This is a genomic window from Oceanimonas pelagia, assembly GCF_030849025.1.
GTDB lineage: Bacteria > Pseudomonadota > Gammaproteobacteria > Enterobacterales > Aeromonadaceae > Oceanimonas > Oceanimonas pelagia.
The window spans coordinates 1,591,252-1,648,922 of sequence record NZ_CP118224.1 but is presented as its reverse complement, the minus strand read 5'-3'; the positions used below and the strand labels follow the sequence as shown (position 1 = coordinate 1,648,922).

Sequence of the window (57,671 nt, the reverse complement as noted above, 5' to 3'; positions counted from 1 at the left end):
GTTGTGCCGGGACAAATCATCCGGCGTTTTGGGCTCGCCAAACTTCTCAATGTAGTCACTGTTGGCCACCAGTACCGGCTGCAGTTTGTAGAAGTCGCGGGCGATCAGGCGGCTGTCCTGATTGAGCATGACGCCAATGCCCACATCGGCACCCTCCTTGACCAGGTCGCCGATGCGATCATCGAACTGCAGATCCAGCTCAATATCCGGGTATTTTTCGAGGAAGGCGGGCAGCAGGGGCAGCACCACCATGCGCCCGAAGCTGTCGGGCAGGTTGATCTTCAGGCGGCCGTGGGGCTGCTTTTTCTTGTCTTTGCTGCGCCGGATCTGATCTTCCAGCTGCTCAACCAGGGGTTCGGTTCGCTTGTACAATTCGTGGCCGTCTTCGGTCAGGGTGAGCGAGTGGGTGGTGCGGTGAAACAAACGCAGTTCCAGCGACTTTTCCAGTTGAGCCACGGCCTTGCTGACGGCCGCCGAGGTCACTCCCAGATGGCGGGCCGCGGAAGAAAAGTTGCCGTTCTTGACCACCGCAAGAAAAATGTTGAGCTGGTTGGGGATCATGGCGGTTTGTGTGTTCTCCGGTTATTTGGCGCCCTGCCGGCGGCAGGGCGCCAGGATGAAGGTCAGGCGGGATTGAAATCGTCCGCACTGTGCCGTTCGGCCAGTTGCTCGGATTCATCGCCCCAGATCCGGTTAACCCGCCGGCCGCGCTGCACGGCAGGACGCGCATCGATGGCGTTGGCCCAGCGCAATACGTTGGGATAGTCGGACACCGACAGGAATTCTGCTGCGTCGTACAGTCGACCCAATACCAGGGCGCCATACCAGGGCCAGATGGCAATGTCGGCAATGCTGTAGTGGTCGCCGGCAATAAAGGGGCGCTCGGCCAGCTGGCGATCGAGTACATCCAGCTGACGCTTGGTTTCCATGCTAAAGCGGTTGATGGGATATTCCAGCTTTTCCGGCGCGTAGGCGTAAAAATGGCCAAAACCGCCGCCCAGGTAGGGTGCCGAGCCCATTTGCCAGAACAGCCAGTTCATCACCTCGGTTTTCTGCGCCGGATCTGTGGGCAGCAGGGCGCCGAACTTTTCGGCGAGGTACAGCAGAATGGAACCGGACTCAAACACACGCACCGGCCGGTCGGTGCTGTTATCCACCAGCGCCGGAATCTTGGAGTTGGGGTTCACTTCCACAAAACCGGAGGAAAACTGATCTCCCTCACCGATGCGGATCAGCCAGGCGTCATATTCGGCGCCGCTGTGGCCCAGGGCCAGCAGCTCTTCCAGCATCACGGTTACCTTGACGCCGTTGGGCGTGGCCAGGGAATAGAGCTGCAGCGGGTGCTTGCCTACCGGCAGGGTTTTCTCATGGGTGGCACCGGCCACGGGGCGGTTGATGTGGGCAAATTCGCCGCCATTGGCTTGGTCCCAGGTCCAGACCCTGGGCGGAGTGTAGGGAGTCGTCATTATTTCAGTCTCCTGGTGGTTCAGTTACATAAAGAGGGAAGGGGAATGGCCGTTTCCTGTTCGAGCCCTCGCAACCGGTGCGTGTATTGTTCAAGCAACGCGATGCGTCCATGCTCGCACAGGCAGGCCGGCTGATAGGCGACAAAGGGTTCCAGTACCTGAAAGCCGGCCAGGGCCAGCATGCCCTTGTGTATGGGGCCCAAGACTTCCGGCATGGTGCCGAGGGGGCCGCCGGCGGAGTACTGTGAGGCCGGGCCACCCGTGGTCAACGACAGCATGGCGCGCTTGCCCTTACAGGGGGCGGCTTCGCAACGGTATTTGGTTTCGTCGTCATGCTGGCAGGTAAACACGCGGTCTACCCAGCCCTTCATCATGGCGGGCATGCCAGACCACCACAGGGGGAACTGAAAAATCAGCAGATCGCACCATGCCAGCTTCTGGCGCTCGGTGTGAATGTCTTCTGCAAAGCCATCATGTCTGGCGGCATGGGCTTCTTCGTCCTGCTGCTTGAAGTAATCCGGGTTGGCCGTGGTGATAAAATTATGCCGGCCCGATACCGGGTTGAATGCCAGCTCGTGCAGGTCGGAAATCTGCACCTCGTGCCCTTCGGCGGTCAGTACGCGACTGGCGGTGCGCAGCATGGCGGCGTTGAAGCTGGCCGGCTCCGGATGCCAGTAGACGATTAAGGTATTCATGGCGTTGTCTCCAGGTGATGGAAGCACCATAAGGCAAACAAGAGGGCTGTTTGTAGCCACAGTTCGTTTAAAATGGCTTCAACCTTTAGTTGAAAGCGTAGTCCTTGTCCTATTCCGGAAAGAACAAAAGGGTCCGCGACAGCAGTGGCTCGGCCATTATGCCAGCTTCAGGCGACGGGAAATATAGTCGAGAAAGGCGGTGATGCGGCTGGACAGGGTGGTATTGCGGTAGTAAACGGCATGGACCTGCTCGCGGTCGTTGGGGGTGAGGATGTAACTGTCCAGTACCTTGACCAGGCGACCACTGGCCAGATCGTCACAGATCATGAAATCGGACAGCAATGCCAGCCCCTGTCCGGCCAAGCAAAGCTGGCGAATGGTCTCGCCGCTGCTGCTGGACAGGTTGGGTACCACGGTCACCGGGGGCGACAGTGGCCAGCGGTTGAGGTGGGGTGCATCGGCAAAGCCGATGATCTGGTGGTGAAACAGCGCATCCAGGGTCTGGGGTGTGCCGTGTTGTTCCAGGTAGGCCGGCGAGGCCACCATATGCAGCGGGCTGCGCCCCAGAAAACGGGCATGCAGGTTGGAGTCCTGCAGGGCGCCGATGCGAATGGCGAGATCGGTGCGGCGCTCAATCAGGTCGATGATGTTTTCATTGGCGACCAGCTCCAGTTCAATCTGCGGATATCGCTCGCGAAAGCCCGGCACCAGCGGCACCAGCTGATGCAGAATAAAGGGGGTGACTGCATCCACTCGCAGCCGGCCCGACGGTATGCCGCGCAATGCCCTCAGGTTTTCTTCGGCTTCGGCCAGCCGGTCGAGGCCCTCGCGGGCCTGCTCGCTGAACAGTCGGCCTTCTTCGGTCAGCTCCAGCTTGCGCGTGGTGCGGTTCAGCAGGGTGCAGTCCAGTTCCCTTTCCAGCCGGCTCAGGGCGCGGGATACCCGGGCCACCTGAATGTCGAGAATGCGGGCCGCCGCCGACAGGCTGCCGCTGTCGATCACCGTCAGTAAAATTTCCAGATCTTCGGTACGAGAGACTATTGCCATATTTGCAAAGGTATTTTGTTGGTGATGCTGTTTTTGCAAAAGATAGCAGTGGGCATACTTCGCGGCAATCTAACTCATAGCGGAGACTGTTATGCCTGTTGCTCTTCTTGCGTTGACCCTGAGCGCATTTGCAATCGGTACCACCGAATTTGTGATTGTCGGACTGGTACCCACCATTGCCCAGGATCTGGGTGTATCCCTGCCATCGGCCGGCCTGCTGGTCAGCCTTTATGCCCTTGGTGTGGCCGTGGGCGCCCCTGTGCTGACCGCACTGACCGGACGCTGGCAACGTAAAAACGTATTGATGACCATTATGTCGCTGTTTGTGATCGGCAACCTGCTGGCCTGGATGGCACCGGGCTATAACTCCCTGATCATGGCGCGCATTCTTACCGGCCTGGCTCACGGGGTGTTTTTCTCGATTGGCTCCACCATTGCCACCGGCCTGGTGAGCAAAGACAAGGAAGCCAGCGCCATTGCCATCATGTTTACCGGCCTGACCGTGGCCCTGGTAACCGGCGTGCCCCTGGGCACCTGGATCGGCCAAAGCTTCGGCTGGCGCGCCACCTTCATGGTGGTGGCGGCACTGGGCCTGATTGCCCTTGTCGGCAGCGCCCTGCTGGTACCGAAAAACCTCAAGCAGGCCCCGCCGGCGCGCATTGCACAGCAACTGAAGGTGCTGACTCAGCCGCGCCTGCTGTTGGTGTATGCCATGACCGCCGTGGGCTATGGCGGCACCTTTACCGCTTTCACCTTTCTGGCGCCGATCCTGGAGCAGGTGTCCGGTTTCGAGTCCGGTGCCATCGGCCTCATCATGCTGGTATACGGCGTATCGGTGGCCATCGGCAATATCTGGGGTGGCCGTCTGGCGGATCGTCTGGGCCCGATCAAGGCGCTGAACATTATCTTCGCGGCACTGGCGCTGATCCTGCTGGTCTTCACCTTTACCGCCGTCCACCCGGTGGCCGCGGTGCTGACCATTCTGGTCTGGGGCGCGTTCGCCTTTGGCAATGTGCCCGGACTCCAGGTGTATGTGGTGCAACTGGCCGAAAAATACACCCCCGAGGCGGTGGACGTGGCATCCGGCCTGAACATCGCCGCCTTTAACGTAGGCATTGCCCTGGGCTCGGTACTGGGTGGCGTGATTATCGAAGGCATGTCGCTGATGGACACCGCCTGGATTGGCGCCCTGATCGTGCTGCTGGCACTGGTGCTGACCCGGTTCTCCGGCGCCCTCGACAAGCGTGCCGAGGCACGAGCCGCCTGAGACTGAAATGTAAACAAGGGCGAAGCCAGGCTTCGCCCGGGAGTGTTTGTAATGAGCATTGAAAAACTGACCCAGGGCGGTTTTTCCATCGGACTGGAACTGCCCCTCGACAATGACTGGTCTGCCGAGGGCGACACGCGCCGTCGGCAGGATGGCCGCCCTTTTGGTGTGCCGGACATGCAACGACACGCCGAACTGATCCGGCTGGCCGATCAACTGGGATTCAGAGCGGCCTGGGTGCGCGATGTGCCCCTGTACGACCCGAAATTCGGTGATGCTGCCCAGGTGTTTGAAACCTTTACCTACCTGGGGTACCTGGCCTCACACACGCAGCAGATCCTGCTGGGCACCGCCGCCGTGGTGCTGCCGCTGCGCCAGCCCTGGCTGGTACGCAAGGCCGCCGCCACGGTCCAGGCACTGAGCGGCGATCGCCTGTTGCTGGGGGTTGCCAGCGGTGACCGCCCCAGTGAATACCCGATTTTCGGGGTGGAATTTCCCGGCCGGGGTGAGCGTTTTCGCGACGCCGTGAGCGTGCTTCGTGGCGACCAGGACGGCGTTCTGGCAAGTGGCATGGAAGTGCTGCCCAAGGCGCCCCAGCCGCCCTTGCTGGTGGCCGGGCTGGCGCAGCAAAGCCCTGCCTGGGTGGGGGAGCATATGCAGGGCTGGCTGGCCTATCCGGGCACACCGCAGGATCACATCAAGCGGGTTGAGCTCTGGCGCCGCGTTGCCGGAGACAAGCCCTACATCAGCTTTATTCACCTGGATCTGGTCGGCGATGTGGACGCCCCCATACGGCGACACCATTTCGGCATCAGCACCGGCATCAACGGCCTGATCAAGGAACTGGAAGCCATGAAATCCGCCGGGGTGGATCACATCGGCCTGCATGTGCGCCGCAATCAACGACCACTGGATGACACTTTTCACGACATCGGCGAGCGTGTTTTGCCCTTGTTTCACCCGCAATAACAGGAGTTACCCGTAATGAACATGATGCCTTCTCTAGGAATGGGAACCTTTCCTCTGGAAGGATATGAAGTCTAGGGTGTTGGTTTCAACTTTTGCTTATAACAGTTCCAAGGCCGACATGACTACCCCGTCGAGGCAGGTTCTGGCGCAATATGGCCGTGCCTTTGGCAGGCGGAACCTGCCTGTAACGATAGCGAGGATTACAATGACAGATCTCTTTACGCCGGTTCGGCTTGGTGCCGTTGAACTGAACAACCGGGTGCTGATGGCCCCGCTGACACGTATTCGCGCCGATGCCGACCATGTTCCTACCGACCTGATCGTGGAGCATTATGCCCAGCGTGCGTCCGCCGGCCTGCTGATTGCCGAAGCGACCATGGTGATGGAAGGCAATTCGGCGTTCTGGCGTGAGCCGGGCATCTATTCTGACGCCCAGGTGGCCGGCTGGAAAAAGGTTACCGACGCCGTGCATGCCCGCGGCGGCAAGATTTTTCTGCAGCTCTGGCACGGTGGTCGTGCCTGTCACCCGCTGCTCAATGAAGGCCGGGTGCCGGTGGCCCCCAGTGCGGTAGCCATCACCAATGATGAAGTGCATACCCCGGAAGGGAAAAAGGCCTACACCGTGCCCCGTGAACTGCGCGATGACGAGATTCCGGCCATTGTTGAAGGGTTTAAAATCGCCGCTGAAAATGCCAAACGCGCCGGTTTTGATGGCGTGGAAGTGCACGGTGCCAATGGTTATCTGCTGGATCAGTTCCTGCGTGACGGCGGCAATCAGCGCACCGGCCCTTATGGTGGTCCGATAGAAAATCGTGCCCGACTGCTGCTGGAAGTGCTGGATGCCGTCGTGGGCGTCTGGGGCAGTGATCGGGTGGGTGTGCGTCTGTCGCCGCTGAACAGCTTCAACAGCATGAAAGACAGCGATCCGGTCGGCTTGATCACCTGGATGGCGCAGCGTCTGAATGATTACAACCTGGCCTATCTGCACCTGATGCGCGGCGACGTGCTTGGCGAGCAGCAAGGCGATGTGGTGACGCCCGCCCGTGAGCACTATCGGGGCAACCTGATCCTGAACATGGGTTACGACGGCGAGGAAGCCAACGCCGCCGTTCAATCCGGTCAGGCACAGGGTATCGCCTTTGGCGTGCCCTTTATCGCCAACCCGGATCTGGTGGCGCGCCTGCAGACCGGTGCCGAGCTCAATGAGCCCGACCCGGCCACCTTTTACAGCCAGGGGGCCGAGGGCTATAACGATTACCCCACCCTGGAAGCGCTGGCGGAAGCCTGATAAGGCCGAGCGCTGAAGGCCCTGGTGTGAGCAACCAGCGATAACCCGTGAGCAGAGGGGAAAATGATGAACCACATGCATACCGTCCACTGTGACTGTGAGGCGGTAGAAGTCACCATGACGGGGCAGCCGAAGGTACATGGCTACTGTCATTGTGAGGATTGCCGCGAGCTGCTGCAGGTGCCGTACCACTCGGTGCTGGCCTGGGAAGCGGACAATGTCGCCATTACACGCGGCAAGGCGGATGTTATTGAATTTCAGCATCCCCGCAAGCGCATGACGCGCATCTTTTGCAAGCACTGTGGCGATGTGTTGTATAACACCAATGCAATGGGGTGGAAGCTGGTGTCTCAGCTGTTGTTCCAGCGCTGTAACCCGGGCCCTTTGCCCGATGGCTTTGAGTTAACGGCCCATTTTTTCTATGACCGCAGGGTTATTGATATCAATGACGGGCTGCCGAAACGATGAGATAAACGTGAACTTCCCCCGATGAGCGGGGGAAGTATTGATAACCCGGATTAGAGCATCACAATCACGTCTTCGGCGGGCAGGCGGGCCTTGGGCCGGCCGTGGTTGAAGTCTTCGCCCTGCTTGTAATAGCCCATGGCCAATGCCACTTCACACACGTAACCACCCAATTCTTCTTTGAATTTTTCTCCTATCAACTCAGGATCAACTCCTTCCATGGTGGTGGAATCAATACCCAGTCGCGCCAGGGTATGCAGGGCATTACCCAGCGCCAGGTAAATCTGTGCCTTGGTCCAGTGGCCGTTGAAGCCGTTTTCATCGGTGTTGGCCTCGGCAAAGGCGTAGGCCCCCAGCATTTTGTCGTACAGCTCCGGTGGCAGGTGGCCGGAAGAGACCTCGACATCCACCCGTTTGCGGTATTTGTCCTTGGTGAAATAAGGATCATAGGCAAACAGTATGGTGTGTGACGCCTCTTTGGCATGGGGCTGGTTGAACTGATGCTTGTTGGCAAAGGTATCGTGAAAGCGCTGCTTCGCTTCATCGCTCTCAATCACGATAAATTTCCAGGGCTGGGAGTTGATGGAGGAAGCAGACAGACGCAGGGCTTCCAGCACAATGTTCAGATCCTCGGCCGGAATACGCTTGCTGCTGTCGTATTTCTTGACGGTGTAGCGACGGGTAAGATCTTTGATGATTTGATGAGACATGGTTCTCCCCGAGTAATGGTGTTCAGAAAATATGGTATGTGAAGGTCGGCTTGGGCGATGCCTAGTGGCGACATGGCAGTGTTTGCTGCGGAGTGGGGGCATTCTATTTGAATTGCGAAGAATAAAAAGTCGGGCGCTGTTGAATAACTTTATAAAATTTTTTGATAATACTTGAGAGGGAAAACGGTATGATTATTTATCAATCGGCGAGATAGTCTCCCTTTAAGACTCTCCTGACCAGGCCGCGCTCATTGTTACCTTTCCATTCAAAGCCATGACCATGTCCCGCACGGACATGCTTCAACTTTTTGTTTAAGCCAATTTAACCAACAACCCGCTACAGAGTTGAAGCCAACTTCCGGATACTTGCGCTCCGTCATTTTCTGGATCGCCAACCCCGGAGTTAGGCTCATGCAATTTCGTTTACTGTCCTGTCTGTTGTTTACCGCTGTACTGGCGGGATGCTTCGCCGAAGCGGAGTCGACCGCAAAGGCAACCCCTGCCGCCCAGCCGGTGGACGTTGCCGCCGTGTTGTACGCCCAATACAGCCCCGAATACACCTTTACCACTCGCCTGGAGTCGCCCCGGCAGGTTGAACTGCGACCCCGGGTCTCCGGCGTTATCGAGTCGGTGGAATTTCGTGAAGGCAGCCATGTAAAGCAGGGGGAGTTGCTGTTCCGTATCGACCCGCGCCCCTTTGCGGCCGAGGTGGCCCGCCTTGAAGCCGAGCTGGAGCGAGCCCGGGCGGCGCTGCATCAGGCCAACTCCGAGGCCCAGCGTGCCAGGCGCCTGCAGGGCCGTAATGCCATGTCGGCAGAGCAGGCCGAATCCCGCCTGTCGCTGGCCAGCCAGCGGCGGGCCGAGCTGGCCTCGGTGCAGGCTGCCCTGCAGGCGGCGCGCCTGAACCTCGAGTTTACCGAGGTGCGGGCGCCCATTGACGGTCAGGTGTCCAATGCCTTTATCACCGAGGGCAACAATGTGCAGGCGGGCCAGAGCGTGCTGACCTCGCTGTTGGCCACCGACCGCCTCTACGCCTATTTCGACGTGGATGAGCGTACCTGGAATGGGTCATTTTCCGGGGTTACCGCCGACGGCCAGACGCCCGTTATGCTGGCACTGGCCGGCAGCAACGGCGAGCAGCATGCCGGCGTACTGGACTTCATTGACAACCAGATCAATGAACAGACCGGCACTTTGCGCGTGCGCGCGGTCTTTACCGCCAAAGACGCCCAGCTGCGTCCGGGCGCCTTTGCGCGTATTCACCTCAAGGCCGCCGGCAGCCGTCCCACCGTGATGGTGCCGGATCGCGCCGTGGGCACCGATCTGAAAAACCGCTTTGTGCTGGTGGTGAACGCCGAGAACGTGCTCGAGTACCGCCAGGTTGAACTCGGTCGTCGCGAAGGCACGCTGCGGGTGGTGGAAGCCGGCCTGGAGCCGGGAGAGCGCATTGCCGCCAACGGACCGGCCCGGGTTGGCCCGGGCATGCCGGTGACCCCGCGAAATGTCGAGATTGATGTCCAGCACCTGACCCTGGCCAAGCCCCAGTCCGCCGCCGAACCGTCTGCATAACCGGATTAGAGACGTCATGAAATTCAGTCATTTCTTTATCAGCCGGCCGATATTTGCGGCCATGCTGTCGCTGTTGATCCTGGTGGGGGGCAGCATCTCGCTGTTCCAGCTGCCGGTCAGTGAATATCCCGAAGTGGTGCCGCCCACCGTAGTGGTAACGGCAAACTACCCGGGCGCCAACCCCAAGGTGATCGCCGAAACCGTGGCGGCGCCGCTGGAGCAGGAGATGAACGGCATTGAAAACATGCTGTACATGTTCTCCCAGGCCACCACAGACGGCCGTATGACCCTGACCCTGACCTTTGCCCTGGGTACGGATCTGGACCGGGCTCAGGTACAGGTGCAAAACCGGGTGACCAGTGCCCTGCCGCGTTTGCCGCAGGAAGTGCAGCGCCTGGGGGTAGTGGCGGAAAAATCCTCGCCCAACCTGACCATGGTGGTGCATCTGATCTCTCCCGAAGGTGATCGGGAAATCAGCTACCTGTCCAACTACGCCGATATCTACATCAAGGATCAGCTGGCGCGTCTGCCCGGTGTGGGTGATGTGCAGATGTTTGGTGGTGGCAAGTACGCCATGCGTCTGTGGCTGGATCCCGAGGCACTGGCTGCACGAAATCTGGTGCCGGGGGATGTGGTGCAGGCCGTGCGGGAGCAGAACCAGCAGGTTGTCGCCGGTAGCCTGGGTGCCCAGCCGGTCAGCACCGACAGTGAATTCCAGATTTTGCTGAATGTAAAAGGTCGTCTGGAAAGCACCGAAGAATTTGAGAATATTGTGGTGCAGGTGGACCCCAGCGGCGCCATCACTCGCCTGAAGGATGTGGCGCGCATTGAGCTGGGCCTGGATAACTACTCCCTGCGCTCCCTGCTGAATGGGCAGAACGCCGTCGCCATCCCGATCTTCCAGCGCCCCGGCGCCAATGCCATTGAGCTGTCGGATCAGGTGCGGGCCACCATGGACGAGCTGTCTGAGCAGTTCCCTGCTGGCGTGGAATACCGCATCGCCTATGACCCGACCGTGTTTGTGCGTGGCTCCATCGATGCGGTTATCGATACCCTGCTGGAAGCCATTGTACTGGTGGTAGTGGTCGTCATCCTGTTCCTGCAGACCTGGCGCGCTTCCATTATTCCGCTGATTGCCGTGCCGGTGTCGCTGATTGGTACCTTTGCGGTCATGCAGTGGCTGGGGGTATCCATCAATACCCTGTCGCTGTTTGGTCTGGTGCTGGCCATCGGTATTGTGGTGGACGACGCCATCGTGGTGGTGGAAAACGTGGAGCGTAATATCGGTAACGGGCTGTCGCCGGTGGAAGCTACTCGTCAGGCCATGACCGAGGTAACCGGTCCCATCATCGCCATCGCACTGGTGTTGTGTGCGGTGTTTATTCCCACGGCGTTTATTCAGGGTCTGAGTGGTCAGTTTTACAAGCAGTTTGCGCTGACCATTACCATCTCTACCCTGATTTCGGCCTTTAACTCGCTGACGCTGTCGCCGGCGCTGTCTGCACTCTTGCTGCGCAGCCACGATGCCAGGCCCGACTGGCTGACCCGCGGCATGAATGCCCTCTTTGGACGCTGGTTGTTTGCTCCCTTTAACCGCCTGTTCGAGCGCGGTGGTCGAATGTACGAGAAAGGGGTGAAAAAACTGATCCGCCTGAGTGTGGTGGTGGGCGTGGTTTACGTTGGCCTGCTGGGGGGGACCGTGACCCTGTTCAATGCGGTACCGGGTGGCTTTATTCCCCTGCAGGACAAACAGTACCTGGTGGCGGTGGCGCAGCTGCCCGACGCCGCCAGCCTGGACAGAACCGAGTCGGTGGTGCGGGAGATGGAGCAAATTGCCCTGAAAACCCCGGGTGTGATGCAAACCGTGTCTTTCCCCGGACTGTCGGTGAACGGTTTTACCAACAGCTCCAACAGCGGCATCGTGTTCGTTACCCTGAAGGACTTTGACGAGCGCAAGGCTCCGAGCCTGTCTGCCAATGCCATTGCCGGCCAGCTCAATGGCCAGTTTGCCGGTATTGACGAGGCCTTTGTGGCCGTGTTTCCGCCGCCGCCCATTCTGGGTCTGGGCACCACGGGTGGATTCAAGCTGCAGATTGAAGACCGGGCCAGCCTGGGCTTTGAGGCGCTGTTCGACAACCTGCAAAAGGTACTGGACGCGGCCCGTCAGGATCCCGCACTGACCGGACTGTATTCCAGCTTCCGTATTCAGGTGCCGCAAATGGACATCGAGATCGACCGTGAGCAGGCCATGCTGCAGGGCATTCCCCTGGAGCAGGTGTTCGACACCCTGCAAATCTATCTGGGCTCGCTCTATGTAAACGACTTCAACCTGTTTGGCAAAACCTATCAGGTGAATGCCCAGGCCGATGCCGAGCATCGTGTGGATCCCGAGCAGATCCTGCGGCTCAAGGTGCGCAATGCGGCCGGCAACATGGTGCCCCTGGGCTCGGTGCTGACCGTGGAGTCCACCATAGGACCGGATCGGGTAATGCACTACAACGGCTATCCGACCGCCGAGCTGAACGGTAACCCGGCTCCCGGCTACAGCTCGGATCAGGCGCAGCAGGCGATTGAGCGCATTCTGAACGAGCAGCTCGACACCGGTATGGCGTTTGAGTGGACCGAGGTGACCTATCAGCAGATCCTGGCGGGCAACACCATGGTGTATATCTTCCCGCTGGTGGTATTGCTGGTGTTCATGGTGCTGGCGGCCCAGTACGAGAGTTTGACCCTGCCGCTGTCGATCATCCTGATCGTGCCCATGACCATCTTGTCGGCACTGGCAGGTATCTGGCTGGTGGACGGAGATAACGACATCTTCACCCGTATCGCGCTGATCGTGCTGGTGGCGCTGGCCTGCAAGAACGCCATTCTGATGGTGGAATTCGCCCGGGACAGCCGTAACGAGGGCAACTCCCGGCTGGAAGCCATTCTGGAAGCCTGCCGCCTGCGTCTGCGGCCGATACTGATGACCTCCATCGCCTTTACCGCCGGTGTGGTCCCCCTGGTGCTGGCCAGTGGTGCCGGTGCCGAGATGCGCCAGGCCATGGGGGTGGCGGTGTTCTCGGGCATGATTGGGGTGACCGTCTTTGGCCTGCTGTTTACGCCGGTATTTTACATGGCCATGACCGCCCTGGAGCGCAAGCCCGCGGTCGATGAGAACACTGAAACCCCTCGTCAGGAGGTAGAGCATGCGTAAGCGTACCCATACTGTGGCCCTGTACCGGCTCCCGACCCTGACCTCCATCGCATTGCTGCTGGCGGGCTGTGCCGTGACCACAGAGCATGAAGCACTACCGGCGCCGGACCAGCAGGTGATGCAACAGATTACCGGGCAGGTGAGCCTGGACGGTGAGCAAACCGAGGCGGCCGCCAAGTGGTGGCATGCCTATGGCGATGCGCAGCTGAACCGCCTAGTGGAGCAGGCCCTGGCCAACAATCACGACCTGGAGGCGGCGGCCTTGCGCCTCGAGGCCGGCATGGAACGCCTGCGGGTGAGCCGGGATCAACTGCGGCCTCAGGGAGGCGTTGCCGGCAACATATCCCTGACCCGCCAGCAGGACCCTCAGAGCCTGAATGTGGTCCGTCAGGAAAGTGCCACACTGGGACTGGCCGCCGACTGGCAGCTGGATCTGTTTGGCCGCATTCGCGCCCGGGTGAGACAGGCCCAGGCAAACCTTGACCATCGTCAGGCCTTTGAGGCTCAGACCATGGCCGATGTGGTCAGCGGCGTCGTGGCTACCTATACCCGGCTGATGGGCGCGGAAGAGCAACTGGCCCTGCTCGACAAGCAGCTGACGTTGCTGGATGAAGGCGTGGATGTGCTGACACTGCGGGTGGAAGAAGGGCTGTCGACGCCCCTGGAGCTGAGCCGGGCCCAGGCTCTGCGGTATGAATATCGTGCTCGCCGTCCGGAACTGGAAGTGCTTCGAACCCAGTATCAGGACGCCCTGGCCATTCTGACGGGGGTAACCCTGCCCGACGTGCGGGAGCAGGTGTCGGCCGCCGGCCTGCCGGCACTGGCATCACTGCAGTTGCAGATCCACGAGCCCGAGCAGGCATTGCGCCAGTCACCGGAGATACGGCTGGCCGAAGCCCGGGTGGCCGAGGCGATGGCCCTGTCTGACGAGGCCAGGGCGGCGCTCTTTCCGAGCATCAGTGTGAGTGGTGTGCTGGGCTGGATGAGCAGTACCAGCCTGGGGTTGGGGGGCGCCGATGAAAACCTGGGCATTCGTCCGCAGCTGAGCTGGTCTCTGCTGAACCTGTCGGCCCTGAGAGACGGTCTGGATGCCCAAAAGCTGGAAGAGCGGGCCGTGCTGGCCGAGTTCGAGCAGACCTGGCTGCGTGTGCTTAACCGGGCCGACCGCGCGGTTCAGGACTGGCAGGCCCGGGAGCAGCAGGTGCTGGCGCTGATGCGCCGGCAGGAGTATGCCCGCAGCGCCTATGAGCAGGCCGAATCGAGATATGAAGAAGGCATGATCCCCTATCTGGACTTCCTGGATGCCCAGCGGGATCTGCTGACCTCCGAGGCCGGCGTTATCGACGCCAACAGCCGGTTGCTGGAAGCCTTCAGCGAATTACAGCGTGCCTTTCCGGGGCGCTGGAGCAGTGTGTTGTAAGTCCGGAATGGACAGTGCTTTGCCCGCCTTGATGGCGGGCTTTTTTTCGTTATGGTCAGCACTCAATATAGGGGGTATTTATGACAGAAAAAGGTCTTTCTGCCGTGCCGGATTATCAAAAAATCATCGATGTTATCAACTTGTATGTGGAAGGCTGGAAAGGGGATGTCAACAAGTTCAAAGCGGCGTTTGATAAAGACGCCTGGATCTTCTTCATCGATGCCAGTGGCAAGCGGCATAAATATTTGCTGACAGACTGTTTTGAGAGCTGGTCCCGCACCGGGTGGGACATTGATGCCCAAATCGTGTCGATTAATCAGGTAGGCAGTGCGGCGAATGTTATCATGAATTTTAACAATCTGACCGATCCGGCGGCCTCATTTGTTGATTTTCACAACATGCTGGAGGTGAATGGACGGTGGCTGATCACCAATAAAACGGCGGTTCATATCGACTGATAGATATAGGCATGAGAAAGGCAGTAATGCCCATTTAAAATGCTGCACGGCTGCCTAAAATGGCAGCCTTTCATTTAATCGAAACCTTCTTGTGCGCTAATGCGCTATCATCACTCGGTACCTGTTGTCTCTGTGCTTTACAGGCTGGTATCTTGCGCGGCAATGACGCTGACAGGGGCTAGATTACGGGACTCCCGAAAGGGTGTTTTGGTATTGTTGCGGGTATGTTTAAATTTTTGAGGTGTAATAACCTAATGTCGTTGCAGAGATACGTTTGATGAATCAAAGTTCGTTACATTCAAAAAAATCAATTCTGTTTGTGCTGGCGCTGGGCGGCTTCATATTGGGCCTGACCGAATTTGCCATGATGCCAATGCTTCCCCTGTTTACCGACGCATTCGGTTCAACACCGGCACAAAGCAGCTATGCGATCAGTGCTTATGCCCTTGGGGTGGTGGTAGGCGCGCCGGTGTTTATGTTGTTGACGGCCAATATCAGAAAGCGCCAGGCATTGATGTTATTTGTTGCCATGATGCTGGTGTTCAATGGTCTGGGCGCATTGGCACAAACACTTGAACAACTGGTACTTTCCCGGTTTCTGAGCGGGCTGCCCCATGGTTGTTACTTTGGCACGGCGGCCATTATGGCGGCAGAAATTGCCCCCAGGAATGAAAGGGTTTCCTATATATCCAAAGTATTTATGGGGCTGACCATTGCCACCATTATCGGTGTTCCCCTGGTCACTCTTATCGGCCAGAACTTAAGCTGGCGTTACTGCCTGGCGCTGGTTTCATTTATTTCGCTGATCGCCTTGTTGTTGATGTTCAGGCTGCCCAATGAACCCAATAAAACCCGAGTGACGCTGGCGAATGAGTTGGGTGTTTTTAAAAGTAAATCGGTGTGGTCGATCATCGCGATGATCATCGTCGGCTTCGGTGGCATCTTTTGTATGTACACCTATGTCGCCGATACCATTTTAAAACACACCCAGGCACCCGCCTATGCCGTGTCCATCGCCATGGTGGTGTTTGGTATTGGCAGCACGGTGGGCAATGTCGTGCTGGGCAAAATAGGCAACCGCCAGCCGGTGATGACCACAGGGGTGGTTCTGGCCTTGGCGGCGCTCTTCTCCCTGCTGTATGTGTTTGTCAGCAGCAGCATGGTGCTATTGTGTGTGGTGGTGTTCTTTATTGGTTGCACTATTGGACTGGCGGCCATTGTTCAATCTCTGCTGATGGAAGCCGCGCCAAACGGGCAGGCCATGATAGGGGCAATAGTGCAGTGTTCATTTAATACCGCCAATGCCATCGGCCCCTGGGTAGGCGGTCTTTACATTGCCGCCGGCGGAGAAATACATGAGTCGGGCTATGTGGCCGCGATATTGTTTGCCGGCGGGTTTGTTATCTGGGCTGCCAGTGCCAAATTGCTGTCACGCAATCAGGCACCTGTGCCAGCGGCGCCGGATGTTTGTGCTGAACAGTTGACGCTGGCGCCGTCAGATACTCATACCGGCGGTGATACGCCGGCACTGCTTTGCGGGGGTACGCCAAAGTAGCGCTTGAACTCGCGGCTGAACTGGGTGGGGCTTTCATAGCCCACTTCGGCGGCGGCCTGCTTGACCTTGACGTCCTTGTCCTGCAGCAGCTCCCGGGCCCGGGTCAGCCGCAGTTTCTTCAGATACTGCAGGGGCGGGGAGCCGGTGGCCTGGCGAAAGTGGCGGTGAAACGATGACGTGCTCATGCCGGCCAGCGCCGCCAGCCGCTCTACCTCCAGGCTCTCCTGATAATGCTCGTGCATATGCTTCAGTACTCGCTCCATTCTCGCCAGCTGGGTGTTGTAACGGGCCAGGTCGAACAGGGGAGCGGCGTGCTCACCGGTCAGGATCAGATACAGAATTTCGCGCAGTGTCCCTTCCCCCAGGGCGGCTGCGGTCAGGGGGGAGTCGAGGCACTGGCAGAGCCGAATGGCCGCGGCGGAAAGCTGCTCAGTGACCCGGCTGACGTAGAGCCCCGGCTGTGCCGCACCGTCGGCCTGCGGCGGCAGCCGGTTGTGTTCATCCAGCAACCGGATCAGCGGTTGCAGCATGTCCATGCGAATGTCGAGCAGCAGCGCCAGCAAGGGCTCGCCCGGGGTGACCAGGGTTTCGCACTCGGCAGGAATGGGCAGGGTCATCACCAGGTAGTTGTTGGCGTTGTAGTCATAGACCCGGCCGTCAAGATGAACCCGTTTGGCCCCTTGCGCCACCAGAATAATGCCCTGGGTGTAGCACATGGGCTCTCTGGGCACCGAGCGGCTGGCCCGATACACGCCAACGCCCTGCATGGCGGTGGTATTGAAGCCTTCCCGAGGGGAGAGAGTATCCAGTAAGTGAGCCAGTTCATTCATCGGCGGTATGCTCGCAGGAGTTGTAACGTTGGGTCCTCTACTATATCAAAAAAAGTCATGGTTGATAGTTTTAGGCATGATAAAGGCAGTAATGCCCATTCAAAACCCTGCTCGCATCCTTACAATGGCCATCGTTCACTTAACGGAGGCCTACTGATGCAACAGTTTGATTATCACAACCCGACCCACATTGTTTTTGGACAGGACCGGCTGGCGGAGCTGGATAATTTGGTGCCTGCCGACGCCCACGTCATGGTGCTCTACGGCGGTGGCAGCGTGCAGCGCAACGGCACGCTGGAAAAGGTGCGTCAGGGCCTGGGTCAGCGCCGGGTCAGCGAGTTTGCCGGCATTGAGCCCAACCCGCGTTTCGACACCCTGATGAAGGCGGTGGAAGTGGTGCGCCGTGACGGCGTGGATTTTCTGCTGGCGGTCGGCGGTGGCTCCGTGATGGACGGCACCAAGTTTGTGGCCGCCGCAGCCCCCTATGCCGGTGAGGAAACAGATCTGCTGAAGAGCGGCTTCAACCCCATTCCGATCAGCGGGGCCCTGCCGCTGGCTACCGTCGCCACCCTGCCGGCCACCGGCTCGGAAATGAACATGGGCGCCGTGGTAAGCCACGAGGGCGGCAAGTTTCCGGTAATGAGCCCGCTGCTGTTTCCGCGCTTCTCATTCCTCGATCCGACCCTGACCTTCACCCTGCCCGCGCATCAGGTGGCCAATGGCATTGTGGATGCCTTTGTGCATGTGGTGGAGCAGTATGTGACCTTTCCGGTTGGCGCCCAAGTCCAGGATCGCACCGCCGAAGGCATTCTGCGTGCCCTGATCGAAGTGGGCCCGCAAACCCTGGCAAACCCCACCGACTACGACGCCCGGGCCAACCTGATGTGGAGTGCCACCTGCGCCCTGAACGGCTTTATTGGTGCCGGTGTGCCCCACGACTGGAGCACGCACATGATCGGCCACGAGCTGACTGCCCTGTTCGGCATCGACCATGCCCAGACCCTGGCCATTGTGCTGCCGTCGCTGTGGCAGGTACGCAAGGAGCAGAAGCGCGCCAAGCTGCTGCAATACGCCGAGCGGGTGTGGGACATTCGCGACGGCAGCGAGGAGCAACGCATTGAACAGGCCATTGAGCGGACTCAGTCATTCTTTGAATCGCTTGGCGTCAAGACCCGGCTGTCCGACTACGGGGTTCGCGCCGAGCAGATTGACGACGTTATCAAGGCCCTGACCGCCCACGGCATGGTGGCGCTGTCTGAAACCGGCGATCTGACCCCCGATGTCAGCCGGGACATTCTGCAAGGCGCACTGTAAGCCATGCTCCGCGCCAGGCAGGCTCCTTTGGGGGCCTGCCTTTTTTACCAGAAAATCAATCAAGGCCTGCACCCTGCGGGCTTTTTGGCTGTTCTGCACAAAATACAAGAACAGGCCGGAGTAGGGGTACCAATGGCGCTGCAGCACCGGGCGCAGGCGCCCCGATGCCAGTTGATCCGCCACCATGGGCGTGACGATGCGACCGACCCCGAGCCCCTTTTCGGCGGCATCGACCATGGCGTCGGCGGTATTGTCATAGAGCATCTGGCCGGCCTCGGTCAGCTCAATACGGCGGGGGCTGCGGGTAAATTGTTAATTCAAAGTAAGTCGTCCGGCTGGAAGTGTATGTTTGGCGCCTGACAGATTGCACAAACTGGACTGAGTTCCCTTCCTTCAGTGATCTACTCTTCGGAAAAGCGGTTTAAACAAAAAGTTTAAACTTTGCGTATTGATATTCGAATTGTTATAGAGGTTTAACGGCCTGGAGCTACCTTTTTCGAGCTTCTAAGCCCTTTATCCCTGATAGTGCCGGGGATATAAACCTTAATGGGGCAGGTTTATACTAGTACATCGCTATAACAAGGCTGAATTTGTTTCAACTTTTTGTCACAATAATTCCAAAGTGGTAGCGGGTACACAGCCTCACCTCTGTTCAAATATCATAGCGGGGTAGCAACAAATCCTGTTAACCAAATATTGAGTAGAGAAATAATTATGCATAAACAAGTCCTGCCCGCCATTGCCCTGTTTTCTTTGTTTTCCATGGGCGCTGCCCATGCCGATGGCATTGATCGCCTCGAAAAGCGCCTGGCCGAACGGCGTGGAGTTCAGACCAAGGAAGTACAAATCGCAACGGTATCTTCAGGCCAGGCACCAGCTCGACTGTTCCTGCAAGGGGAGGGGGACGGTGTCGATCGACTCAAAAAGCGCATGGAAGAATTGCGCAAGGCCCGAGGCTAAGCGTGAATACCAGTGCTGAATAACGAAAATGCACCCTGAACGGTGCATTTTTTGTTGGGTGTTAGGCACCGGAGCAAGCCATTGATGAATTTGATACGGTATGCCCTTTTGGGCGAGTTGAACAGGTAGCGAATGAGTAAATCCGGCGAGTCACTGGGCAGACAGTTATATCGCATGACCTGGCCGATGCTGATTGGTGTGCTGGCCACCATGAGCAGCCAGCTGATAGACAGTGCCTATATCGGCCAGTTGGGCACCCAGCCCCTGGCGGCGGTGGGGTTCACCATTCCTGTGTTTCAGCTCATTATCGGCATACAGGTCGGCCTGGGTATCGCCACCACAACGATGATTTCCACCGCCCTGGGAGCCGGCAAGCAGGGCCATGCCCGGCAACTGGGCAGCCTGGTGCTGGCCACCGGCGGCGCCGTGGTGTTTATGCTCTGCCTGCTGATCTGGGCAGGCCAGCAAACGATTATCTCCACGCTGGGGGCCAGTGAGGCCCTTTACCCGTTGGTGCGGGCATACTGGCTGCCGTGGCTGGGCAGTTGCTGGCTGGGGGCGATGTTGTATTTTGGCTACAGCATTTTTCGGGCGAATGGCAAAACCCTGCTGCCAGGCATGGTGATGGTGTTGACCAGCCTGCTGAATATTGTGCTGGATCCATTGTTTATCTTTGTGCTGGACATGGGCCTGGCCGGTGCGGCCTGGGCCACCATTTGCGCCTATGGTGCCGGGTGTCTGGTTCTTTTTGTCAGCATGGCGCGGCTGCGGTTTATCCAGTTGCCCGGCAGTGTTGCCCGCATTCACACCGGGCTGAAACGCCTGCTCTCCTTTGTGGTGCCGTCCACCCTGAGTCAGCTGGTGCCGCCGTTGTCGGCCATGCTGGCCACGGCCATTGTGGCCGCGCATGGCGAGCGTGCGGTAGCGGCCTGGGGCCTGGGCAGCCGTATTGAGCTGATGTCCATCATTGTGGTACTGGCACTGACCATGGCGATGCCGCCCATGATTGGCAGGCTGCGTGGCAGCAATAACCTTGAACAGATTCGGCGGCTGGTGGGCAAGGCAGTGAAATTCGTGGTGCTGTGGCAGCTTGTTCTGGCAGCCCTGCTGGCTGCGCTGTCTGCTCCCTTGAGCAGGGTGCTGATCAGTGACGGGGCCACGGCGGCCCTTCTGGCCGAATATCTCTGGCTGGTGCCGATAAGTTATGGTGCCCTGGGGCTGTGCATGATCATGGTGTCGGTGTGCAATGCCATGGGCAAGCCCAGGCTGGCGCTGGTCATTTCGGCATTGCGTCTGCTGGGTTGCTACCTGCCCCTGATCTGGTTGGGATCCGAGCTGTACGGTTTGCGCGGGCTGTTTTTCGGAGCCACCCTCGGCAACCTGCTGGCCGGCCTGATGAGCTGGTACATGTACAAAAAACATGCCATGGCCCCGGCTTTGCGCGCCATGGGGTTGTCGGAGCAAGCGACCCTGTAAGCCCCCGCCTGGCGCCCTCTGGCTCTCGAAATCGGCCGGGCAAGGCTGCAAGGCGTACGGTAAGCCTGACCGATAAGGTCTATCAAGGCCCCGCTTGAGGGCCTTGTTCGATTTATCCCTGCCTCACTGCCACTTGTTCATCCCAAATGCCCTTGTCATCTTCACGGCTGCATTCGAATAACCAAATATTCTTTTTATTGAATATATGTTTATTCGAATGTAAGGTGTGGTCCAGATGCAGGGGAGCCTATGATGAAAAAAGTCTTGTTTGTCTGTACGGCCAACTCGGCCCGCTCGCAGATGGCGGAAGCCCTGCTGCGCCATCTGGCGGGGGATCAGTTCGAGGTCTTCAGTGCCGGTACGGCGCCTTCCGGCGTGGATCCCCGCACCCTTGACGCCATAAAAGGCTTCGGACTCAACGCCGAAGGGCTGGTATCCAAATCGGTCGCGAGCCTGGGGGAGCGGCATTTCGACTATGTCATCAGCCTGTGCGACAAGGCGCATCAGGAATGCCGGCACTGGCCTTCCAGCGGCGTGGTGATTGCCTGGGACTTTCCTGATCCCAAAACCAGCCCCGATCCCAATGCGTTTGCGCGCACCATGCAGGAAATTGGCGAGCGGCTGCGGCTGTTTGTGCTGGTGAACAGCAAAAAGGTCGACTCCGAAATCCGGCCATTGCCGCCGCTGACCTTCTTCAAGTCCCTGGCCGATGAAACCCGCCTGCTCAGCCTGCTGCTGATAGAGCAGGAAGGGGAGCTGTGTGTCTGCGAGTTGATGGAGGCACTGGCATTGCCACAACCCAAGATCTCCCGGCACCTGAGCCAGCTGCGCAAGCATGGCCTGTTGCTGGATCGGCGTCAGGGCCAATGGGTGTTCTATCGTATTCACCCCCTGTTGAGCGACTGGATGCGCAACATGCTTAAAGAGACTCTGAAGCACAGCCCGGAGCTGCTGGAGCAACCCCTTGCCCGCCTGAACGAGATGAATTCCCGCCCTTCGGCTGAGGGCAATAGCTGTGATGAGGAGCGTATTAATGAGCACTGACATAAAGAAGCTGCCCAACCTTGATGGCGAGCAGTTTTTGCTACCGGACCCGCACTGCAGCGATTATCTGACAGACCGCTACTCCGAGCGGGTGGAAAGCGCCGAGCAGCTTTCCGCACGTGTCAGTCAGTGTGCCATTTAAGGAGCCAGGGACAGGTGGGAATCTTTGAACGTTATCTGACCCTGTGGGTGACCCTTTGTATTGTGTCGGGGGTGGCGTTGGGCAGTCTGGCTCCCGGGGTGTTTGGTGCCATTGCGGGCATGGAGGTGGCTCACGTTAACCTGGTGGTGGCGGTGCTTATCTGGGTGATGATCTACCCCATGATGGTACAGATAGACTTCAGTGCCATTCGGGAGGTGGGCAACAGGCCCAAAGGGCTGCTGCTGACTCTGGTGATCAACTGGCTGATCAAACCGTTCACCATGGCGGCGCTGGGCTGGCTGTTTTTCCGTGTGTTCTTTGCCGGCTGGGTGGACCCGGTTACCGCCGGGGAATACATCGCCGGCATGATCCTGCTGGGGGTGGCGCCCTGCACCGCCATGGTGTTTGTCTGGAGCCAGCTGACCAAGGGAGATCCCAATTACACCCTGGTGCAGGTGTCGGTCAACGACATCATCATGATTTTTGCCTTTGCGCCCATTGCCGCGTTTTTGCTGGGTGTCAGTGATATTCAGGTGCCCTGGCAGACGCTGTTATTGTCGGTGGTGCTGTATGTGGTGCTGCCGCTGGTGGCTGGCGCCTGGACCCGCCACCGGCTGGAGCGCAAGGACGATGGCGCCCGCCTCAGCCACTTTTTGCGCCTGCTCAAGCCCTGGTCGGTGCTGGGGCTGCTGGCGACCGTGGTATTGCTGTTTGGGTTTCAGGCGGAAACCATTCTGGCCCAGCCCGAAGCCATTGGCCTTATCGCCATTCCGCTGCTGATCCAGACCTACGGCATCTTCATCATCGCCTACGGGGCGGCCCGCTGGTTGCGCCTGCCCCATAATGTGGCCGGTCCGGCCTGCATGATTGGCACCTCCAACTTTTTCGAGCTGGCAGTGGCGGTGGCCATTTCATTATTCGGGCTGCACTCGGGCGCGGCCCTGGCCACAGTAGTCGGGGTGCTGGTGGAAGTGCCGGTCATGTTGTCTCTGGTGAGCATAACCAACCGCACCCGGCACTGGTTTGAGGCGGTTTAACCCAGGCTCATGTATTCCTTTATCACCTGAAGAACTTTCTCAAGGAGCTTAACGATGACCATTAAAGTAGGCATTAACGGTTTTGGCCGCATGGGCCGTCTGACCATGCGGGTGCTGTTTGAACAGTCTGACATTGAAATTGTGCAGATCAACGACCCGGCGGGAGACGCGGCCACCCTGGCGCACCTGCTCAACTTTGATTCGGTGCACGGGCGCTGGCACCATGAAGCCCGGGCCGACGGCGAGACCATGGTGATCAACGGCCAGACCATGGCGGTGAGCCGCAACAAGACCATTGCCGAGACCGACTGGTCGGGCTGCGACCTGGTGGTTGAGGCCTCGGGCAAAATGAAGAGCAAGGCGGTGTTGCAGGCCTATCTGGATCAGGGCGTGAAGCGGGTGGTGGTCACGGCGCCGGTCAAGGAAGAGGGCGTGCTGAATATCGTGATGGGGGTGAACGATCATCTCTATGACGCGTCGCAGCACCGGATTGTCACGGCAGCTTCCTGTACCACCAACTGCCTGGCGCCCGTGGTCAAGGTTGTCCATGAGCAGCTGGGCATTAAACATGGCGCCATTACCACCATTCACAGCATTACCAACACCCAGACCATTCTGGATGCGCCTCACAAGGATCTGCGCCGGGCGCGTTCCTGTGGCACCAGCCTGATACCGACCACCACCGGCTCCGCCACCGCCATCACCCATATCTTTCCCGAGCTCAAGGGCAAACTGAACGGCCACGCCATTCGCGTGCCCCTGACCAACGCCTCCATCACCGACTGTGTGTTTGAGGTGGCGCGGGAAACCACGGTGGAAGAAGTCAACTCGCTGCTGCAGGCGGCGGCCGAGGGCGAGCTGAAGGGCATTCTGGGTTACGAGGAGCGGCCCCTGGTGTCGGTGGATTACCAGACCGATCCCCGCTCCAGCATCATTGACGCCCTGTCTACCATGGTGGTGAACGGCACTCAGGTGAAACTCTACGCCTGGTATGACAACGAATGGGGCTATGCCAATCGTACCGCCGAGCTGGCGCTGAAGGTGGGGCGTGCGTAAATGCTGACCCGGCTTTCCCCCGCCATTCGCCAGTATCTGGTTGTCACCGGCAACTACTGGGCCTTTACCCTGACCGACGGCGCCCTGCGCATGCTGGTGGTGCTGCATTTTCATGGTCTGGGGTATGCGCCTCTGGAGATTGCCCTGCTGTTTTTGTTTTACGAGATCTTCGGGGTGGTCACCAACCTGGTGGGGGGTTGGCTGGGGGCGCACCTTGGGCTGAACCGCACCATGAACATCGGCCTGGGCCTGCAGGTGGTGGCGCTGGCCATGTTGCTGGTGCCGCCCGCCTGGCTCACCGTGCCCTGGGTGATGGCCGCCCAGGCGGTGTCGGGTATCGCCAAGGATCTGAACAAGATGAGCGCCAAAAGCTCCATCAAGATGCTGGTGCCTGCAGAGGCTCAGGGCACCCTCTACAAATGGGTGGCGATCCTGACCGGCTCCAAGAACGCCCTTAAGGGCGCCGGCTTCTTTCTGGGCGGCGTCTTGCTGATGGCCCTTGGCTTTGCCGGTGCCGTGGGCGCCATGGCCGCTGCCCTGACCCTGGTCTGGCTGCTCAGCCTGGCCTTGCTGAAGCAGGATCTGGGCAAGGCGAAGCACAAGCCGAAATTCCGTGACGTCTTTTCCAAAAGCCGGGCCATCAACATCCTGTCTGCGGCGCGCCTGTTTCTGTTTGGCGCCCGGGATGTCTGGTTTGTGGTGGCCCTGCCGGTGTTTCTGTCCCAGACCCTGGGCTGGGATCACAGCCAGACCGGTGGCTTTCTGGCACTGTGGGTGATGGGCTACGGGCTGGTGCAGGCGCTGGCGCCCCGCATTACCGGTCGCGCAGCGGGAGGGGTACCGGACGGCCGCAGCGCCACGGCCTGGGTCGCGGTGCTGACCCTGCTGCCCGCCCTTATCGCCTTGGGGCTGTGGCTGGAGCTGGATCCGGCATGGGTATTGATCGGCGGCTTGTTGCTGTTCGGGGCCGTGTTTGCCGTGAACTCGTCCCTGCACAGCTACCTGATTGTCAGGTATGCCGGTCACGACGGCGTGTCGCTGGATGTGGGCTTTTACTATATGTCCAACGCCATGGGGCGGCTGGTCGGCACTTTGCTGTCGGGCTGGGTGTTTCAGCTGGCGGGGCAGGGCAGTGCCGGGCTGCAGGCGTGCCTGGGGATCTCCACGGCCTTCTTGCTGGTCACCACGGTTATCTCGCTTAAGCTGCCAAGGCTGACTCCCTGAGCCGCGCTCAACGGGCATATCAGACAGGATCCGCGCCACGGCCGGATCCTGTTTTTTTATGGGGCCTGCGGCCTTCATTAACATTGAAATGTTAATGTATTTTCCAAAAGTCATGAATTATATTCATGCTCCCCAGTGCCACAGATCGGAGTAAAGAGATGTTGGAGCGGTTTCACCTTGAAGTGCTGGCAGCCATCAAGGAGCAGGGCACCCTGACCCAGGCGGCCGAGTCGTTGAATTTATCCCAGTCTGCGCTGAGCCACAGCATCAAAAAACTGGAAGGCCAGATCAAGACCCCGGTCTGGCAAAAAGAGGGCAGAACCCTGCGCCTGACCAATGCGGGCGAGCAGCTGCTGACCCTGGCCAACAGAGTGCTGCCCCAGTTCAGACACACCGAACATTTGCTGCGTCAAATCGCCACCGGTGAAATGGGCTCACTGCGCATTGGCATGGAATGCCACCCCTGCTACCAATGGCTGCTGAAAGTGATTGAACCCTATCTGGTGAAGTGGCCCAACGTCGATATTGACGTGAAGCAGGAGTTTCAGTTCGGCGGCCTGGGCGCGCTGCACAGCTACGAGATAGACATTCTGGTCACCCCGGACCCCCTCTACAAACCCAGTCTGACCTTTATTCCCGTGTTCGATTATGAGCACCGGCTGGTGGTGGCATCCCATCACCCTCTGGCCAGGCAGGACTCGGTTCTGCCCGAACAGCTCAATGATGAAGTGCTGTTCAGTTACCCGGTAGAGCCCGAGCGGCTGGACATCTACAGTCAGTTTTTAAACCCTGCCAAATGCACGGTCAGAAAACACAAAACCATTGAAACCACCGAAATCATGTTGCAGATGGTGGCCGCCGGCAGGGGGGTGTGTGCACTGCCTGGCTGGCTGGTGGACGAGTTCGCCAGAACCCTGGCCATTAAAAGCCTGCGCTTCGGCGAACAGGGGATCAAAAAACAAATTTTTCTGGGGGTGCGCAAGGGCGAAGAGCGCATTAACTACCTGAGTGACTTCATCGCTCAGGCGCAGCGGGTCGCATAATCGCGCCGTTTTTTATTCACACTTCCTCATCTTTCTGAATCATACAGTCGTCACACCGTCGGCGGCTGTCTCCTGTTCCTTACACAGACCGCTGGCTCTCGAGCGTTCTCTCACTCTCGGGCCGTGAATCCGCCAGCCCCTGTGCCCGACAGCGCCTTGCCACACGATAAATCATGAGCAAGTTTCATCTATTGATGAAGTAAAATCATTTTTGTTCATGTAATGGCCCCTGTATAACATACCTAACGCTTAGCTCTGGATGGCTGGACATCCAAAAAGAGCAACCAACAAAGACAGGCTTCATGCGGGACAAGGGGTGAGATTATGAATAACGACTTTAAATTTGCCATTAACAGCATTGCGTTCGATGAAAACTATCAGCCGGCAGACAGTACGCGTATTACTACCAATTTCGCCAACCTGGCCCGGGGCGAGAGCCGCCAGGAGAACCTGCGCAACGCCTTGACCATGATTAACAACCGGTTCAATGCCATGGCGAACTGGGATAATCCCAAGGCGGATCGTTATTCCGTTGAGCTTGAAATCATTTCCGTTGATATGGATATCGACAGCGAGGGTAACAGTCAGAGTTTCCCTACCATCGAAATTCTGAAAACCAACATTGTTGATCACAAGACCAAACAGCGTATTGAAGGCATTGTCGGCAACAACTTTTCCTCCTATGTGCGGGATTACGACTTCAGTGTGTTGCTGCTGGAGCATAACAAGGGTAAAACCGGCTTCAGTGTACCGGAAAACTTTGGTGATCTTCACGGCAAGCTGTTTCAGTGCTTTGTAAATTCTGAAGCCTACAAACAGAACTTTACCAAACTGCCGGTGATCTGCCTGAGTGTGTCCGATAACAAGACCTATCATCAGACCGAGAACCACCACCCGATCCTGGGCGTGGAATATCTGCCCAACGAGTCATCCCTGACCGAGCAGTACTTCAAGAAGATGGGCCTGAAGGTACGTTACTTCATGCCGCCCCATAGCGTTGCACCTTTGGCCTTTTACTTCTTTGGTGACCTGCTCAATGACTACAGCAACCTGGAGCTGATCAGCACCATCAGCACCATGGAAACCTTTCAGAAGATCTACCGGCCCGAGATTTACAATGCCAATGCGGCAGCCGGTAAGTATTACAAACCGAATCTGAAAAATCCGGATCATTCACTGACGAAAATTGTTTATGACCGGGAAGAGCGCAGCAAACTGGCGATCAAGCAGGGTAAATTTGCCGAAGAGGTGTTCATCAAACCCTACCAGAACATTCTTGAGCAATGGTCTGCCAATTACGCCTGAAGATTAACGAGAACAGAAACGGAATTGATCATGAAAAAGTTATTCCCTACGTCCACTGCCGGCAGCCTGCCCAAACCGTCCTGGCTGGCGCAGCCCGAAACACTGTGGTCACCCTGGAAACTGGAAGGTCAGGAGCTGATTGACGGCAAGCAGGATGCCCTGCGGGTGTCGCTGCAGGAGCAGCAAACAGCCGGCATCGACATTGTGAGTGACGGCGAGCAAACCCGTCAGCACTTTGTAACCACCTTTATTGAGCATCTCGACGGTGTTGATTTTGAACAGCGCAAGACCGTTAAAATCCGTAACCGCTACGACGCCAGCGTGCCCTCGGTAGTGGGCGCGGTCAGCCGCCAGAAGCCGGTGTTTGTGGAAGATGCCAAATTCCTGCGTCAGCAGACCGACAAGCCCATTAAATGGGCGCTGCCGGGCCCCATGACCATGATAGATACCCTCTACGACGGTCATTACCAAAGCCGCGAAAAACTGGCCTGGGAATTTGCCAGAATTCTGAATCAGGAAGCCAGAGAGCTGGAAGCGGCGGGCGTGGACATTATTCAGTTTGACGAGCCGGCCTTTAACGTCTTCTTTGACGAGGTCAACGACTGGGGCATTGCCGCCCTGGAGCGGGCCATTGAAGGCCTGAAGTGTGAAACCGCGGTACACATCTGCTACGGCTACGGCATCAAGGCCAACACCGACTGGAAAAAGACCCTTGGCTCCGAGTGGCGGCAGTATGAAGAAGTCTTCCCGCGGCTGCAGCAGTCCAATATCGATATTGTGTCACTGGAATGTCAGAACTCCCGGGTGCCGATGGATCTGATTGAACTGATCCGCGGTAAAAAAGTGATGGTCGGCGCCATTGATGTGGCCACCAACACCATTGAAACCCCGGAGCAGGTGGCCGACACCCTGCGCAAGGCCCTGCAGTTTGTGGATGCCGACAAGCTCCTTCCCAGCACCAACTGTGGCATGGCCCCCCTGGCCCGTAGCGTGGCCAGAGGCAAGCTGGAAGCCCTGAGCGCCGGTGCAGAAATTCTGCGCAAGGAACTCTCGTAAGGCACTTTTTCTCAGGCAGTCACGGCCACCTCTGCCCTGCCCATCGCGGCACATATTGTCGAGCAGGTTAAGGCGATACCGCTGGCTGAACCTGGTCCGGCCAAGCCTCCCCCTGCTTGCAGGGGGAGGCCATCTTCAGATTATGAAGTAGTTTGAGCGTCCCGGCTCAGCCGGAGATACACCCCCAGACCGGCCAGCATGGCCACCGCCGCCATCAGCATCCACACTGCATTGACCAGCTGACCGCCGCCATCACCGTCGAGAAGCGACTTGAACATCAGCAGTAAGGCTTCAATGGACACGGCGATAATAATGGCCGCCATAAACCGGGAAATGGTGCGCCGGGTGGAGTCGTGATGGTGTATGTCTTTGTTGACCAGCACCTCTTCCTCAAGGATGGTCTTGCCCAGATCAAAAATCGACATGCCCAGGGTGATCATAATGACGATGCCAAAGGCCCCGGTGACCATGTTGCCGCTTCCGTAAAACATTGAGAACAGCGACTCGAGGGCCGAATAGAGCAACAGCGCCGCCACCACGATCAGCAGGCCGCCGATCAGGCCGTAGAACCACTGAAAATAATGATGGCAGTGAGAGCGCATTTGATCGCCGTTGAGGTAGGAGATCAGGCGGCGCAGGTTGAAGTTGATCACCAGGTAGCCGCCATCCTGGCCCTGTTCGTCCACCAGATGTTGTACCACCGAAATCGCCAGCTGGTGGGTGGCGTTGGACAGATAGGGGCTGGTTACCACGATGGCACTGGAACTCTGCCGGGCGGCTTGCATATAGGGGCGCCGGCTGCGGTCGCTGCCCTTGCCCAAAGAGCGGCGCTGGCGCTCGCTGACCGTGGGGCTGTAGGCGGAGTCGGTGATCTGGATACCGTTGCTGTCGAGGCTGTACAGCAGCTCGACAAAGGGATAAGAACGGCTCAGATGTTTGATGGTCTGCTGCTGGGCCTGGTCGTTTCGCAGCAGCTCCAGCCCGTTCAGGCTGGTCATGATCGATTCCATCAGGCTGTGAATAACGGACTCGTATTGCTGGTATTGTTCAAGCAGGCGGAAATGGTTGTGGGTGCTCACGGTGACGGGGCTCTCGGGGTTTTGTGATGAAATGGCCGGAACTACAGTGTACCTTGGCAGCATTACAAAACCTTCAGAGGAAACAAAAAATTAACAAAATTTGTGATCCTTGCGGTTACCGGTTATGACCAGCATTACGAGAGGACGACACCATAAAGTTTTTTGTAAAATTAAATTGAGTATTGAATTTTGCTTTTGACTTTTCCATCTCAGGCAACTCATCCATCCGCCCTGTGTTTAAATCTAGGGCGGACTCATCAAGGGTGAGGGGAGAGCAACTCTGTAATGGGTAACCTGTTTGTGGATTTCATCTCCCGCAGGGAAATATTCGAGCGAATACTCGATACGCCAGGAAGCTTTCTCAACACCTTGTCCACGAATTGGCTGTAATCATCCAGATCCCTGGCCACCACCTGCAACAGAAAGTCCGACTCCCCGGTGGTGTTATGGCAACTGAGCACGCGGGAGCAGGCCTGGATAACCTTCTCAAACTCTGCCGTTACCTCTTCGCTATGTTGCGTGCAGGTTAGCTGTACAAAGGCCAGTACACCACCTCCCAGCTTACGCCGGTTGAGAATGGCCTGGTAGCCTTCAATGACCCCTTCCTGCTCGAGCCGTTTATGACGCCGCCAGCACGATGCTTCACTCAACGCGAGCTGATCGGCCAGCTTGGCATTAGACAGCCTTCCGTCCTGCTGCAACCTGTCAGCGATTGCCGCATCCACTTTATCAAGCGAGTCCATCCCGATTAATCCTTGCAAAAAACGATACATACGGAAAGGCTATTTCAAATTCTGTCATTTTGTCAATGTAAATAGAAAGGTAACTTCACCCCTGCTGCTTTATATTGGAATAGTGTTTCAAAAAAGGAGCGTTTTATGAAAGCTGTTGTTTATGAAAGCTTTTCCACCCCCCCACAAATCAGAAACGTAGTTGATCCAACACCGGAAGCGCACGGCGTTGTGGTCAAGGTGATGGCGACCGGCGTTTGCCGGAGTGACTGGCACGGCTGGGTTGGCCATGATCCCGATATCGAGCTGCCCCATGTGCCGGGACATGAACTGGCAGGCATTGTCGAGGCGGTCGGCAAGGACGTGAGAAAGTGGAAGGTCGGAGATCGCGTTACCGTTCCTTTTGTCGGCGGCTGTGGCGCCTGTCCCGAGTGTCACTCCGGAAATCATCAGGTCTGCGATACGCAATTTCAGCCCGGCTTCACCCACTGGGGCTCCTTTGCCCAGTATGTGGGCATTCACCAGGCCGACATCAACCTGGTGGCGTTGCCGGAAACCCTAGACTTTGCCACGGCGGCCAGCCTGGGGTGCCGCTTTGTGACCTCGTTCCGGGCCGTCGTTGATCAGGGTAAAACCTCTGCGGGGCAGTGGGTGGCGGTTCACGGCTGTGGAGGCGTCGGTTTGTCCGCCATTATGATCGCCAACGCCATCGGCGCCCATGTGGTGGCCATCGACATCTCGGAAGAAAAACTCGAGCTGGCCCGCAAACTGGGGGCGGTCGCTACCGTCAACGCGACCAGGGTGGCCAATGTGGCTGAGGCGGTGACCGAGATCACCCGGGGTGGGGTGCATGTGTCCCTGGATGCGCTGGGACACCCCACGACCTGTTTCAATTCCATCAGCAACCTGCGCAAACGGGGCAAGCACGTACAGGTGGGTCTGATGCTGGCGGATCACAGTACACCGGCCATTCCAATGAGCAAGGTCATTGCCCACGAGCTGGAAATACTGGGCAGCCACGGCATGCAGGCATATCGCTATGACGCCATGCTCGCCATGATGCAGTCGGGCAAACTCGCCCCTGAAAAGCTGATTGGCAAAACCATTTCATTGGAGCAGTCAATTGATGCATTGATGAACATGGACAGATTCGAAGGCTCCGGCGTGACCGTGATCACCGAATTCTAAGAGGCCAGCATATGTACCAGCATACAGACCACCCGGTTATTGCCTTCATTGGCGGCGGTAACATGGCCTCCGCCATGGTGAATGGCCTGGTTACCCATGGCTATCCGCCTCAATCCATTATTGTCGCCGACCCGAATGAAGAACAGCGAGCCATGGCAGTCAAACGTTTCGGTGTTGATATCAGCCCAACCACCCCTGAGGCAGTTGAGCAGGCGCAGGTTGTCGTTCTTGCCGTCAAGCCTCAGGTGGTTGAACGCGTCGCCGCCCAAATAGCGGTGATGCCAAGCCGTGGCGCCAAGCTGTTTGTCAGCATCGCTGCCGGCATTCGGCTCTCACAACTGGAAAAGGTTCTGGGCTTCGGCACCGCCATTATTCGCGCCATGCCAAATACGCCGAGCCTGATTGGCTGCGGCGCAACGGCGATTTTTTCTAATGCCTGCACCACTGAGGAGCAGATCTCAATGGTGACCAGAATGATGGGGTCCTTTGGTATCTGCGTCACGGTCAGCGAGGAAAGCCAGCTTGATGCGGTGACTGCTATTTCAGGCAGTGGCCCGGCCTATTTCTTCCTGCTGATGGAAGAAATGATTCGGGTCGGCACTCAGCTCGGCCTGTCGGAACAGGATGCACTGAAACTGACCCTGCAAACCGCGCGGGGGGCAGCCAACATGGCCGCGCAGGGCGAAGCATCACCTTCACAACTCAGGGCGCGCGTCACTTCACCCAATGGCACCACCCAATGTGCCATCAACAGCATGCAAGAAGATGGCCTGGCCATGCTCATTGAACATGCCGTACAGGCGGCCCACCGTCGTGCGGTAGAGCTGGGCATGTCTTCGGACCCGGCGAGGCGATAGTGCGTTTGGTCGGTGCCGGCTGGCCGGCACATCGTTCATATGAAAACTCAAGGAGGAGAATAACGTGACTCAGTCTTCTACAACCAGCCAGGCTGCCGGCACCGGTGACCTGTCCCGGGGGATAACCGGCCGCGGTTTCTGGTCATCCCGTCTGGCCTTCATCATGGCTGCCACCGGCTCCGCCGTTGGCCTCGGCAATGTCTGGAAGTTTCCTTACATTACCGGCGAGAATGGCGGCGGTGCCTTCGTACTGGTTTATCTGCTCTGCATCGCCGTGCTGGGTCTTCCGATCCTGATGGCGGAAGTGCTGATTGGCCGTCGTGGCGGTCACAGTCCGGTGAACAGCGTGCGTCTGCTCGCCAGCCAAAGTGGGCTTTCCGGCCGCTGGGCATGGATGGCGGGCATGGGTGTGCTGGCGGCCTTCCTGATCCTGTCATTCTACTCGGTGATTGGTGGCTGGGCGGTGTCCTACGTCGGCACCTCGCTCAGCGGTCAGTTCACCGGTCAGGATGCGGAGCAAATCGGCGCCCTCTTCTCGGGGCTGCTGGCCGACCCGGGCAAGCTGTTGCTCTGGCATTCGGTGTTCATGGGCATGACCATGCTGGTGGTGGCGCGAGGTGTGCGCGGCGGCATCGAGCGGGCGGTAACTATATTGATGCCGACGCTGTTCGTTCTGCTGTTTATCATGGTGGGCTATGCCATCACCACCGGCCACTTCGGTGAGGCCGTGGCCTTTCTGTTTTGGCCAGATTTCTCCAAACTGACCACAGAAGGCATGATGATGGCGCTGGGGCATGCGTTTTTCACCCTGACCCTCAGCCAATGCGTGATGGTGGCCTACGGTTCCCATCTCAGGAAGGACGTTTCCATCGCCAGCACCGCTGTGACCGTATCGGTGCTGGATACCGTGGTGGCGCTGCTGGCCGGCCTGGCGATCTTTCCCATCGTCTTTTCCAACGGCCTGGAACCCGGTGCAGGACCTGGTCTTATCTTCCAGACCCTGCCGCTGGCGTTCGGCCAGATGCCATTCGGAAATCTGCTCGCCACCCTGTTCTTTGTGCTGCTGGTGTTCGGTGCCCTGACTTCGGCGATTTCGCTGCTGGAGCCGGTGGTCGAATGGCTGGAGGAGAAAAAGGGCATGAACCGCTTCGGCAGTACCCTTATCGCTGGTGGCTGCTGTTGGTTGCTGGGTGTGGGTACCGTGCTGTCGTTCAACGAGTGGTCCGGCTTCACTCCCCTCGACATGTTCGCCACCTTCGAGGGCAAAACCCTCTTTGATCTGCTCGACTATCTGACCTCGAACATCATGCTGCCCCTGGGGGGCTTACTGGTTGCGGTGTTTGTTGGCTGGCGCATGTCCCGTAAGGCATTGGAAGAGGAGTTGTCTCTGCGTGGCCCCTGGTTCGGTCTCTGGTACGGAGTGCTGCGTTACATCACCCCGGTTGCCGTGATCACCGTCTTTATTTACAACTTGCTGTAACACTCAAACCAACCGGGCACTGACGTGCCCGGTATTGCCACAGACCGTTTCTTTATATCCCCTCATCATATTACCTCCATGACAGTTCAAGGTCGGTATTGTCTGAGATAGCCTCCCAAATACGTGCCTGAGCCCGGAATTCCGAACATAAACAAGGCAGGATCCCGCTACGGTAGGGGCCTGTTTTTTTATGCGCCGGTCAAAAGCACTGCCGGCCGGTTGATAATTTAAAAATCACCCTCAAAATAATCTGCAAGCCGTTGAAATAAAGAATATTATTTTCATTCATACCAACCGCTAGCAGGCAGGATAATGACGGATAACCCTCTGAAAAATAAAGACAGTATCAGTGTGCTCATGGTCTGCATGGGCAATATTTGCCGCTCGCCCACCGCCGAGGCGGTATTGCGTCACATGGCGGCGCGGGCCGGTGTTGAGCTGGAGGTTGATTCGGCGGGCACCATTGGCTATCACGCCGGCTCGGGGCCGGATGCCCGTGCCCGGGCGGCGGGTGAGGCGAGGGGATATGATTTTTCCGGCATGCAGGCACGCCAGGTAACGCGACAGGATTTTGAGCACTTTGATCTGGTGCTGGCGGCGGATCGCTGCAACCTGGAAGATCTGCTGCGCTTGTGCCCGCCGGCGCACAGGCACAAGGTGAAGCTGTTGCTGAGCTTTGCCAGTGGTCCCGAGCAGGAAGTGCCGGATCCCTATTATGGTGGCGAGCGGGGTTTTGAGCAGGTGCTGGATCTGGTGGAAGCGGCCTGCGAAGGGGTATTGAAGCAGCTTAAGGGCTAGCCTGAGCTTGATGGCCTGAATGTGGGTGTATTGTAGCTGCCGCTTTAGCTGGCAGGCCACTGTACCATCAAGGCCTGTTGCACAGACCCTGCCTACTAAAGTGGCAGCTACAGCAGAGCCGAAATTGATTCATGTAATTGGTATAACGCGGCGTATGGCGATAAAAAAGGCCCCCGAAGGAGCCTTTTTACGTTAGCGCGCAGCGATCAGGGTTTGGCCATGGGGGCCGAGGCCTGGTTGCGGGCGTTGATGGAGCCACCCTGGCGGCCGCTGGTGGCGACGGGCTGGCGTACCAGGGGCGGGTAGTCCGGCTTCACGTAAGGCACGGCTTCCACTACCGGCGGCTTGGTCATGGGCGCAGAGGCCTTGCGGGCCGCCAGGTAACGACCGGCAGTCGCTACGGGCTGGGCTGCAGCCACGGGCGCTTCTGTTTTCGGCTCGGGCTCGGGCCGGGCTTCAACCTCCGGGGCTTCGGCTTTCGGCTCGGGCCGGGCTTCGGCAACGGGAGCTTCTACCTTCGGCTCGGATTGGGCTTCAACCACCGGGGCTTCGGCTTTCGGCTCGGGCCGGGCTTCGGCAACGGGAGCTTCGGCTTTCGGCTCGGGCTGAGCTTCCGCTGCCGGTGCTTCTGCCTTGGGTCCCGGCTGAGCTTCGGCCACCGGGGCTTCTGCTTTCGGCTCGGGCTTGGCTTCGGCCACCGGGGCTTCGGTCTTCGGCTCGGGCTGGGCTGGCACTGCCGGAGCCTCGGGCTGCTTCACTTCTGCCGGTTTCACCCCGGCGGTGGCCTGCGGCTCGGAAGCGGGCCGAGCGGCTTGCTGTTCGGCCTCGGTTTCGCTGGCTACCCATTTGTCGGCACCCTGTTCGGCGATGAGTGCGGCAATGCTTTCCTCACGGCGACGGCGACGGCTGTCTTCATTGATGCGCTTGCGCTTGGGAGCACGTTTGTGCGGGTGTGCCTGCTCCTGGGCGGCGTCGGTCTTCGGCTCGTCCACCGTGGTTTGCGCTGCCTCGGCCTGCGGCTCCTGAACACGGCCTTCGCTGTCCAGACGCACCTTTTTGCGCAACTGGCGGCGCTGGCGACGCTCGGCAATGACCTGCTCTTTCTGAGCATCAGGCTGAGCGGTTACCTCGGTGGCGCGGGGCGCTTCTGCTTCATGCACCGGCTGGGCTGGCTCCTGCGGCGGGCGGGCGGCGCGCTCGGGCTGCTGCTCGCGGCGGGGCTTGCGGCGCTCACGACGCGGACGCTCCGGCTTTTGCTGCTCGTTGCTTTCCTGAACAGCGGCGGCCGGCGCCGGCTTCTGGCTGCGCTCTTCATCACGGGGTTTGCGGTTTCGGTTGTTGCCGCGGCGTTCGCCACGTTCACGGCGATCCCGCCCTTCGTGACCGCGGTTGCCGCGCGGGCTGCGCTCCTGCCTGACCGGAGTCGGCTCGGGGGTTGTGGTCTGGGTTTGCTCCGGGCTCTTGAACCAGCCGGCGATGGCGCAGAACAGCCGGCTCAGCAAACCGGGCTGACGGGGCTGAGGCTGCTGCTGGGGCTCGGGGCGGCTGGCCGCAACCGGCGCCGGCGCCGGGGCGGAAAAGCCCTGCAGGGCCGGCTGCTCGCTCTTTTTCACCGCCTGCTGCTGGCGCGGCTGGTAGGCTTCCTGCTCCACTTCGGTCTTCAGCTCATAGCTGGTCACTTCTTCCACATCACTGGTGCGCACCCGGGTCACGTCAAAGTGGGGGGTTTCCAGCTGCTCGTTGGGAATAATGTAGATATCGACCTTGTAGCGGTTTTCCAGGTTGGCAATGGACTTGCGCTTTTCGTTGAGCAGATAGGCGGCCACGTCCACCGGCACCTGGGCGTGGATCTGGCCGGTATTGTCTTTCAGCGCTTCTTCCTCGATCAGGCGCAGAATGGCCAGGGCGAGGGATTCGTTGTCGCGAATGGTGCCCTGGCCCAGACAGCGGGGGCACACATGGGTGCTGGACTCGCCCAGCGACGGGCGCAGGCGCTGGCGGGACATTTCCAGCAGGCCAAAGCGGGAGATCCGGCCCAGCTGAATGCGGGCACGGTCCTGACGCACGGCGTCGCGCAGGCGGTTTTCCACTTCGCGCTGGTGGCGTACCGGCGTCATGTCGATAAAGTCGATCACCACCAGGCCGCCCAGATCGCGCAGGCGCAGCTGACGGGCAATTTCTTCCGCCGCTTCCAGGTTGGTCTGCAGCGCGGTTTCTTCAATGTCGCCGCCCTTGGTGGCGCGGGCGGAGTTGATGTCGATGGAGGTCAGTGCCTCGGTGGGATCGATGACAATGCTGCCGCCGGACGGCAGCCGCACTTCCCGCTGGAAGGCCGACTCGATCTGGCTCTCAATCTGGTAGTGGCTGAACATGGGCACGTCGCCCTCATACAGCTTCACCCGGTTGATAAAGTCGGGGCGTACCAGCTGAATGTGCTGCTTGGCCCGTTCAAACACCGTGGGGTTGTCGATCAGAATCTCGCCGATATCACGGCGCAGGTAATCGCGAATGGCGCGCACAATGACGTTGCTTTCCTGATGGATCAGGAAAGGAGCGGCGCGGCTGTCGGCGGCTTCCTGAATGGCGGTCCAGTGGGTTTTGAGTACGTTCAGATCCCACTCCAGCTCTTCGCCGGATTTGCCCACACCGGCGGTGCGCACAATCAGGCCCATGCCATCGGGCAGCTTGAGGCGGGACAGGGCTTCCTTCAGCTCGGTGCGCTCGTCACCTTCAATGCGGCGGGAAATGCCGCCGGCGCGGGGGTTGTTGGGCATCAGCACCAGGTAGGAGCCGGCCAGGCTGATAAAGGTGGTGAGGGCGGCGCCCTTGTTGCCACGCTCTTCCTTGTCGATCTGAACGATGACTTCCTGACCTTCCTTGACCACTTCCTTGATGTTGGGGCGACCCTGATAGCTGTAACCGGCGGGGAAGTAGTTGCGGGCAATTTCCTTGAGGGGCAAAAAGCCGTGGCGCTCGGCGCCGTAGTCGACAAAGGCGGCTTCCAGGCTGGGTTCAACCCGGGTGATTTTGCCTTTGTAAATGTTGGCTTTTTTCTGCTCGTGGCCGGGGCTTTCAATATCGAGATCGTACAGTCTTTGCCCGTCCACCAGGGCAACGCGCAACTCCTCTTCCTGGGTTGCGTTAATCAGCATTCTTTTCATTGAGTACTCTTTTTATATGTTTTTACTGTTTTCTACAGTGTTCGTGTTACCCGGAGCGACCATTCGGCTCCGACCGACACCGGCCTCGAGTCTGTCAGCGTAGTCATTACAGCCTCCCGGCTGGCTACGCATGAGGCGCATTTTTCAGGTGTGTATCACGTCAAAGGGAGGGTAGCCCAAAGGTCGCGAACCAAACGGTGTTTCCGGGGTTTGGGTGTGTGTCTCCCCAACCGGGAAGACACGAAAAACTCACGCATTATCACACTTTACCCACAGCCTTAGCAAGGCACCATTTTTGCAGCAAAAACACCGGCTTCGGTGGTAGAATCGGCGGCATGAAACAAGACAATCAAAGCGTGCGGCTGCTCACCATAGAGGCTGAGCATGAAGGGCAGCGCATCGACAACTTTTTACGGACTCAGCTCAAAGGCGTTCCCAAAAGCCTGATTTATCGTATTTTGCGCAAGGGTGAGGTTAGGGTTAACAAAAAGCGCATCAAACCGGAATACAAGCTGCTGGCCGGCGACGTCATTCGCGTGCCGCCGGTGCGGGTGGCCGAGCGGGAAGAGGTATTGCCGTCGGCCAGGCTCGACAGTGTGCAGGGGCTGGAAAGCGCCATCCTCTATGAAGATGACGCCCTGCTGGTGCTCAACAAGCCCTCGGGCATGGCGGTACACGGCGGCAGTGGCCTCAGCTTTGGCGTGATTGAAGGGCTGCGCGCCCTGCGACCCCAGGCCAGGTTTCTGGAACTGGTGCACCGGCTGGACCGGGACACCTCCGGCATTCTGCTGGTGGCGAAAAAACGCAGCATGCTGCGCAGCCTGCACGAGCAGCTGCGGGAAAAAACCATGGACAAGCACTACCTGGCGCTGGTGCGCGGCCAGTGGCAGCCGCACCAGAAGGTGGTGAAGGCGCCGCTGAAGAAAAATGAGCTGGCTTCGGGCGAGCGCATCGTCAGAGTGGACCGGGACGGCAAGCCCTCGGAAACCCGTTTTCGCATCGTGCAGAAGTTTGACGGCGCCACCCTGGTGGAGTGCAGCCCGGTCACCGGCCGTACTCACCAGATCCGGGTGCATACCCTGCACGCGGGCCATCCCATTGCCGGCGACGACAAATACGGCGATCGTCAGTTTGACGAGAAAATGCGTGAGCAGGGGCTGGGGCGCCTGTTTCTGCATGCCTGTCGCATTCGCTTCTTCCACCCGGGCCGGGAAGAAACCATGACCCTGGAAGCGCCTCTGGAGCCGGCCCTCAAAAAACTGCTCACGAGAATGGCCGGCGCATGAAGTACGAACTGGTGATCTTTGACTGGGACGGCACTTTAATGGACTCGGTGGCGCGCATTGTGTCCTGCATGCAGGCGGCGGCCACCGACTGCCGGCTGCCGGTGCCAAGCCCCGAGGCGGTGCGTCATATTATCGGCCTCAGCCTGTACAAGGCCTTTCCGATTCTGTTTGGCGAACTGTCTGCGGCGGAAAGTGACGCCTTGTTGCTGGCCTACCGCCGGCATTATCTGGAGCTGAACACCACGCCCTCGCCGCTGTTTGCCGGCGCCGCCGACACCCTGGCCGGGCTGCATCAGCAGGGGTACCGGCTGGCGGTGGCCACCGGCAAGCAACGGGTGGGCCTGGACCGGGTGCTGGCCGATACCGGCCTCGGGCATTTGTTTCATGCTCTGCGGGGCGCCGATCAGGCCCGCTCCAAGCCGGATCCGCTGATGCTGGCCCAAATTCTGGACGAACTCAGTCTGGCCCCGGAGCAGGCGGTAATGGTAGGCGACTCCAGTTACGATCTGGCCATGGCCGAAGCCATTGGCATGGATCGCATCGGCGTCACCTACGGTGTGCATAACCGCGACCAGCTCGGCGCCCATAGCCCCATCGCCATGATCGACGATATTCGCCATCTGCCCCAGTGGGTTTAAAACCGTGAAGGGTGAGGAGGTCCTTTCACCTCACTCCTCACTCTTTACCCCTCACGAATCAGGGAACATCCACCCTGAATTCCGCCAGCAGCTCCACCAGGGCGATCAGCGGCAGCCCCACCAGGCTGTTGGGGTCGCGGCCGTCCATGCGCTCGAACAGGCTGATGCCAAGGCCTTCGCACCTGAAGGCGCCGGCGCAGTCCAGTGCCGGCTCTTTTGCAAGATAACGGTCGATCTGCGCCGGTGTGAGCGGGCGAAAATGCACATGAAAGGGTTCAACCAGTGCACGGCTCTGGCCCGAGGCAATGTCATGCACGCACAGGCCGGTATAAAAGGACACCCGTTTGCCGGCGGCGGCCAGCAGCTGTGCCCGGGCCCGTTCAAGGGTGCCGGGCTTGCCCAGCAGGTGGTCGCCGTTGACGCACACCTGATCCGAGCCAATCACCAGCCCCGCCTGGTATTGGGTCGCCACTGCCGCCGCCTTTTGCCGCGCCAGGCGCAGGGCGAGGGCGTCGCCGGTTTCGCCGGGCAGGGGCGCTTCGTCTATGTCGGGGCTGTGGCAGGCAAAGTCGAGGCCCAGGCGTGCCAGCAGGGCGCGGCGGTAGGGAGAGGAAGAAGCAAGGATAAGGGAAGGCATGAAATCACTCTGGCTAACGAAATGTCGGGGCCGATTTTAACGCCAGGCCCGTTCGCCTTACAAACCGGGACTGGTTAGCCATTGCGCCATTTTCCCTTTGACTCCGGTGAAGTGGCGCTATAATATGCGCGCCTTATGGAAAAGGTAAAGTTGCCCATCAAGGTTGACCCCGTTCGTTGTGCCAATAAACGCCTGGATTACCAGGGTGTTTTTGCCGCAGCGCTGATGCCCAGACTGGCGGAGTCAACCCTAGGTATCCATGGTGATATCGACGTTTCACTGAGCTTTGGCACCGATGCCCAGGGGCTGCGTGTGATGACGGGCCATGCCCGCGCACAGGTGGCTCTTCAGTGCCAGCGCTGTAACGAATCGTTCGACACCGCCATAGAGTCCGAGTTTACGTACACGCCTTTGCGTGAAGACGCCGAGGCGCCGGAGCTGCCGGAAGCGTACGAGACGTTTGAGGCTGATGAATTCGGGGAAATCAATCTGGTCCAGATCATTGAGGATGAACTCATTCTCGCACTGCCCCTGGTGCCGGCTCATGACAATGAGCACTGCGCCGAAGGCCGGTATGATCTGAGCTACGGCGATATTCCCGAAGCCGAAGAGCGTCCGAATCCTTTCGCGATTCTGGAAGAGCTGAAACGAAAGTAACTGATTTAGGAGTTAGGTCAAATGGCCGTACAACAGAACCGTAAAACCCGTTCCAAGCGTGGTATGCGTCGTTCACACGATGCCCTGAGCACTGCCAACCTGTCTGTAGACCAGACCACTGGCGAAACTCATCGTCGTCACCACGTGACTGCCGATGGTTTCTACCGTGGCCAGAAGGTAATCGCCAAGTAAGGGTTGCCTTTTGCCGCAGCTGACCGTTGCGCTTGATATGATGGGGGGCGATTTTGGCCCTCCGGTTACAGTGCCTGCCGCCGCGCAGGCACTGTCGCTTCTGCCCGATCTTCATTTGCTGATATTCGGGTCTCGCGCGGCGCTTTCCCCCTGGCTTGAACGCTGTCACCTGACCGCCCATCCGCGGCTTCGGGTGCATTACTGTACCCAGCAGGTCACCAATGAGCACAAGGCCGGTTATGCCCTGCGTCACCTGGCCGACTCGTCCATGCGCCAGGCCCTGGATGCCCTGGCCCGGGGCGACGCCCAGGCCTGTGTCAGCGGCGGCAATACCGGCGCCCTGATGGCGCTGGCGGTGCGGGTGGTACACACCCTGCCGGGGGTGGATCGGCCGGCGTTGATCACCCGTTTGCCCCAGGCCGACGGCGGTTATGCGCTGTTGCTGGACGTGGGCGCCAATGTCTGCTGCGATGCCGGACAGCTGGTGCAGTTTGCCCTGATGGGCGATTCGGTGGCGCGGCATGTGTTGTCGCAGCCGCGCCCTCGTGTGGCACTGCTGAATGTGGGCGCCGAGGCCAACAAGGGTAACGATGCCGTCCGCCAGGCGGCCCGGCGCCTGAAGGCGCACTCCGGGCTGCATTTTACCGGCTATGTGGAAGGGGATGATCTCTTTGCCGGCAAGGCCGATGTCATTGTCTGTGACGGTTTTGTCGGCAATGTGGCGCTGAAAACCAGCGAGGGCGTGGCCCGGCTGTTGCTGGGGGCTGGCAAAAAGCGCGGTTTCTGGCGAAAACTGCTCGCCTTCTGGGTAAAGCGGCGACTTTCTCATCTGAACCCAGACCAGTATAATGGCGCCAGTCTGATAGGATTGCGCGCCAGTGTGGTAAAAAGCCACGGGAGCGCAGGTTCACCCGCCTTCTTGAATGCGATTCTGCAGGCCATCGCCGAAACCGAGCATGCTTTGCCTGCCAGGATTGCGCACCGTTTCGATACTGCCCCTCAGGACAGTCACGCAAGATAATGCCTATGAACAGTAAAATTTTGGGAACCGGCAGCTACCTGCCCCAGGACGTGCGCACCAATGCCGATCTGGAGCGTATGGTAGAGACCAGTGATGAATGGATAGTTGAGCGCACCGGCATTCGCGAGCGCCGCATTGCCGGTGCCGAAGAAACCGTGGCCACCATGTCTTACGGCGCCGCCCTGCGCGCCCTGGAAGCCGCCGGCATTGAAGCCGGCCAGCTCGACATGATAGTGCTGGCCACCACCAGTGCCGACAACGCTTTTCCGGCCGCCGCCTGTGAAGTGCAGGCCATGCTCAAGGTGCCCGGTATTCCGGCCTTTGATCTGGCCGCCGCCTGCGCCGGCTTCAGCTACGCCCTGAGCGTGGCGGATCAGTTTATCAAGAGCGGTCAGGCCCGCCATGTGCTGGTGATCGGCGCCGACGCCCTGTCGCGCATGTGCGATCCCGAAGACCGCTCCACCATTATTCTGTTTGGTGACGGTGCCGGCGCCGTGGTGCTGGGCGCCAGTGAAGAGCCGGGCATTCTGTCCACCCACCTGCATGCCGACGGCGCCTATGGCGAGCTGCTCAAGCTGCCGCACCGCCAGCGCGGTGTGACCGGCACCGAAATGGATGCCTACATGCACATGAAGGGCAATGAAGTGTTCAAGGTGGCCGTCAGCCGTCTGAGCGACATCGTGACCCAGACCCTGGAAGCCAACGGCATCGACAAGTCGGAACTCGACTGGCTGGTGCCGCATCAGGCCAACTACCGTATTATCAACGCCACCGCCCGCAAGCTGAACATGCCCATTGAGCGCGTGATCCTGACTCTCGACAAGCACGGCAATACCTCCGCCGCCAGTGTGCCCATCGCCCTGGACGAAGGGGTGCGTGACGGCCGCATTCAGCGCGGCCAGCTGGTACTGCTCGAGGCCTTTGGCGGCGGCTTTGCCTGGGGCTCGGCCCTGGTCCGTTTTTAAGAGGAATCATCATGTCTTTTGCCATTACCTTTCCCGGTCAGGGCTCTCAGACCGTTGGCATGCTGGCCGATGTGCTGGCCAGCCACGAGATTGTAAAAAATACCTTTGCCGAGGCGTCCGAGGCCCTGGGCTACGATCTGGCTGCCCTGGTGCTGAACGGCCCGGCGGAAGAGCTGAACAAAACCTGGCGTACCCAGCCGGCACTGCTGGCGTCCTCCGTGGCCCTGTACCGCCTGTGGCAACAGCAGGGTGGGGCAGTGCCCGCCCTGATGGCCGGTCACAGCCTGGGCGAATACTCCGCCCTGGTGTGCGCCGGGGTGCTCAGCCTGGCCGACGGCGTCAGGCTGGTGGAGCTGCGCGGTAAGCTGATGCAGGAGGCCGTGCCCGAGGGTACCGGCGCCATGTCGGCCATTATCGGCCTCGACAATGACACTATTATTGCCAACTGCGAAAAGGCCGCCGAGGGTGAAGTGGTATCAGCGGTCAACTTCAACTCGCCCGGTCAGGTGGTGATTGCCGGCAACAAGGCTGCGGTAGAGCGTGCCAACGCCCTGATGAAGGAAAGCGGCGCCAAGCGTGCACTGCCGCTGCCGGTGAGTGTGCCGTCCCACTGCGCCCTGATGAAGCCCGCCGCCGATCAGCTGGCCGAGACCCTCAACACCATGAGCTTCAACGCGCCGGTTGTGCCCGTGCTCAACAACGTGGACGTCAAATCCGAGACCGATCCCGCCGCCATCAAGGACGCCCTGGTGCGTCAGCTGTACAGCCCGGTGCGCTGGACCGAAACCGTGGAAACCATGGCCGCGCAGGGCGTGACCCTGGCGCTGGAAGTGGGCCCGGGCAAGGTACTGACCGGTCTGGCCAAGCGCATCGACAAGCGGGTGGAAGGTCTGGCGGTGAACGACGATGCCAGCCTGGAAGCGGCCCTGGCCGCCGTTAACGGTCTGTAATCCCCTGTTAAAGGAGTGAATATGAATTTTTCCGGTAAAGTAGTACTGGTCACCGGTGCCAGCCGCGGCATCGGCCGGGCCACCGCCGAACTGTTTGCCGAGCGTGGCGCCACCGTCATCGGTACCGCCACCAGCGAAAAGGGCGCCGAAGCGATCAGCGCCTATCTGGGTGACAAAGGCACCGGTCTGGTACTGAACGTGACGGATGCCGCCTCCCTGGATGCGACCCTGGGCACCATCAGGGAGCGCTTTGGCGACATCGACGTGCTGGTCAACAACGCCGGCATTACCCGCGACAACCTGATGATGCGCATGAAGGACGAGGAGTGGCAGGACATTATCGACACCAACCTCACTTCCGTGTTCCGCCTGTCCAAGGCGGTGCTGCGCACCATGATGAAAAAGCGCTTTGGCCGCATCATCACCATCGGCTCCGTGGTGGGCACCATGGGTAACGCTGGCCAGGCCAACTACGCCGCCGCCAAGGCCGGCCTGATTGGCTTCAGCAAGTCCCTGGGGCGGGAAGTAGCCTCCCGTGGCATTACCGTGAACGTGGTGGCCCCCGGTTTTATTGAAACCGACATGACGCGCGCATTGAATGACGAGCAGCGAGCCGGTATCTTGTCACAGGTTCCGGCTCAGCGCCTGGGCGACCCCAAAGAGATTGCATCCGCCGTGGCCTTTTTGGCGTCGGATGAGGCCGGATACATTACCGGCGAAACGCTGCACGTTAACGGCGGCATGTACATGGTGTGATGAAAATCACCACAGTTGGCACCTGTTTGGCGGAAAATGCGGCATTTTTCGTATAAATTCTGGTTTGACCAGCCCCAAACAGGCTTGCAAACGACGGTTATTTTTATACACTACCGCAACGACACGCACTTGCGTATTTCTAAAGGAAAATACTGGTCATGAGCAACATCGAAGAACGCGTAAAGAAAATCATCGTAGAGCAACTGGGCGTTAAGGAAGAAGAAGTTAAATCCGAAGCTTCCTTCGTTGATGATCTGGGCGCGGATTCCCTGGACACCGTTGAACTGGTAATGGCTCTGGAAGAAGAGTTCGATACCGAGATTCCTGACGAAGAAGCGGAAAAGATCACCACCGTTCAGGCCGCGATCGACTACATCAACGCCAACCAGGAATAACAAACCTGTACCGGAGTGGCGCCCGCCACTTCGGTTTTTTTCTTGTTTAAAATCCCATTCGGAGGCGCTCCTGTGTCCAAACGCAGAGTCGTGGTGACTGGCCTCGGTATGCTCTCTCCTGTCGGAAACTCGGTCGATGCCAGCTGGCAGGCCCTGCTGGCAGGTCAAAGCGGCATTACCAACATCGATCATTTTGATACCACCGATTACACCACCAAGTTTGCCGGCCTGGTCAAGGATTTTGACCCGGAAGCGCATGGCATTGCCAAGAAAGAAGCCCGCAAGATGGACCTGTTCATTCAGTACGGAATCGCCGCCGGCCTGCAGGCCTTTGCGGACGCCGGCCTGGAGATCACGGACGCCAATGCGGACCGTGTTGGCGTGTCCATCGGCTCCGGTATTGGTGGTCTTGGCCTGATTGAGCAGAACCACACCAGCCTGATGAACAGCGGCCCGCGCAAGCTGAGCCCGTTCTTTGTGCCGTCCACCATCATCAACATGGTATCCGGCCATTTGTCGATCATGAAAGGCCTGCGTGGCCCCAACATTGCGGCTACCACTGCCTGTACCACCGGTACCCACAGCATTGGTCTGGCAGCGCGCATGATCGCCTACGGCGACGCCGACGCCATGCTGGCCGGCGGCACCGAAAAGGCCTCCACGCCCATGGGCATGGGGGGCTTTGCCGCCGCGCGTGCCCTGTCCACCCGCAACGACGATCCGCAAAAGGCCAGTCGTCCGTGGGACAAGGAGCGCGACGGCTTTGTGCTGGGTGACGGTGCCGGTGTGGTGATGCTGGAAGAGTACGAGCACGCCAAGGCCCGTGGCGCCACCATTTATGCCGAACTGGTTGGTTTTGGCATGAGCGGCGATGCGCACCACATGACGGCGCCGCCCGACGATGGCAGCGGTGCCGCCGCCGCCATGGCCAATGCCCTGCGCGATGCCCAGCTGGATCCGGCCCTGGTGGGCTACATCAACGCCCACGGCACCTCCACCCCGCTGGGGGATGTGGCCGAGCTGAAGGCGGTGAAGAAGGTGTTTGGCGAGCATGCCGGCAAGCTGCTGGTGAGCTCCACCAAATCGATGACCGGTCACCTGCTGGGTGCCGCCGGTGCCATTGAAGCCATCATTACCGTGCTGGCCCTGCGGGATCAGATTGCCCCGCCCACCATCAACCTGGACAACCCGGATGATGAGTGCGATCTCGACCTGGTGCCGCACCAGGCGAGAAAGGCCGAGTTTGAGTATGCCCTGTCCAACTCCTTCGGGTTTGGCGGCACCAATGGCTCATTGATCTTCAAACGCATATAATGGCCCTTCGGCCAGAAACAGCCCGGCCATGAGCCGGGCTTTTTTTATCGGAGCACATGCAGACACTACTGGATTCAACGGCGCTGGCCCGGGGCTGGCAACTCGGCGACGGCCACTTCACCACCATGCACGCGCGGCGGGGCCGGGTGCGGCTGTGGCCGTTGCACCAAGCCCGGCTGATGGCGGCCTGCCGCCGGCTGCACATGGCCGAGCCGGACTGGGCCGCCATTGACGCCGAACTGACCGCGCTGCCGGACGAAGGCGATCGCGTGGTGCGCCTGACCCTGTTGCGCGGCCCCGGTGGCCGGGGCTACGGTATTGCCGGCTGCGGTGCCACTCAGGTGGCGCTGAATGTGTCGCCCTTTCCTGCCCACTATTTTACCTGGCGCGAGCGGGGTATTGACCTTGGGGTGTGTGAAGGGCGCCTGGGCAGTTCACCGCTGCTGGCCGGGCTCAAGACCGTGAACCGGCTGGAGCAGGTGCTGCTCAAGGCCGAGCTTGAGCGGCGGGAGCTGGCGGAAGGCGTGGTACTGAACGAGGCGGGCAGGGTGATGGAGGCGGTGACCGCCAACCTGTTCTGGCGCAAGGGCGATGCCGTTTTTACCCCCGAGCTGGCCAACGGCGGCGTGCACGGTACCCTGCGGGCCTGGGTGATGGGGGAACTGGGCGAACGGGTGCAGGTTGTGAGCGCGCCCCTCGAAGCCCTGCAGGACGCCGATGAAATCTGGCTCACCAATGCCCTGATGGGCCTGGTGCCGGTGTGCTCGCTGGCCGGGCGCAGCCTGGGCGGCGACTATTCCATAACGAGAGCACTGCAACAGCGATATGAGCAAATTGATTAAAGGCCTCAGGGCCGCCGTGCTGGCTGCCACCCTGGCGGGCCTGGGGCTGGCGGGATATGGCTACCACCAGTGGCAGCGACTGGAAAACCTGACCATCACGCCGGGGGAGCATCCGTTGTTTGTCGTGCACCGGGGCGAAACCGCCCTGCAACTGACCGGCCGGCTCAGCCCGGAGCTGCCCCTGCTGCACCGCCGCTTGTGGCTGAAGCTGCACCCGGAGCTGGCGGCGGTGCGCCAGGGCACCTACAAGCTGGAACCGGGCACGCGTCTGCGCGAGGCGCTGACCAAATTCGTGAACGGCGATGTGTACCGCCTCAATGTGACCCTGGTGGAGGGCCTGCGACTGTCCGACTGGCGGGCCAGGCTGGCCGGGGCCGAATATCTGGAGCACGAGCTTGAAGGGGTGAGCGAGGCCGAGCTGGCAAAACGGTTGGGTGCCGAACACGACAAGCTGGAAGGGTTGTTTTTGCCGGAAACCTACAACTACACGCCCGGCGACAGTGACCTGGACGTGCTCACGCGGGCCTATGAGCATATGCAGGAGTTTCTGGCCGAGGCCTGGGAAAATCGCGAACCCGATCTGCCCATCAAGACGCCTTACGAGGCGCTGATCCTGGCCTCCATCATTGAAAAGGAGACCGGCATTGCCGAAGAGCGGCCCATGATCGCCTCCGTGTTCGTGAACCGGTTGCGCCGGGGCATGCGGCTGCAGACCGATCCCACGGTGATCTACGGCATGGGCGACGACTATGACGGCAACATTCGCAAGCGCGATCTGCAGGCCCACACCCCCTACAACACCTATGTGATAGACGGTCTGCCGCCCACGCCCATTGCCATGCCCAGCCAGGAAGCGATTCGCGCGGCGCTGAACCCGGCCGAGAGCAAGTATTACTATTTTGTGGCCATGGGTGAGGGTCGTCATCATTTCTCCCGCACCCTGCGCGAGCACAACAACGCGGTGCGCCGCTACATTCTGAACAGGTGAGCCATGAGCCGTTTTATTGTGATTGAAGGGCTGGAAGGCGCCGGCAAGAGCACGGTGCAACGCCATGTGGTGAGCTGGCTTGAAGCGCGAGGCCACAAGGTGATGACCACCCGCGAGCCGGGGGGCACGCCGCTGGCGGAAAAAATGCGCGCCCTGGTCAAGGAAGTGCATGACGAGCCCCTCACCATGGAAGCCGAGCTGCTGCTGATGTATGCCGCCCGGGTGCAGCTGGTGAAAAACCGCATTCAGCCGGCGCTGCGCGACGGCGTCTGGGTGGTGGGGGACCGGCACGATTTGTCTTCCCGGGCCTATCAGGGCGGTGGCCGGGGCATAGATGCCGGGCTTATCAGCCAGATCAAGCAGGCGGTGCTGGGCGATTTCAAACCGGATCTGACCCTGTACCTCGACATTGATCCGGCCCAGGGCCTGACCCGGGCCCGCCGCCGGGGCGAGCTCGACCGCATTGAGCTGGAAAACCTCGATTTTTTCGAGCGCACCCGGGCCCGTTACCTGGAGCTGGCCAAGGCCGATCCGAATTGCGAGCTGATCGACGCCGGCGGTAACGAGCAACAAGTGAAAGCGCGGGTGCTGGCCTGCCTGGAGCGACGCCTGTGTACAGCTGGCTGACGCCGGTGTGGCAGCCCTTGCTGCAGGGCGTGCGCGAAGGCCGGCTGGGCCACGCGCTGCTGATCAAGGGCATGGCCGGGCTGGGCAAGGGCGAGCTGGCGGCCGAACTGGCCACCGCTTTATTATGCCAACATACAAGCAATGCCCCCTGCGGCATGTGCCATGCCTGTGAGCTTAACGCCGCCGGCAGCCATTCCGATCTGCATGTGGTGGGCCGGGAAGGGCGCAGCATTGGCATCGACGCCATTCGCGAGCTGGGCCGCATCATGAGCGAAAGCGCCCGCCTGGGGCACGGCAAGGTGGCCATTATCGAGCGGGCCGAGCTGATGACCGAGGCCGCCGCCAACGCCCTGCTGAAAACCCTGGAAGAGCCGGCGGGGCAGGCCACGCTGATTTTGGTGTCGTCCCGGGCCGAGCGGCTGTTGCCCACCCTGATCAGCCGTTGCCAGCAGTGGCTGGTGCCACTGCCCGCCACCGCCACCGCGCTGACCTGGCTGAACGAGCAGGGGGTGAGCGCCACGGCAGCGGCGCTGAGCGTCAACCAGGGCTCGCCGCTGCAGACCCTGGAGTACCTGCGAGCGGGGGCCGACGACAAGCGGCTGACGCTGCTTGCCGAGCTGGTCACCCTGGGGGAGTCCCCCAGTCACCTGGCCAGGGTGCAGAGCATGCTGCTGGAGCAGCCGGTGCATCTGGTGTGGGTGCAGCTGTTGCTGCAGGACGCCCTGCAAACCGGCCTGGGGGTGAACGCTCCGCTCAGGCTCGATGACTGTCGTGACCAAAGTGCGCGTCTTGCCCGGTTGGGTGCCATGAGGCTGCATGAGCTCGGCAGCGCACTGCTTGAGCTGCGCCGCAGCCTGCAGCCCGGACAGGGCCGGCCCATGAATGCCGGCCTGCAACTGGGCCAGTGGCTGCATCGCCTGCAGCAGGCATTAACTCATTACTGATTGATAAAACACGTTTTACTGGATACTGGAGCCGATTGTGCTGGTTGATTCCCATTGCCACCTCGACAAACTGGATTACGGCAAGAAACACAAGAACATGGACGAGGCCATTGCCAAGGCTGCCAACCGCGGCGTGAACCACATGCTGTGCATTGGCGTGGGGCTGTCGTCCTTTCCCGATATGCTGAAGGCGGTGGAGCCCTACCCGCAGGTGTTTGCGTCCTGTGGCGTGCACCCGTTGCATCAGGGCGACGAGCAAAACGATCCGGCGTTGCTGCGACAACTGGCGAGTCATCCTTCCGTGGTGGCCATCGGCGAAACCGGGCTCGACTATTTCTACGCCCCGGAAAGTGCCGAGCTGCAAAAGCGTTCCTTTGAGCAGCATGTGGAAGTGGCGGTAGCGCTGAACAAACCGCTCATTATTCACACCCGCAGCGCCCAGCAAGACACCCTGGAGATTCTGCGCCAGGGCGGCGCCGACAAGGTGGGCGGTGTGCTGCACTGTTTTACCGAATCCCTGGAAATGGCCGAAGCGGCCATTGAACTGGGTTTTTACATTTCCATCTCCGGCATTGTCACCTTCCGCAGCGCCGATGCCCTGCGGGAAGTGGTGAAGGCCCTGCCACTGGAGCGGCTGCTGGTGGAAACCGACTCCCCCTGGCTGGCGCCGGTGCCGTTCCGGGGCGAGGAAAACGAGCCCGCCTACACCCGCACCGTGGCCGAATTTGTGGCCGAGCTCAAGGGCGTGCCCTATGAAGAAGTGGCCCGGCAAACCACCGCCAACTTCTTTGAGCTGTTCAAGCTCGCAAAGCCCGTTGCCTGACTAATACGTCACCCCCGCGAAGGTCTATGAATTTGTCCCCCCCGCGAAGGCGGGGGTCCATGGGCCTCTGCATTTATCACAGGCCGTAGGTTGGGATGAGCTACGCGAATCCCAACAACCCGCAGTCGGCTTCGTGTTGCAATTCGCTGCGCTCATTGGCAACCTACTGCCAATCCCCAATCCCCAATCCCCAATCCCCAATCCCCAATCCCCAATCCCCAATCCCCAATCCCCAATCCCCAATCCCCAATCCCCAATCCCCAATCCCCGCCCTTTCACCTTCCCGCTTTCTCCCCGCTCTTCTATAGTAAGCACTGTTCCATTTGCATCTGAGGTGAATTGACGTGCTTGCCTGGCATCTGTGGCTGATTGCCGCCCTGGTTCTGTTGCTGGCCGAACTGCTCGGTACCGGCTTTTTTGCCTTTGCCATGGGGCTGGCGGCGCTGGTCGCCATGACCGCGGCCCTGCTTGATGTGGGCGCCACCGGCCAGTGGTTTGCCTTTGCCATTGCCACCGGCGTGCTGGCACCCTTGCTGAAAAAAGCCTTTCGCGAGTTGGCGCCCTCGCGCCGGCAAAGCGGGCTGGCGGGGGAAAGCCGTCATCAAACCGGCACTCTGGTGCGCCATCATAGCGGTGAGCTGCGACTCAAGCTGGAAGGGGATGTGTTTATGGTGCGTGGCCTGCCCGGCACTGAGCTAAAGGAAGGCGAGGAAGTGGAAATCGTCCGTTTCGACGGCATTACCGCCATCGTCAAGCAACCCGAATAATATCAGCGAGAAAACCTTTACAGCCGAATTTCAATAACAAGGGGATTGTGTCATGGATGTGATGTTGATTATTGCCCTGGTGTTTACCGTGCTGGTGCTGGCACTGGTGATCAAGGGGCTGATGATAGTGCAGCAGTCGGAAGCCGTGGTCATTGAGCGCCTGGGCAGCTACCAGAAAACCCTGAGCCCGGGCATTAACTGGATTATTCCCTTTGTCGACAAGCCCCGCTCCATCAAGGTGCGCCGTTACCAGGCCATCGGCGGCGAGAATGTGGCCGTGGTGCAGGAGGAAACCCGCATCGACCGGCGCGAAACCGTACTCGATTTTCCCGGTCAGTCGGTGATCACCGCCGACAACGTCAGTGTGACCGTGAACGGCGCCCTGTATTTTCAGGTGATCGATCCCGAGCGGGCGGTATACCAGACCGAAAACCTGATCCAGGCCATCGAGATCCTGGCCAAGACCTCGCTGCGCTCCGAGGTGGGCAAAATGGAGCTCGACAAGCTGTTTGAATCCCGCCAGGAGATCAACGACAAGCTGCAGCTGGTAATGGACGAAGCCGGCAACAAGTGGGGGGTCAAGGTCACCCGGGTGGAGATCCAGGACATCATGATCCCCGCCGAGGTGGAAGACGCCATGCGTAAGCAAATGGCCGCCGAGCGGGAGCGCCGGGCCCTGGTGCTGCAGGCCAACGGTGAGCGCGAAGCCGCCATCGCCCGGGCGGAAGGGGAGAAGCGTTCCAACATTCTGGTAGCGGAAGGCGAAAAGGAAGCCGCCATTCTGATGGCCGACGGCCAGCGCCAGGCCATTGACCAGGTACTGGCTGCCGGCAGCGACCGGCTCGATCCGCAAATGGTGGTGGGTTACCTGCTGGGGCTGGAATACCTGAAAACCCTGCCCGAAATCGGCAAGGAGGGGGATCGCATCTTCCTGCCCTACGAGGCCAGCAGTGTGCTGGGTGCGGTGGGCAGCATAGAGGCGCTGCTCAAGGGCAAGGTGCAGTAATCTTTCTGGTGCATCGCTCCTACGAAGGCGGGAGCCCATGACATATTGCACCGGACTTCCGCTTTTGCGGGAGTGGCACAGACAACCCAGTCTTTCTTCATACACAGAAATGGCAGGCGCAGGCCTGCCATTTCTGTAACTGCAGCTTTCCCCATTCACAGCGTCATTCCCTGGCCGGCAAGCCGCCATCAATCCTGTCTGCATTGCCGACGGCTCAGACTAAAGTCTAACCAATATTGTCAACACATCACCTTGATGAACCTCGTTTGTGGTGATAATTTTGTTTCATATCCGTTAAATTGTTGACACATTGAATGAGCGAGCAAGAAGCAATACAGAGAGATTCAGGCCGGCAGAGCGCCTCCACAGTGTGCGAGGCCCCCTTGTCACTGACCGAGGAGAGGGAGCTGACCAAGTCGGAAAACCTGACCGAGCAGCTGATCGATCTGATCGTGAAGGGGGAGTTTGCCGCCGGCAGCAAAATCTCCGAGCCGGAGCTGGCGCGCCGTTTTGGGGTGAGTCGCGGCCCGCTGCGCGAGGCCATCATGCGGGTGGAGTCCTTGGGTTTGATTGAGCGGGCCCCCCATGTGGGCGCACGGGTCATTGCCCTCAGCCGGGCCAGGCTGGTGGAGATCTACGCGGTGCGCGAAGCCCTTGAGGGCATGGCGGTGCGCCTGGCCTGCGAGCACATTACCGACCAGGAGCTCGAAGCCCTGCAGCAACTGCTGGATACCCACGGCCAGCACATTGAGGAGGTGGAAGGCGCCTCCTATTTCCACCAGCAGGGAGATTTCGACTTTCACTACCGCATTATTCAGGCCAGCCGCAACGGCACCCTGATTGGCCTGCTGTGTGACGAGCTTTACCACCTGCTGCGCATGTACCGTCATCAGTCCCAGCGTTCCCATTCCCGTCCGCAGCAAGCGCTGGCCGAGCATTACCACCTGCTGTCGGCCCTACGGGAGCGGGACGCCGAGCTGGCCGAGCTGCTGATGCGCCGTCATATCATGCGCAGCCGGCAACTGATTGCACAACAACTCAATGATGAACAAGGAGAAAGCGTATGAGTCCGGGAGCACGATTCCGCCAGGCCGTGGCCGACAGTCACCCCCTGCAGGTGGTGGGCACCATTAACGCTTACTGCGCCATGATGGCGGAGCAGGTGGGCCACCAGGCCATTTATCTCTCCGGTGGCGGCATCGCCAATGCCTCTTATGGCCTGCCGGATTTGGGCATCACCACCCTTAACGATGTGCTGGAAGACGTCCGCCGCATTACCGCCGCCTCCGGCCTGCCATTGCTGGTGGATATCGACACCGGTTTTGGCGGGGCCTTTAACATTGCCCGCACCATTAAAGAGATGGAGCGCGCCGGCGCCGCCGCCGTACACATGGAAGATCAGGTGGCGCAAAAGCGCTGTGGCCACCGCCCCAACAAGGCGATCGTCAGCCAGGACGAGATGGTGGATCGGATCAAGGCGGCGGTGGATGCCCGCACAGATCCCGATTTTGTGATCATGGCGCGCACCGATGCGCTGGCGGTGGAAGGCATGAACGCCGCTATCGACCGCGCCATTGCCTGCGTGGAGGCGGGAGCCGACATGATTTTCCCCGAGGCCATCAACACCCTGGAGCAGTACCGGCAGTTTGCCGACGCGGTCAAGGTGCCCATTCTTGCCAACATTACCGAGTTTGGCCAGACCCCGCTGTTCAGCCGGGACGAGCTGGCCGAGTGCGGTGTGAGCATGGTGCTGTATCCGCTGTCGGCGTTTCGCGCCATGAACCAGGCGGCACTGAACGTATATCAGCATGTGCTGAAAGATGGCCATCAGCGCCAGGTGGTGGACAGCATGCAGACCCGCGAGCAGCTCTACCATTACCTGGGCTACCACGATTACGAGAAAAAGCTCGATCGGTTGTTCAGCGAGCAACGGGGCGACTAACCCGCCATTCAGCCAAAAAAGTGATCAATGACAGATAACAGTGCTTAAACACGTGATCACGATATTCGACCAAAACCAACAAGGAGAGTGCCATGACTGCGTTTGCCGTAGCCGACAAGAAAAAGGATGACAAACAACCGGGAGGCGCCGGCCTGCGTGGCCAGAGCGCCGGCACAACGGCCCTGTGCACCGTGGGCAAGAGCGGCACCGGGCTGACCTACCGGGGCTATGACATTACCGATCTGGCCCATCATGCCGAGTTCGAGGAAGTGGCCCACCTGCTGCTGAAAGGCAAGCTGCCCAACCGGAACGAGCTGAACGACTACAAGCAACGGCTGATCGCCCGCCGTGGCTTGCCCGCCGCCCTGTGCCGGGTGCTGGAAGAAATTCCCGCCAGCGCGCACCCCATGGATGTGATGCGCACCGGTTGCTCCGTGCTGGGCAACCTGGATCAGGAGCGGGATTTTTCCGAGCAGGAGAGCAAGGCCGACACCCTGCTGGCCCTGCTGCCGGCCATTATCTGCTACTGGTACCGCTACAGCCACGACGGCGTGCGCATTGACACCTGTTGCCCGGAGCAGGACAGCATTGGCGGCTATTTTCTGGAAATGCTCACCGGCCAGGCGCCGTCGGATTTGCACAAGCGGGTAATGCACTGCTCGCTGGTGCTCTATGCCGAGCACGAATTCAACGCCTCCACCTTTACCGCCCGGGTGTGCGCCTCCACGCTCTCGGATCTGCATTCCTGCATCACCGCCGCCATCGGCAGTTTGCGTGGCCCGTTGCACGGCGGCGCCAACGAGGCGGCGATGGCGATGATCGAGCGCTGGCAAACCCCGGATGAGGCCGAAGCCGGCATCATGAGCATGCTGGCCAACAAGGAAAAAATCATGGGCTTTGGTCACGCCATTTATCGCGAGTCCGACCCGCGCAACGCCCTGATCAAGGCGTGGTCGAAGCAGCTCGCCGCAGAGGTGGGCGACACCCATCTCTATGCGGTGTCGGAGCGGGTAGAGCAGGTCATGAAACGGGAAAAAAACCTGTTCTGCAACGCCGACTTCTTTCACGCTTCCGCCTATCACTTTATGGGCATTCCCACCAAGTTGTTCACCCCCATCTTCGTGATGAGCCGGGTCACCGGCTGGGCCGCCCATGTGTTTGAGCAGCGCGCCAACAACCGCATTATCCGGCCCAGCGCCGACTACATCGGTCCCGAGCCGCAGGCCTGGCTGCCCATTGAGGAGCGGGACTAACCCCGCACCACGCCCGCGTTTCCGGTTCATGTGAACAGCGGGCACGGCACGACATACCGCTTGATGGCGTCTGTAAGCAACAGACGCGCGGAGGAACGCAATGACCAACAATACCCACTACCGCAAGCCGCTGGCCGGCAGCGGACTGGATTTTTTTGATGCCCGGGAAGCGGTGAATGCCATCGTCCCCGGCGCCTATGAGCGGCTGCCCTACACCTCGCGGGTGCTGGCCGAGCAGCTGGTCCGCCGCTGCGAGCCGGAGCACCTTACCGCCTGCCTGCGCCAGATCATTGAGCGCCGGCGCGATGCCGACTTTCCCTGGTATCCGGCACGGGTGGTGTGCCACGACATTCTCGGCCAGACCGCACTGGTGGATCTGGCGGGCCTGCGCGATGCCATTGCCGAACAAGGCGGCGATCCGTCCCGGGTGAATCCGGTGGTGGAGACCCAGCTGATTGTGGATCACTCGCTGGCGGTGGAGCACGCCGGCTTTGAGCCGGACGCCTTTGAGAAAAACCGCGCCATTGAAGACAGGCGCAACGAAGACCGTTTTCATTTTATTGAATGGTGCAAGACCGCCTTTGAGAACGTGAGCGTGATCCCCGCCGGCAACGGCATCATGCACCAGATCAACCTGGAGAAAATGTCGCCGGTGGTGCAGGTAAAGGACGGCGTCGCCTTTCCCGATACCTGTGTCGGCACCGACAGCCACACTCCGCACGTGGATGCGCTGGGGGTGATCGCCATCGGTGTGGGCGGGCTGGAGGCCGAAACCGTGATGCTGGGCCGGCCCTCCATGATGCGGCTGCCGGACATAGTGGGCGTCAGGCTCACCGGTCGGCGCCGGCCCGGCATTACCGCCACCGACCTGGTGCTGGCGCTGACCGAGTTTCTGCGCAATGAGCGGGTGGTGTCGGCGTATCTGGAATTCTTTGGCGAGGGCACCCGGGAGCTCACCATTGGCGATCGGGCCACCATTGCCAACATGACCCCGGAATACGGCGCCACCGCCGGCCTGTTCTATATCGACGAGCAGACCATCAACTACCTGAAGCTCACCGGCCGCGACGACGCTCAGGTGAAGCTGGTAGAGCAATATGCCCGGCAAACCGGCCTCTGGGCCGACGCGCTCACTACCGCCGAGTACGAACGGGTGCTGGAATTTGATATTTCCAGCGTCACCCGCAACATGGCGGGGCCATCCAGCCCGCATCGCCGCCTGCCCACCAGTGAGCTGGCCGCACGCGGCATTGCCGGCCCGTGGCAGCAAATCCCCGGCGCGCTGCCGGACGGCGCCGTGATCATTGCCGCCATTACCTCCTGCACCAACACCAGCAACCCCCGCAACCTGGTGGCGGCGGGACTGCTGGCGAAAAAGGCCAACCAGCTCGGGCTGGTGCGTCGGCCCTGGGTGAAAACCTCGTTTGCGCCCGGTTCGAAAGTGGCCAGGCTGTATCTGGAAGAGGCCGGCCTGTTGCCGGAGCTGGAGCGACTCGGCTTTGGCATTGTGGGCTATGCCTGCACCACCTGTAACGGCATGAGCGGCGCGCTCGATCCGGCCATTCAGCAAGAAATTATTGAACGCGATCTCTACACCACCGCCGTGCTCTCGGGCAACCGCAACTTTGACGGCCGCATTCACCCCTATGCCCGGCAGGCGTTTCTGGCCTCGCCGCCGCTGGTGGTGGCCTATGCTCTGGCGGGCACCATTCGTTTTGACATTGAGCGCGACGCCCTCGGCACCGACGCCAGCGGCAAGCTGGTATATCTGAACGATCT

The 57,671-nt window shown here is 59.7% G+C and carries 55 protein-coding genes and 1 pseudogene (2 of these 56 only partly in view); 45 read left to right on the top strand and 11 right to left on the bottom strand.

What is annotated here, in order from left to right; all coding sequences use genetic code 11:
• The 4 genes from PU634_RS07855 to PU634_RS07840 all read right to left on the bottom strand — a co-directional run.
• Positions 1–561 carry the 5' portion of a LysR family transcriptional regulator gene (locus tag PU634_RS07855; RefSeq protein WP_306763498.1) on the bottom strand. 366 nt of this gene lie to the left of the window's left edge, so 561 of the gene's 927 nt are visible here — the first part of the coding sequence; its start codon is at positions 559–561; the stop codon falls past the left edge of the window.
• Positions 562–623: 62 nt separating this feature from the next.
• The gene (yghU, locus tag PU634_RS07850; protein WP_306763497.1) at positions 624–1,466 is read right to left on the bottom strand and encodes a glutathione-dependent disulfide-bond oxidoreductase; all 843 of its coding nucleotides are present in this window, start codon (positions 1,464–1,466) and stop codon (positions 624–626) included.
• Between the two features lie 20 nt (positions 1,467–1,486).
• Positions 1,487–2,161 (bottom strand): NAD(P)H-dependent oxidoreductase, encoded by a 675-nt coding sequence (locus tag PU634_RS07845; protein WP_306763496.1) that lies wholly within the window; start codon positions 2,159–2,161, stop codon positions 1,487–1,489.
• Between the two features lie 156 nt (positions 2,162–2,317).
• The gene (locus PU634_RS07840; RefSeq protein ID WP_306763495.1) at positions 2,318–3,208 is read right to left on the bottom strand and encodes a LysR family transcriptional regulator; all 891 of its coding nucleotides are present in this window, start codon (positions 3,206–3,208) and stop codon (positions 2,318–2,320) included.
• Positions 3,209–3,299: 91 nt separating this feature from the next.
• Between PU634_RS07840 and PU634_RS07835 the strand changes: the two genes are divergently transcribed.
• From PU634_RS07835 to PU634_RS07820, 4 genes are all read left to right on the top strand, one after another.
• Positions 3,300–4,475 carry an MFS transporter gene (locus PU634_RS07835; RefSeq protein WP_306763494.1) on the top strand — a complete coding sequence of 392 codons (1,176 nt, stop codon included), beginning with the start codon at positions 3,300–3,302 and terminating at the stop codon, positions 4,473–4,475.
• 51 nt (positions 4,476–4,526) lie between these two features.
• Positions 4,527–5,444 (top strand): TIGR03571 family LLM class oxidoreductase, encoded by a 918-nt coding sequence (locus PU634_RS07830; RefSeq protein ID WP_306763493.1) that lies wholly within the window; start codon positions 4,527–4,529, stop codon positions 5,442–5,444.
• 205 nt (positions 5,445–5,649) lie between these two features.
• Positions 5,650–6,732 carry an alkene reductase gene (locus PU634_RS07825; RefSeq protein ID WP_306763492.1) on the top strand — a complete coding sequence of 361 codons (1,083 nt, stop codon included), beginning with the start codon at positions 5,650–5,652 and terminating at the stop codon, positions 6,730–6,732.
• 75 nt (positions 6,733–6,807) lie between these two features.
• Positions 6,808–7,200 (top strand): GFA family protein, encoded by a 393-nt coding sequence (locus PU634_RS07820; protein WP_306763491.1) that lies wholly within the window; start codon positions 6,808–6,810, stop codon positions 7,198–7,200.
• 50 nt (positions 7,201–7,250) lie between these two features.
• Here PU634_RS07820 and PU634_RS07815 read toward each other — a convergent pair whose 3' ends face one another.
• Positions 7,251–7,907: an NAD(P)H-dependent oxidoreductase gene (locus PU634_RS07815; RefSeq protein ID WP_306763490.1), complete on the bottom strand. Its 657-nt coding sequence runs from the start codon at positions 7,905–7,907 to the stop codon at positions 7,251–7,253.
• Positions 7,908–8,318: 411 nt separating this feature from the next.
• On the opposite strand from PU634_RS07815, the gene PU634_RS07810 reads away from it, so the two are divergent.
• From PU634_RS07810 to PU634_RS07790, 5 genes are all read left to right on the top strand, one after another.
• The gene (locus PU634_RS07810) at positions 8,319–9,476 is read left to right on the top strand and encodes an efflux RND transporter periplasmic adaptor subunit (RefSeq protein WP_306763489.1); all 1,158 of its coding nucleotides are present in this window, start codon (positions 8,319–8,321) and stop codon (positions 9,474–9,476) included.
• Positions 9,477–9,492: 16 nt separating this feature from the next.
• On the top strand, positions 9,493–12,675 hold the full coding sequence (locus PU634_RS07805; RefSeq protein WP_306763488.1) for an efflux RND transporter permease subunit: 3,183 nt from the start codon (positions 9,493–9,495) through the stop codon (positions 12,673–12,675).
• A complete protein-coding gene (locus PU634_RS07800) occupies positions 12,668–14,095 on the top strand; it encodes a TolC family protein (RefSeq protein ID WP_306763487.1) in 1,428 nt (475 codons plus the stop codon). The genes PU634_RS07805 and PU634_RS07800 overlap by 8 nt, the downstream gene beginning before the upstream one ends.
• An 80-nt stretch (positions 14,096–14,175) precedes the next feature.
• Positions 14,176–14,553 carry a nuclear transport factor 2 family protein gene (locus PU634_RS07795; RefSeq protein WP_306763486.1) on the top strand — a complete coding sequence of 126 codons (378 nt, stop codon included), beginning with the start codon at positions 14,176–14,178 and terminating at the stop codon, positions 14,551–14,553.
• A 277-nt stretch (positions 14,554–14,830) separates the two neighbouring features.
• Positions 14,831–16,108, top strand: coding sequence for an MFS transporter (locus PU634_RS07790; RefSeq protein WP_306763485.1), 1,278 nt, complete (start codon positions 14,831–14,833; stop codon positions 16,106–16,108).
• Here the strand turns inward: PU634_RS07790 and PU634_RS07785 are convergent.
• Complete coding sequence (locus PU634_RS07785) at positions 16,057–16,938, bottom strand: AraC family transcriptional regulator (protein WP_306763484.1); 882 nt, start codon at positions 16,936–16,938, stop codon at positions 16,057–16,059. The genes PU634_RS07790 and PU634_RS07785 overlap by 52 nt on opposite strands.
• A gap of 156 nt (positions 16,939–17,094) precedes the next feature.
• On the opposite strand from PU634_RS07785, the gene PU634_RS07780 reads away from it, so the two are divergent.
• A complete protein-coding gene (locus tag PU634_RS07780; protein ID WP_306763483.1) occupies positions 17,095–18,252 on the top strand; it encodes an iron-containing alcohol dehydrogenase in 1,158 nt (385 codons plus the stop codon).
• A 99-nt stretch (positions 18,253–18,351) separates the two neighbouring features.
• Here the strand turns inward: PU634_RS07780 and PU634_RS17230 are convergent.
• Positions 18,352–18,489 (bottom strand): annotated as a pseudogene (locus tag PU634_RS17230) (hypothetical protein); the annotation flags it as partial.
• Positions 18,490–18,966: 477 nt separating this feature from the next.
• On the opposite strand from PU634_RS17230, the gene PU634_RS07770 reads away from it, so the two are divergent.
• From PU634_RS07770 to PU634_RS07725, 10 genes are all read left to right on the top strand, one after another.
• Positions 18,967–19,212: a hypothetical protein gene (locus PU634_RS07770; protein WP_306763481.1), complete on the top strand. Its 246-nt coding sequence runs from the start codon at positions 18,967–18,969 to the stop codon at positions 19,210–19,212.
• Between the two features lie 132 nt (positions 19,213–19,344).
• A complete protein-coding gene (locus tag PU634_RS07765; RefSeq protein WP_306763480.1) occupies positions 19,345–20,688 on the top strand; it encodes an MATE family efflux transporter in 1,344 nt (447 codons plus the stop codon).
• Positions 20,689–20,937: 249 nt separating this feature from the next.
• A complete protein-coding gene (locus tag PU634_RS07760) occupies positions 20,938–21,732 on the top strand; it encodes a metalloregulator ArsR/SmtB family transcription factor (RefSeq protein ID WP_306763479.1) in 795 nt (264 codons plus the stop codon).
• The gene (locus tag PU634_RS07755) at positions 21,722–21,874 is read left to right on the top strand and encodes a hypothetical protein (protein ID WP_306763478.1); all 153 of its coding nucleotides are present in this window, start codon (positions 21,722–21,724) and stop codon (positions 21,872–21,874) included. The genes PU634_RS07760 and PU634_RS07755 overlap by 11 nt, the downstream gene beginning before the upstream one ends.
• A gap of 14 nt (positions 21,875–21,888) precedes the next feature.
• Positions 21,889–22,911: an ACR3 family arsenite efflux transporter gene (arsB, locus tag PU634_RS07750; RefSeq protein WP_306763477.1), complete on the top strand. Its 1,023-nt coding sequence runs from the start codon at positions 21,889–21,891 to the stop codon at positions 22,909–22,911.
• Positions 22,912–22,965: 54 nt separating this feature from the next.
• Positions 22,966–23,967 carry an ArsJ-associated glyceraldehyde-3-phosphate dehydrogenase gene (locus PU634_RS07745; RefSeq protein ID WP_306763476.1) on the top strand — a complete coding sequence of 334 codons (1,002 nt, stop codon included), beginning with the start codon at positions 22,966–22,968 and terminating at the stop codon, positions 23,965–23,967.
• On the top strand, positions 23,968–25,191 hold the full coding sequence (gene arsJ / locus PU634_RS07740) for an organoarsenical effux MFS transporter ArsJ (RefSeq protein ID WP_306763475.1): 1,224 nt from the start codon (positions 23,968–23,970) through the stop codon (positions 25,189–25,191).
• 158 nt (positions 25,192–25,349) lie between these two features.
• Positions 25,350–26,234, top strand: coding sequence for a LysR family transcriptional regulator (locus PU634_RS07735; protein WP_306763474.1), 885 nt, complete (start codon positions 25,350–25,352; stop codon positions 26,232–26,234).
• Between the two features lie 324 nt (positions 26,235–26,558).
• A complete protein-coding gene (locus PU634_RS07730; RefSeq protein WP_306763473.1) occupies positions 26,559–27,539 on the top strand; it encodes a DUF1852 domain-containing protein in 981 nt (326 codons plus the stop codon).
• Positions 27,540–27,569: 30 nt separating this feature from the next.
• On the top strand, positions 27,570–28,595 hold the full coding sequence (locus tag PU634_RS07725) for a methionine synthase (protein ID WP_306763472.1): 1,026 nt from the start codon (positions 27,570–27,572) through the stop codon (positions 28,593–28,595).
• 140 nt (positions 28,596–28,735) lie between these two features.
• On the opposite strand, the gene PU634_RS07720 is transcribed toward PU634_RS07725, so the two are convergent.
• Together PU634_RS07720 and PU634_RS07715 are read right to left on the bottom strand one after the other, a co-directional pair.
• Positions 28,736–29,674, bottom strand: coding sequence for a PDC sensor domain-containing protein (locus PU634_RS07720; RefSeq protein WP_306763471.1), 939 nt, complete (start codon positions 29,672–29,674; stop codon positions 28,736–28,738).
• A 257-nt stretch (positions 29,675–29,931) separates the two neighbouring features.
• On the bottom strand, positions 29,932–30,417 hold the full coding sequence (locus tag PU634_RS07715; protein WP_306763470.1) for an Lrp/AsnC family transcriptional regulator: 486 nt from the start codon (positions 30,415–30,417) through the stop codon (positions 29,932–29,934).
• Between the two features lie 135 nt (positions 30,418–30,552).
• Here PU634_RS07715 and PU634_RS07710 point away from each other — a divergent pair, with 135 nt between their 5' ends.
• The 4 genes from PU634_RS07710 to PU634_RS07695 all read left to right on the top strand — a co-directional run bounded on the left by PU634_RS07710 (position 30,553) and on the right by PU634_RS07695 (position 34,728).
• A complete protein-coding gene (locus tag PU634_RS07710) occupies positions 30,553–31,593 on the top strand; it encodes a zinc-dependent alcohol dehydrogenase family protein (protein WP_306763469.1) in 1,041 nt (346 codons plus the stop codon).
• Between the two features lie 11 nt (positions 31,594–31,604).
• Complete coding sequence (gene proC, locus PU634_RS07705; RefSeq protein ID WP_306763468.1) at positions 31,605–32,450, top strand: pyrroline-5-carboxylate reductase; 846 nt, start codon at positions 31,605–31,607, stop codon at positions 32,448–32,450.
• Positions 32,451–32,514: 64 nt separating this feature from the next.
• Positions 32,515–33,930 carry a sodium-dependent transporter gene (locus PU634_RS07700; protein ID WP_306763467.1) on the top strand — a complete coding sequence of 472 codons (1,416 nt, stop codon included), beginning with the start codon at positions 32,515–32,517 and terminating at the stop codon, positions 33,928–33,930.
• A gap of 312 nt (positions 33,931–34,242) precedes the next feature.
• Entirely contained in the window at positions 34,243–34,728 is a 486-nt protein-coding gene (locus PU634_RS07695; RefSeq protein ID WP_306763466.1) for a low molecular weight protein-tyrosine-phosphatase, read from the top strand.
• A gap of 206 nt (positions 34,729–34,934) precedes the next feature.
• Here the strand turns inward: PU634_RS07695 and rne are convergent, their stop codons facing one another.
• A complete protein-coding gene (gene rne, locus PU634_RS07690; RefSeq protein ID WP_306763465.1) occupies positions 34,935–37,889 on the bottom strand; it encodes a ribonuclease E in 2,955 nt (984 codons plus the stop codon).
• A 335-nt stretch (positions 37,890–38,224) separates the two neighbouring features.
• Between rne and rluC the strand changes: the two genes are divergently transcribed.
• Positions 38,225–39,175 carry a 23S rRNA pseudouridine(955/2504/2580) synthase RluC gene (rluC, locus tag PU634_RS07685; protein ID WP_306763464.1) on the top strand — a complete coding sequence of 317 codons (951 nt, stop codon included), beginning with the start codon at positions 38,225–38,227 and terminating at the stop codon, positions 39,173–39,175.
• On the top strand, positions 39,172–39,813 hold the full coding sequence (locus PU634_RS07680; protein WP_306763463.1) for an HAD family hydrolase: 642 nt from the start codon (positions 39,172–39,174) through the stop codon (positions 39,811–39,813). Before rluC ends, PU634_RS07680 begins: the two co-directional genes overlap by 4 nt.
• A 58-nt stretch (positions 39,814–39,871) precedes the next feature.
• Here the strand turns inward: PU634_RS07680 and PU634_RS07675 are convergent, their stop codons facing one another.
• Positions 39,872–40,450 carry a Maf family protein gene (locus PU634_RS07675; RefSeq protein ID WP_306763462.1) on the bottom strand — a complete coding sequence of 193 codons (579 nt, stop codon included), beginning with the start codon at positions 40,448–40,450 and terminating at the stop codon, positions 39,872–39,874.
• A 135-nt stretch (positions 40,451–40,585) separates the two neighbouring features.
• Here PU634_RS07675 and yceD point away from each other — a divergent pair, with 135 nt between their 5' ends.
• The 19 genes from yceD to acnD form a co-directional block, all read left to right on the top strand.
• Positions 40,586–41,107 (top strand): 23S rRNA accumulation protein YceD, encoded by a 522-nt coding sequence (yceD, locus tag PU634_RS07670; protein WP_306763461.1) that lies wholly within the window; start codon positions 40,586–40,588, stop codon positions 41,105–41,107.
• Positions 41,108–41,128: 21 nt separating this feature from the next.
• Positions 41,129–41,299, top strand: a complete 171-nt coding sequence (gene rpmF, locus PU634_RS07665; RefSeq protein WP_014292445.1) for a 50S ribosomal protein L32 — start codon at positions 41,129–41,131, stop codon at positions 41,297–41,299.
• 10 nt (positions 41,300–41,309) lie between these two features.
• The gene (gene plsX, locus PU634_RS07660; RefSeq protein ID WP_306763460.1) at positions 41,310–42,320 is read left to right on the top strand and encodes a phosphate acyltransferase PlsX; all 1,011 of its coding nucleotides are present in this window, start codon (positions 41,310–41,312) and stop codon (positions 42,318–42,320) included.
• Positions 42,321–42,325: 5 nt separating this feature from the next.
• On the top strand, positions 42,326–43,285 hold the full coding sequence (locus PU634_RS07655) for a beta-ketoacyl-ACP synthase III (RefSeq protein WP_306763459.1): 960 nt from the start codon (positions 42,326–42,328) through the stop codon (positions 43,283–43,285).
• An 8-nt stretch (positions 43,286–43,293) separates the two neighbouring features.
• On the top strand, positions 43,294–44,235 hold the full coding sequence (gene fabD, locus PU634_RS07650; RefSeq protein WP_306763676.1) for an ACP S-malonyltransferase: 942 nt from the start codon (positions 43,294–43,296) through the stop codon (positions 44,233–44,235).
• A 21-nt stretch (positions 44,236–44,256) separates the two neighbouring features.
• Positions 44,257–44,991: a 3-oxoacyl-ACP reductase FabG gene (gene fabG / locus PU634_RS07645; RefSeq protein WP_306763458.1), complete on the top strand. Its 735-nt coding sequence runs from the start codon at positions 44,257–44,259 to the stop codon at positions 44,989–44,991.
• Between the two features lie 158 nt (positions 44,992–45,149).
• Positions 45,150–45,386, top strand: a complete 237-nt coding sequence (gene acpP, locus PU634_RS07640) for an acyl carrier protein (protein WP_014292450.1) — start codon at positions 45,150–45,152, stop codon at positions 45,384–45,386.
• Between the two features lie 72 nt (positions 45,387–45,458).
• Entirely contained in the window at positions 45,459–46,700 is a 1,242-nt protein-coding gene (gene fabF, locus PU634_RS07635) for a beta-ketoacyl-ACP synthase II (RefSeq protein ID WP_306763457.1), read from the top strand.
• A gap of 56 nt (positions 46,701–46,756) precedes the next feature.
• On the top strand, positions 46,757–47,542 hold the full coding sequence (gene pabC, locus PU634_RS07630; protein ID WP_306763456.1) for an aminodeoxychorismate lyase: 786 nt from the start codon (positions 46,757–46,759) through the stop codon (positions 47,540–47,542).
• A complete protein-coding gene (mltG, locus tag PU634_RS07625; protein ID WP_306763455.1) occupies positions 47,526–48,530 on the top strand; it encodes an endolytic transglycosylase MltG in 1,005 nt (334 codons plus the stop codon). The genes pabC and mltG overlap by 17 nt, the downstream gene beginning before the upstream one ends.
• Positions 48,531–48,533: 3 nt before the next feature.
• The gene (tmk, locus tag PU634_RS07620; protein ID WP_306763454.1) at positions 48,534–49,157 is read left to right on the top strand and encodes a dTMP kinase; all 624 of its coding nucleotides are present in this window, start codon (positions 48,534–48,536) and stop codon (positions 49,155–49,157) included.
• Positions 49,142–50,101, top strand: coding sequence for a DNA polymerase III subunit delta' (gene holB, locus PU634_RS07615; RefSeq protein WP_306763453.1), 960 nt, complete (start codon positions 49,142–49,144; stop codon positions 50,099–50,101). The genes tmk and holB overlap by 16 nt, the downstream gene beginning before the upstream one ends.
• Positions 50,102–50,135: 34 nt before the next feature.
• Complete coding sequence (locus PU634_RS07610) at positions 50,136–50,924, top strand: TatD family hydrolase (RefSeq protein WP_306763675.1); 789 nt, start codon at positions 50,136–50,138, stop codon at positions 50,922–50,924.
• Between the two features lie 344 nt (positions 50,925–51,268).
• Positions 51,269–51,691: an NfeD family protein gene (locus PU634_RS07605; RefSeq protein WP_306763452.1), complete on the top strand. Its 423-nt coding sequence runs from the start codon at positions 51,269–51,271 to the stop codon at positions 51,689–51,691.
• 52 nt (positions 51,692–51,743) lie between these two features.
• Positions 51,744–52,697, top strand: coding sequence for an SPFH domain-containing protein (locus tag PU634_RS07600; RefSeq protein ID WP_306763451.1), 954 nt, complete (start codon positions 51,744–51,746; stop codon positions 52,695–52,697).
• A 383-nt stretch (positions 52,698–53,080) separates the two neighbouring features.
• Entirely contained in the window at positions 53,081–53,764 is a 684-nt protein-coding gene (locus PU634_RS07595) for a GntR family transcriptional regulator (RefSeq protein ID WP_306763450.1), read from the top strand.
• Positions 53,761–54,639 carry a methylisocitrate lyase gene (prpB, locus tag PU634_RS07590; RefSeq protein ID WP_306763449.1) on the top strand — a complete coding sequence of 293 codons (879 nt, stop codon included), beginning with the start codon at positions 53,761–53,763 and terminating at the stop codon, positions 54,637–54,639. The genes PU634_RS07595 and prpB overlap by 4 nt, the downstream gene beginning before the upstream one ends.
• A gap of 92 nt (positions 54,640–54,731) precedes the next feature.
• Complete coding sequence (gene prpC / locus PU634_RS07585; RefSeq protein WP_306763448.1) at positions 54,732–55,892, top strand: bifunctional 2-methylcitrate synthase/citrate synthase; 1,161 nt, start codon at positions 54,732–54,734, stop codon at positions 55,890–55,892.
• 100 nt (positions 55,893–55,992) lie between these two features.
• Positions 55,993–57,671 carry the 5' portion of a Fe/S-dependent 2-methylisocitrate dehydratase AcnD gene (gene acnD / locus PU634_RS07580; RefSeq protein ID WP_306763447.1) on the top strand. 907 nt of this gene lie beyond the right edge of the window, so only the first 1,679 of its 2,586 coding nucleotides appear in the window; it begins with the start codon at positions 55,993–55,995; the stop codon falls past the right edge of the window.

Coding starts and splice junctions, on each gene's coding strand:
- rpmF (WP_014292445.1), top strand. CDS start 41,129: ATGGCCGTACAACAGAACCGTAAAACCCGTTCCAAGCGTGGTATGCGT.
- PU634_RS07680 (WP_306763463.1), top strand. CDS start 39,172: ATGAAGTACGAACTGGTGATCTTTGACTGGGACGGCACTTTAATGGAC.
- PU634_RS07805 (WP_306763488.1), top strand. CDS start 9,493: ATGAAATTCAGTCATTTCTTTATCAGCCGGCCGATATTTGCGGCCATG.
- PU634_RS07755 (WP_306763478.1), top strand. CDS start 21,722: ATGAGCACTGACATAAAGAAGCTGCCCAACCTTGATGGCGAGCAGTTT.
- PU634_RS07815 (WP_306763490.1), bottom strand. CDS start 7,907: ATGTCTCATCAAATCATCAAAGATCTTACCCGTCGCTACACCGTCAAG.
- rluC (WP_306763464.1), top strand. CDS start 38,225: ATGAAACAAGACAATCAAAGCGTGCGGCTGCTCACCATAGAGGCTGAG.
- yghU (WP_306763497.1), bottom strand. CDS start 1,466: ATGACGACTCCCTACACTCCGCCCAGGGTCTGGACCTGGGACCAAGCC.
- PU634_RS07760 (WP_306763479.1), top strand. CDS start 20,938: ATGATGAAAAAAGTCTTGTTTGTCTGTACGGCCAACTCGGCCCGCTCG.
- PU634_RS07835 (WP_306763494.1), top strand. CDS start 3,300: ATGCCTGTTGCTCTTCTTGCGTTGACCCTGAGCGCATTTGCAATCGGT.
- PU634_RS07735 (WP_306763474.1), top strand. CDS start 25,350: ATGTTGGAGCGGTTTCACCTTGAAGTGCTGGCAGCCATCAAGGAGCAG.
- mltG (WP_306763455.1), top strand. CDS start 47,526: ATGAGCAAATTGATTAAAGGCCTCAGGGCCGCCGTGCTGGCTGCCACC.
- PU634_RS07785 (WP_306763484.1), bottom strand. CDS start 16,938: ATGAATGAACTGGCTCACTTACTGGATACTCTCTCCCCTCGGGAAGGC.
- prpC (WP_306763448.1), top strand. CDS start 54,732: ATGACTGCGTTTGCCGTAGCCGACAAGAAAAAGGATGACAAACAACCG.
- fabG (WP_306763458.1), top strand. CDS start 44,257: ATGAATTTTTCCGGTAAAGTAGTACTGGTCACCGGTGCCAGCCGCGGC.
- prpB (WP_306763449.1), top strand. CDS start 53,761: ATGAGTCCGGGAGCACGATTCCGCCAGGCCGTGGCCGACAGTCACCCC.
- arsJ (WP_306763475.1), top strand. CDS start 23,968: ATGCTGACCCGGCTTTCCCCCGCCATTCGCCAGTATCTGGTTGTCACC.
- PU634_RS07600 (WP_306763451.1), top strand. CDS start 51,744: ATGGATGTGATGTTGATTATTGCCCTGGTGTTTACCGTGCTGGTGCTG.
- PU634_RS07695 (WP_306763466.1), top strand. CDS start 34,243: ATGACGGATAACCCTCTGAAAAATAAAGACAGTATCAGTGTGCTCATG.
- rne (WP_306763465.1), bottom strand. CDS start 37,889: ATGAAAAGAATGCTGATTAACGCAACCCAGGAAGAGGAGTTGCGCGTT.
- PU634_RS07830 (WP_306763493.1), top strand. CDS start 4,527: ATGAGCATTGAAAAACTGACCCAGGGCGGTTTTTCCATCGGACTGGAA.
- proC (WP_306763468.1), top strand. CDS start 31,605: ATGTACCAGCATACAGACCACCCGGTTATTGCCTTCATTGGCGGCGGT.
- PU634_RS07710 (WP_306763469.1), top strand. CDS start 30,553: ATGAAAGCTGTTGTTTATGAAAGCTTTTCCACCCCCCCACAAATCAGA.
- PU634_RS07675 (WP_306763462.1), bottom strand. CDS start 40,450: ATGCCTTCCCTTATCCTTGCTTCTTCCTCTCCCTACCGCCGCGCCCTG.
- PU634_RS07795 (WP_306763486.1), top strand. CDS start 14,176: ATGACAGAAAAAGGTCTTTCTGCCGTGCCGGATTATCAAAAAATCATC.
- PU634_RS07745 (WP_306763476.1), top strand. CDS start 22,966: ATGACCATTAAAGTAGGCATTAACGGTTTTGGCCGCATGGGCCGTCTG.
- PU634_RS07655 (WP_306763459.1), top strand. CDS start 42,326: ATGAACAGTAAAATTTTGGGAACCGGCAGCTACCTGCCCCAGGACGTG.
- PU634_RS07840 (WP_306763495.1), bottom strand. CDS start 3,208: ATGGCAATAGTCTCTCGTACCGAAGATCTGGAAATTTTACTGACGGTG.
- PU634_RS07845 (WP_306763496.1), bottom strand. CDS start 2,161: ATGAATACCTTAATCGTCTACTGGCATCCGGAGCCGGCCAGCTTCAAC.
- pabC (WP_306763456.1), top strand. CDS start 46,757: ATGCAGACACTACTGGATTCAACGGCGCTGGCCCGGGGCTGGCAACTC.
- acpP (WP_014292450.1), top strand. CDS start 45,150: ATGAGCAACATCGAAGAACGCGTAAAGAAAATCATCGTAGAGCAACTG.
- PU634_RS07825 (WP_306763492.1), top strand. CDS start 5,650: ATGACAGATCTCTTTACGCCGGTTCGGCTTGGTGCCGTTGAACTGAAC.
- PU634_RS07770 (WP_306763481.1), top strand. CDS start 18,967: ATGCATAAACAAGTCCTGCCCGCCATTGCCCTGTTTTCTTTGTTTTCC.
- PU634_RS07725 (WP_306763472.1), top strand. CDS start 27,570: ATGAAAAAGTTATTCCCTACGTCCACTGCCGGCAGCCTGCCCAAACCG.
- yceD (WP_306763461.1), top strand. CDS start 40,586: ATGGAAAAGGTAAAGTTGCCCATCAAGGTTGACCCCGTTCGTTGTGCC.
- PU634_RS07800 (WP_306763487.1), top strand. CDS start 12,668: ATGCGTAAGCGTACCCATACTGTGGCCCTGTACCGGCTCCCGACCCTG.
- PU634_RS07820 (WP_306763491.1), top strand. CDS start 6,808: ATGCATACCGTCCACTGTGACTGTGAGGCGGTAGAAGTCACCATGACG.
- PU634_RS07790 (WP_306763485.1), top strand. CDS start 14,831: ATGAATCAAAGTTCGTTACATTCAAAAAAATCAATTCTGTTTGTGCTG.
- PU634_RS07715 (WP_306763470.1), bottom strand. CDS start 30,417: ATGGACTCGCTTGATAAAGTGGATGCGGCAATCGCTGACAGGTTGCAG.
- PU634_RS07780 (WP_306763483.1), top strand. CDS start 17,095: ATGCAACAGTTTGATTATCACAACCCGACCCACATTGTTTTTGGACAG.
- tmk (WP_306763454.1), top strand. CDS start 48,534: ATGAGCCGTTTTATTGTGATTGAAGGGCTGGAAGGCGCCGGCAAGAGC.
- PU634_RS07765 (WP_306763480.1), top strand. CDS start 19,345: ATGAGTAAATCCGGCGAGTCACTGGGCAGACAGTTATATCGCATGACC.
- PU634_RS07730 (WP_306763473.1), top strand. CDS start 26,559: ATGAATAACGACTTTAAATTTGCCATTAACAGCATTGCGTTCGATGAA.
- PU634_RS07810 (WP_306763489.1), top strand. CDS start 8,319: ATGCAATTTCGTTTACTGTCCTGTCTGTTGTTTACCGCTGTACTGGCG.